This window comes from Ferrovum sp. (assembly GCF_027317285.1).
Taxonomy (GTDB): Bacteria; Pseudomonadota; Gammaproteobacteria; order Burkholderiales; family Ferrovaceae; genus Ferrovum.
In genome coordinates, this window is the sequence record NZ_DAHVHV010000013.1 from 1 (window position 1) to 42,595 (window position 42,595).

Annotated in this window: 33 protein-coding genes; 19 read left to right on the forward strand and 14 right to left on the reverse strand. The window is 57.5% G+C overall.

Translation table 11 applies throughout. From position 1 onward, the window contains the following. Positions 1-348 precede the first annotated feature (348 nt). Positions 349-1,752 carry a Fic family protein gene (locus M6F29_RS04610; RefSeq protein ID WP_298157723.1) on the forward strand — a complete coding sequence of 468 codons (1,404 nt, stop codon included), beginning with the start codon at positions 349-351 and terminating at the stop codon, positions 1,750-1,752. 287 nt (positions 1,753-2,039) lie between these two features. On the opposite strand, the gene M6F29_RS04615 is transcribed toward M6F29_RS04610, so the two are convergent. Both M6F29_RS04615 and M6F29_RS04620 read right to left on the reverse strand, forming a co-directional pair. Next, on the reverse strand, positions 2,040-3,887 hold the full coding sequence (locus M6F29_RS04615; protein WP_298157724.1) for an ATP-binding cassette domain-containing protein: 1,848 nt from the start codon (positions 3,885-3,887) through the stop codon (positions 2,040-2,042). Positions 3,888-4,122: 235 nt separating this feature from the next. Further along, the gene (locus tag M6F29_RS04620; RefSeq protein ID WP_298157725.1) at positions 4,123-5,376 is read right to left on the reverse strand and encodes an OmpA family protein; all 1,254 of its coding nucleotides are present in this window, start codon (positions 5,374-5,376) and stop codon (positions 4,123-4,125) included. 729 nt (positions 5,377-6,105) lie between these two features. Between M6F29_RS04620 and M6F29_RS04625 the strand changes: the two genes are divergently transcribed. Further along, positions 6,106-7,260, forward strand: a complete 1,155-nt coding sequence (locus M6F29_RS04625) for an ATP-binding protein (protein WP_298157726.1) — start codon at positions 6,106-6,108, stop codon at positions 7,258-7,260. Positions 7,261-7,320: 60 nt separating this feature from the next. On the opposite strand, the gene M6F29_RS04630 is transcribed toward M6F29_RS04625, so the two are convergent. The 4 genes from M6F29_RS04630 to M6F29_RS04645 are packed head-to-tail and all read right to left on the reverse strand — an operon-like array spanning position 7,321 to position 13,988. After that, positions 7,321-8,499, reverse strand: coding sequence for a Wadjet anti-phage system protein JetD domain-containing protein (locus tag M6F29_RS04630; RefSeq protein WP_298157727.1), 1,179 nt, complete (start codon positions 8,497-8,499; stop codon positions 7,321-7,323). After that, positions 8,496-11,870: an ATP-binding protein gene (locus M6F29_RS04635; RefSeq protein ID WP_298157728.1), complete on the reverse strand. Its 3,375-nt coding sequence runs from the start codon at positions 11,868-11,870 to the stop codon at positions 8,496-8,498. Before M6F29_RS04635 ends, M6F29_RS04630 begins: the two co-directional genes overlap by 4 nt. Next, entirely contained in the window at positions 11,863-12,531 is a 669-nt protein-coding gene (locus M6F29_RS04640; protein ID WP_298157729.1) for a DUF4194 domain-containing protein, read from the reverse strand. Before M6F29_RS04640 ends, M6F29_RS04635 begins: the two co-directional genes overlap by 8 nt. A gap of 2 nt (positions 12,532-12,533) precedes the next feature. After that, positions 12,534-13,988, reverse strand: a complete 1,455-nt coding sequence (locus tag M6F29_RS04645) for a DUF3375 domain-containing protein (RefSeq protein WP_298157730.1) — start codon at positions 13,986-13,988, stop codon at positions 12,534-12,536. A gap of 207 nt (positions 13,989-14,195) precedes the next feature. Here M6F29_RS04645 and M6F29_RS04650 point away from each other — a divergent pair, with 207 nt between their 5' ends. Further along, a complete protein-coding gene (locus M6F29_RS04650) occupies positions 14,196-15,056 on the forward strand; it encodes a hypothetical protein (protein ID WP_298157731.1) in 861 nt (286 codons plus the stop codon). Between the two features lie 15 nt (positions 15,057-15,071). Here M6F29_RS04650 and hypE read toward each other — a convergent pair whose 3' ends face one another. The 4 genes from hypE to hypF all read right to left on the reverse strand — a co-directional run bounded on the left by hypE (position 15,072) and on the right by hypF (position 19,387). After that, a complete protein-coding gene (hypE, locus tag M6F29_RS04655) occupies positions 15,072-16,076 on the reverse strand; it encodes a hydrogenase expression/formation protein HypE (protein ID WP_298157732.1) in 1,005 nt (334 codons plus the stop codon). A gap of 108 nt (positions 16,077-16,184) precedes the next feature. Continuing rightward, complete coding sequence (locus M6F29_RS04660) at positions 16,185-16,622, reverse strand: HEPN domain-containing protein (RefSeq protein ID WP_298157733.1); 438 nt, start codon at positions 16,620-16,622, stop codon at positions 16,185-16,187. Then, the gene (locus tag M6F29_RS04665) at positions 16,619-16,957 is read right to left on the reverse strand and encodes a nucleotidyltransferase domain-containing protein (protein WP_298157734.1); all 339 of its coding nucleotides are present in this window, start codon (positions 16,955-16,957) and stop codon (positions 16,619-16,621) included. Before M6F29_RS04665 ends, M6F29_RS04660 begins: the two co-directional genes overlap by 4 nt. Positions 16,958-17,077: 120 nt before the next feature. Beyond that, positions 17,078-19,387, reverse strand: coding sequence for a carbamoyltransferase HypF (gene hypF / locus M6F29_RS04670; protein WP_298157735.1), 2,310 nt, complete (start codon positions 19,385-19,387; stop codon positions 17,078-17,080). Positions 19,388-19,591: 204 nt separating this feature from the next. Between hypF and hypA the strand changes: the two genes are divergently transcribed. Together hypA and hypB are read left to right on the forward strand one after the other, a co-directional pair. After that, positions 19,592-19,933, forward strand: coding sequence for a hydrogenase maturation nickel metallochaperone HypA (gene hypA, locus M6F29_RS04675; RefSeq protein WP_298157736.1), 342 nt, complete (start codon positions 19,592-19,594; stop codon positions 19,931-19,933). Then, on the forward strand, positions 19,933-20,808 hold the full coding sequence (gene hypB / locus M6F29_RS04680; protein WP_298157753.1) for a hydrogenase nickel incorporation protein HypB: 876 nt from the start codon (positions 19,933-19,935) through the stop codon (positions 20,806-20,808). Before hypA ends, hypB begins: the two co-directional genes overlap by 1 nt. Here the strand turns inward: hypB and hypD are convergent. Both hypD and M6F29_RS04690 read right to left on the reverse strand, forming a co-directional pair. Then, positions 20,799-21,896, reverse strand: coding sequence for a hydrogenase formation protein HypD (gene hypD, locus M6F29_RS04685; protein ID WP_524537704.1), 1,098 nt, complete (start codon positions 21,894-21,896; stop codon positions 20,799-20,801). The two genes, hypB and hypD, sit on opposite strands and share 10 nt — an antisense overlap. A gap of 5 nt (positions 21,897-21,901) precedes the next feature. Beyond that, positions 21,902-22,150, reverse strand: a complete 249-nt coding sequence (locus tag M6F29_RS04690) for a HypC/HybG/HupF family hydrogenase formation chaperone (RefSeq protein ID WP_297456892.1) — start codon at positions 22,148-22,150, stop codon at positions 21,902-21,904. A 225-nt stretch (positions 22,151-22,375) separates the two neighbouring features. Between M6F29_RS04690 and M6F29_RS04695 the strand changes: the two genes are divergently transcribed. The 12 genes from M6F29_RS04695 (at position 22,376) to M6F29_RS04750 (ending at position 38,421) form a co-directional block, all read left to right on the forward strand. After that, positions 22,376-23,344, forward strand: coding sequence for a bifunctional enoyl-CoA hydratase/phosphate acetyltransferase (locus M6F29_RS04695; RefSeq protein WP_298157738.1), 969 nt, complete (start codon positions 22,376-22,378; stop codon positions 23,342-23,344). A gap of 60 nt (positions 23,345-23,404) precedes the next feature. Beyond that, positions 23,405-25,834 (forward strand): phosphoenolpyruvate synthase, encoded by a 2,430-nt coding sequence (gene ppsA / locus M6F29_RS04700; RefSeq protein WP_298157739.1) that lies wholly within the window; start codon positions 23,405-23,407, stop codon positions 25,832-25,834. A gap of 93 nt (positions 25,835-25,927) precedes the next feature. Then, a complete protein-coding gene (locus tag M6F29_RS04705; RefSeq protein WP_298157740.1) occupies positions 25,928-27,724 on the forward strand; it encodes an NADH-ubiquinone oxidoreductase-F iron-sulfur binding region domain-containing protein in 1,797 nt (598 codons plus the stop codon). Between the two features lie 12 nt (positions 27,725-27,736). Further along, entirely contained in the window at positions 27,737-28,498 is a 762-nt protein-coding gene (locus M6F29_RS04710; protein ID WP_298157741.1) for a 2Fe-2S iron-sulfur cluster-binding protein, read from the forward strand. Then, on the forward strand, positions 28,491-29,027 hold the full coding sequence (locus tag M6F29_RS04715; protein WP_298157742.1) for an NADH-quinone oxidoreductase subunit B family protein: 537 nt from the start codon (positions 28,491-28,493) through the stop codon (positions 29,025-29,027). The genes M6F29_RS04710 and M6F29_RS04715 overlap by 8 nt, the downstream gene beginning before the upstream one ends. A gap of 12 nt (positions 29,028-29,039) precedes the next feature. After that, on the forward strand, positions 29,040-30,539 hold the full coding sequence (locus M6F29_RS04720; protein WP_298157743.1) for a Ni/Fe hydrogenase subunit alpha: 1,500 nt from the start codon (positions 29,040-29,042) through the stop codon (positions 30,537-30,539). Between the two features lie 5 nt (positions 30,540-30,544). Then, on the forward strand, positions 30,545-31,012 hold the full coding sequence (locus M6F29_RS04725; RefSeq protein WP_298157744.1) for a hydrogenase maturation protease: 468 nt from the start codon (positions 30,545-30,547) through the stop codon (positions 31,010-31,012). Between the two features lie 53 nt (positions 31,013-31,065). Further along, positions 31,066-31,650: a 2-oxoacid:acceptor oxidoreductase family protein gene (locus M6F29_RS04730; RefSeq protein ID WP_298157745.1), complete on the forward strand. Its 585-nt coding sequence runs from the start codon at positions 31,066-31,068 to the stop codon at positions 31,648-31,650. Further along, positions 31,643-32,896 carry a hypothetical protein gene (gene porA, locus M6F29_RS04735; protein WP_298157746.1) on the forward strand — a complete coding sequence of 418 codons (1,254 nt, stop codon included), beginning with the start codon at positions 31,643-31,645 and terminating at the stop codon, positions 32,894-32,896. Before M6F29_RS04730 ends, porA begins: the two co-directional genes overlap by 8 nt. A 9-nt stretch (positions 32,897-32,905) precedes the next feature. Further along, on the forward strand, positions 32,906-33,910 hold the full coding sequence (locus M6F29_RS04740) for a thiamine pyrophosphate-dependent enzyme (RefSeq protein WP_297456861.1): 1,005 nt from the start codon (positions 32,906-32,908) through the stop codon (positions 33,908-33,910). Beyond that, on the forward strand, positions 33,907-35,535 hold the full coding sequence (locus M6F29_RS04745) for an NAD(P)-binding protein (protein ID WP_298157747.1): 1,629 nt from the start codon (positions 33,907-33,909) through the stop codon (positions 35,533-35,535). Before M6F29_RS04740 ends, M6F29_RS04745 begins: the two co-directional genes overlap by 4 nt. Before the next feature lie 105 nt (positions 35,536-35,640). Further along, a complete protein-coding gene (locus M6F29_RS04750) occupies positions 35,641-38,421 on the forward strand; it encodes an AMP-binding protein (RefSeq protein WP_298157748.1) in 2,781 nt (926 codons plus the stop codon). A 72-nt stretch (positions 38,422-38,493) separates the two neighbouring features. On the opposite strand, the gene hisC is transcribed toward M6F29_RS04750, so the two are convergent. Both hisC and M6F29_RS04760 read right to left on the reverse strand, forming a co-directional pair. Beyond that, positions 38,494-39,558 carry a histidinol-phosphate transaminase gene (hisC, locus tag M6F29_RS04755; protein ID WP_366525938.1) on the reverse strand — a complete coding sequence of 355 codons (1,065 nt, stop codon included), beginning with the start codon at positions 39,556-39,558 and terminating at the stop codon, positions 38,494-38,496. Positions 39,559-39,816: 258 nt separating this feature from the next. Further along, a complete protein-coding gene (locus M6F29_RS04760) occupies positions 39,817-41,226 on the reverse strand; it encodes an MFS transporter (protein ID WP_298157750.1) in 1,410 nt (469 codons plus the stop codon). A gap of 128 nt (positions 41,227-41,354) precedes the next feature. Here M6F29_RS04760 and M6F29_RS04765 point away from each other — a divergent pair, with 128 nt between their 5' ends. Continuing rightward, a complete protein-coding gene (locus M6F29_RS04765) occupies positions 41,355-42,065 on the forward strand; it encodes an ArsR/SmtB family transcription factor (RefSeq protein ID WP_298157751.1) in 711 nt (236 codons plus the stop codon). A gap of 129 nt (positions 42,066-42,194) precedes the next feature. Next, positions 42,195-42,389, forward strand: coding sequence for a hypothetical protein (locus M6F29_RS04770; RefSeq protein ID WP_298157752.1), 195 nt, complete (start codon positions 42,195-42,197; stop codon positions 42,387-42,389). Positions 42,390-42,595 lie beyond the last annotated feature (206 nt).

Here is a 42,595-nt window from a genome sequence, read left to right on the forward strand (position 1 = left end):
ATCTCTCGGAAGAATGTCGGCCATAAATGTAATAAAAACTGACACTTCTTCCGGGTCACTGCGTCTTGTCGTGCTTCTGAGTTACCGAAAATCGCTTCGAGCAAGGAGAGGCTGTCGCAGGTCGCGAGGGCGATCAGCGCGGAGGCATCCGAAACCAGAATCATGTTGGGTTAAATTCAGCCAGTTCTTCCAGCAACTCATCGCGCGTGATGTCGATGACGGGTATCCGGTTTGGCGCAATCTTCCCCCTATCGCGCCATTTAAATGGCGCGTATTTTGACAAAACGCGCCAATAAGACTAGTCTTTTGGCACGATAAATCGATTATCGCGCCAAACAAAGCCTAATCATGCCAAAAAAGCTCCTCGAAAATTTAACCGAACGGATAGAGAGCGAGATTGCTCGGCACCCTGATGGTGTGGGCATCGACGATCTGCACGCTGCCCTTGTTGGCATCGTTAGCCGTCGTACCTTACAGCGGCGCTTAAGTGAGTTGGTTAGCCAGAAAAATATTGCCCCAATTGGCAAGGGGCCGCGCCTACGTTACCGCGCACCCGTCATCATCGAACTCCAAAGCCATATGCATGGCAGCGGGAAGGTGGAGGGGGGCTTGGATGGTTACCTCCCTGTTTCTCAGGCAGGCCAAGAAGTCCTTGACTACGTTCGCCAACCCATCCAGGGACGCAAGCCTGTAGGATATGATCGCGAATTGCTGGAATCGTATCACCCTAACGAAACACGCTACCTTGCGCAGGATATCCGCGATCACCTGCATAACATTGGTCGTTCTCCCGATGGCGCGCGACCAGCTGGTACCTATGCACGTGACATTTTGGGACGCCTGCTGATTGATCTGTCCTGGGCATCAAGCAAACTCGAAGGCAACACCTATACCCGACTCGACACGCAGAATCTGATCGAACTGGGTCAGTTGGCCGAAGGGAAGGATCGCCGGGAAGCGCAGATGATTATGAATCACAAGGCAGCGATCGAATTTCTGGTGGAACAGCCTGAGGACATTGGCTTCAATCCATTTACCTTTTTTAACCTGCATGCCCTCCTGTCGGAAAACCTGCTTGCAGACCCGAGCGAAAGCGGGCGGTTGCGCCAGCGCATCGTGGAGGTAAGCGGTACTGTATTTCATCCGCTGGGTATACCGCAGCAGGTCGACCATTATTTCCGCATGACCCTGGAAAAAGCTGCTGCAATCGAAGACCCTTTTGAGCAGGCCTTTTTCGTTATGGTTCATATTCCCTACCTGCAACCATTTGTGGACGTCAATAAACGGGTATCCAGGCTGGGTGCCAACATCCCGCTGATTCAACATAACCTCTGCCCACTCTCGTTTATCGATGTGCCAGAACGCGCCTACGTGGAGGGCACACTCGGCATCTATGAGCTCAAGCGCATGGACCTGCTGCGTGATGTATTCGTCTGGTCATACGAGCGTTCATGCCAGCGCTACATGGCCATCCGCGAAACCATCGCCGAACCGGATCCTGTTCGACAGCGCTACCGTGAGTCACTGGTATCGGTGGTTTCGGAGATCGTGCGCGCGCTTCAGGTGCCAACTCCGCAGACGGTACGCACCGTGGCGGGGAGCCTAGTACCGGCGGAAGTCCTCGATCGTGTGGTTGAACTAGCACTCGCCGATCTGCATGATCTGCATGATGGAAACATTACTCGCTACCGGCTCCGTTTATCCGAGTACCGAGCGTGGCAGCCGATGCAAGACTCGGCGGAATCACTCTAAGTGGAAGCAAATTGGAACCGAGTCGGTGTTGCGTGAGCGTTAGTCAGGCAAAGTGACCCTGCCCCGCATCACTCCGCAGCATTACTCACCAGCTGAATTAGTCGGATTCACATTGGCAAACCATACGCCACCATTTCTTCAAGGCCAGATTTTCTCTGGCCTTTTTAACGTCCCGCGCCGGGCCAGTGCTGGTGGGGTTTCGGGGCATAGGGCACACTGTTACGCGCAATTCCAAGATCCTTTGCTAATGTGCGCAGCGCACTGTCCGGTTGAACGGTATGCTGGCATCAGCGGGAATCGGAAATAACGCCGCTCAGCGTCTTGTCGTGCTTCTGTTGCAGTGCTTCCCAGCGCTGGAACGCCTGTTCCAACTGGTGGGTGAGTTCGCTCTGCCGCTGGCTGAGGCGCTTTATCTCGTCGGGCGCGTTACGGTAGAGGGCGCCATCGGCCAGTTTTTTGGCCAGTTCGGCTTCCTCGCTTTCCAGACGGGCGATGGTGTCCGGAAGGGCATCCAATTCCTTCTGCTCCTTGTAGGACAAGCGTTCGGCAGGGGCTTTACGCGGTTTGGGCGAAGAGGGTTGGTTCGTTCTGGCAGGTTCAACGGCGGAACTGGGGAGTTGCTCCTTATTTTGTTGTGTTTTTTTTCGCTGCGCCAGATAGCGGATCCAGTCGCTGTAGCCGCCGGCATTTTCCGTGACGACGCCCTGACCCTCCAGGACGATGACCTGGGTGACCACTGCGTCCAGAAAGGCGCGATCATGGCTGACCAGGAACAGGGTGCCGGGATATTCGATGAGCAGGGATTCCAGCAACTCCAGGGTTTCGATATCCAGATCGTTGGTGGGTTCGTCCAGGACCAGGACGTTGGAAGGCCGGGCAAACAGGCGCGCGAGGAGCAGGCGGTTGCGTTCCCCACCCGACAGGGAGGCCACTTTGGCCCGTGCCCGCTCAGGCGGAAACAAAAAATCGCCCAGATAACTGATGACATGTTTGCGGGTACCACCGATCTCGACGAAATCGGATCCCGGACTGATGGTTTCCACCAGGGTGGCCGAGGGGTCCAGCTGTTCGCGCCATTGGTCGAAGTAGGCTATGTTCAGGCGGGTGCCGCTGCGCACGGTTCCTTCATCGGGTGCGTGCAATCCCAGCAAGGTCCGCAGCAGGGTGGTTTTTCCTGCGCCGTTGGCCCCCATGATGCCGATCTTGTCGCCACGCTGGATGCGGGTGGAAAAGCCCTGCACGAGGATCTGGTTTTCGTGGCGCAGGGTGACCTCCTTCAATTCGGCGATCAGTTCCCCGGATCGATCACCGGAATCCAAGGCCAGACGGACCGACCCCATTTGATCCCGGCGCAGGGCACGTTCGCGACGCAGTTCCTCGAGGCGTCGTACCCGTCCCTCATTGCGGGTGCGGCGTGCCTGGACCCCCTTGCGAATCCATACTTCCTCCTGGCTGAGCAACTTGTCGAAACGACGCTGTTCGAGGGCTTCCGAGGCCAGTTGTTCGGCCTTGCGGCGCAGGTAGTCGGTAAAGGAGGTCCCGAAAGTCGATAATTTACCCCGATCCAGTTCCACCACACGAGTGACGACCTGATCCAGAAAATGCCGGTCATGGGTGATGAACAGTACGGCGCCGGGGAAATTTCTCAAGGCACCTTCCAATCGTTCGATGGCCGCCACATCCAGATGGTTGGTGGGTTCATCCAGGATCAGCAGGTCGGGTTCGCTGACCAGGGCGCGGGCCAGGGCGACACGTTTTTTCCAGCCCCCGGACAGTTGGCCGACCCGTCCCTCCGGTTCGAGTCCCATCTGGGACAGTTGCCGTTCCACCTGATACGAGGCCACGGGCAATCCGCATTCCGTCAGCCCCTGGGCCACCGCATCGAAGATCGACGACTCGGGGTCCAGTTCGGGTTCTTGCGGGACGTAGCCCATTCTGAGGCCAGGCTGGCGCCAGACCTTGCCCTCATCCGGTGCAAGAATCCCCAGCACGAGGCGCAGGAGGGTGGATTTTCCGCCGCCGTTGCGACCGATCAGTCCGATCCGTTCACCAGAATCGATCTGGAAATCGATGTGATCGAGCAGGGGATCCAGCCCGAAGGCCAGGGAGACAGCATCCAGGGTGATGAGAGGCATGGGCAGTAATCAAAAAATATTCAAAGATGGGCAATGACGCGCGCAGGGGAGGTATGGTACCGCAATGGCTGGGATTTTGTTGGAGTGTGGTATTCAATTCGTCGGGACTGAACGGGAATTACCATTCAATACGACTAGATTTGGTCTTGATCAAGCGGCATAAAAAACCCGAGAGATCACATCTCTCGGGCCTGGAGTACAGCCCAGGAGACGCGAGGCCTCCTGGATGTGACTGTTACTGCATGACGTGTACTTTCTTTTCTTCACGAACCGTGTAGTGGACTTCCACATGACGGTTCTGAGCACGACCTTCGGCGGTCTTGTTGGAAGCCACGGGGTTTTCCATGCCATAACCCTTGGTATGGATACGATCCGCCGCCACACCATGCTTGACCAGATAGGCCTTGACGGCATCGGCACGACGCTGGGACAACTTCACGTTGTAAGCCTTGGGTCCGACGCTGTCGGTATAACCGTCCACGTTGATATCGGCTTCAGGATATTGCTTGGAGAAGTCCACGACCTGTGTCAACTTTTCGTCGGCGGTCTTGTTCAACACGGCTGAATCGAACTTGAAGTTGGCCCCATCGAGGCTGACGGGTTTCTCTTCGGTGATGATGCGCCACCGTTCTTGCGGGGTCGGGGCAGGAGCCACCACGGGTTCGGGTGCGGGAGCAACCACGGGTGCCGGCGCTGCGGCAGCGACATGGCGGGGCGGCTTGGCCGCTCCGAAGTAGTAGTTTACACCCAAGGTATAGACATTGTTGTTCATGGTGTTGGAATTATTGGACACCGACATGGTGTTCCATTCGCCCGCCACACTCCAATGGGGAGCAAACAGATACTCGACTCCCAGTCCACCATTGGCCCCATTACCCGACAATCCAGAGGCAGAACCAGTTCCAACCAGGTGACCATAGCCCAATTTCGCGTAAGGCATCAACTTGTCGGTGACCGGGATCCCGAACTTCAGGCCCAGGCCGTAGTCGTGGCTACCATAACCCTGGTTGCCTGAGAAATAACCGGAGCGACCGGTTCCGTTGTAGCCATACCCGGCATCGATGCCCAGCACGGTGCGACCCAAGGCCCAACCATAACCGGCTTCGAGCCCAAGGGCTGTGCCGTAGTTTTGATTGTTGGGGATCCCGGGGGTTGCGCCGCCTGTCAAGGCGCGGGGATTACCCACGCCCATGTTGGAGTCGTTGACCCCGGCCTTGGCGCCCACATAGGCCCCGGTGAAGGGACCATGGTAGCGGGTCAGGAAATTATCTACATCACCCATGGCATCCTTGGCACCGTTTTCGACTGTGGTTCCGGCGGTTTCAACTCCGTTGACTACGGTGGTTCCAGCGGATTCCACGCCATTTACCACGGTGGTCCCTGCAGATTTGACATCACTTTCGGTGGTGGACAATACGCCGTCGGCAAAGGCCGAGGCAACGGGCAGGCCCATGAGGGCCAACACCAGCAATTTTTTTTCGAATTTCATAAAGTACTCTCCATAACTTGGTTGTTGTGACGCTAAGACTACCGCCAGCAGACCGTAGGTGATCGGCTTCTGGCTCATTGCCTCTTTACTGGGTGCCGCTGTCGGACAGCCCCAAACTTCGTCACAGTGTAAAGACTTTCCACCTGTGATGCCAGCCACATATGCCGATCGGTGCTTTTGAGTGGGGGGCTCTGTTGTATATTTACAACAATCAAAGGGGGTAAATATCCCTTTGATTTTTCGCCCCGGCATCCAATGCAGGATTCCTCTGTGCGGTGACAGAGGCGAGATGATGATAGAATGTGCAGGCGTGTCCCCGTAGTTAAATGGATATAACAGCCCCCTCCTGAACATCATTGGGCACCGGTCGTCGAAAGAGGTCGGTGAATGCATTCAAAGTCGGTGAACCCCCTGTGCCTGGCACGAGGCAATACCGAGCAAAGTTCCAGAGCGCTGGAAAATGTGTAGAGACTTGACGGATGCGGCCTGTCATCCCCGTGCGGGATTAGGGTCAAGGTAAAGTCCAGCCCACGAACGAAAGGATTTTCGGCGGCGAAAGCCGAAGTGGGATGAAGGGGCAGTTACAGGTTCGATTCCCGTCGGGGGCGCCACCGCACTTTTTACATTTCTGGTTTTTTCTGATGTGGCGGGAAAATTTTGAGTCATGGTTGCGTTTTTCTGCTGCTCGCTCTAGTATTGCAAATCGAAACTACAACCTTCTTTTTGTAAATGATTCCCCGTCGAGCTGCTCAAACCCTGAAAAGACTGGCCAAAGGCTTTCCGGTCATTGCTGTGACCGGACCGCGCCAATCGGGAAAAACCACCTTGGCCAAGACGGTTTTTTGTGACAAGACCTATGTTTCCCTGGAAAATCCGGATGAACTTGAGTTTGCCGAGAGTGATCCACGACGATTTTTACAGCGATTAGGTGACGGCGCCATTCTGGATGAGGTGCAACGCTGTCCCTCATTGCTGTCATGGTTACAGGGATTGGTGGATGAGCGGGGCCGCATGGGCAACTTCGTGTTGACAGGATCCGCTCAGTTCGAGTTGATGTCGGGTATGACTCAGTCGCTGGCAGGGCGAGTGGGACGGGTTGAATTGTTGCCCTTGTCTCGGAGTGAATTGGTCGATGTGGAAAAACTTTCTCTCTCGCTGGAAACGACTCTCTACTGCGGGGGGTATCCGGCTTTGTATGATCGTGATCTGGCACCAGAGGACTGGTTTGCCAACTATGTCTCCACCTATCTGGAACGGGATGTGCGTCAACTGATAGCGGTGCGTGACCTGACCCAGTTTCAGCGGTTTGTGAAGATGTGTGCAGCGCGTTCCGGTCAGATGCTCAATCTTGCCGCGTTGGGTGTCGACTGCGGCATTTCAGCGGTGACTGCCCGGCAGTGGCTTACGGTGCTTGAAGCCAGTTATTTGGTTATGCGTTTGCCACCCTATTACCGCAATTTTGGCAAACGCCTGGTCAAAACCCCCAAACTTTATTTTTTGGATGTCGGGCTTATGGCTTGGTTATTGGGTATTCGCCATGCTGCCGCGATTGAAACTCATGCCTCACGAGGCGCCCTGTTTGAAACTTTTGTGGTGAGCGAGTTGGTCAAACAACGGTTCAATGCAGGTCGTCCCCATGACTTGTATTTTTGGCGTGACAATATCGGTCATGAAGTAGATGTGCTCTATGAAACGCCTCAGGGCCTACAGGCCATTGAAATCAAATCGGGAAGTACATTTTCCTCCGATTGGCTGGTTTCCGTGCGCAAGTGGCAGCAATTCGTTGGAGAGGCGACATTGCCTCCTGTCATTGTGTATGGCGGTCACCAGAACTATGACCGTGAATCTTGTCGGGTAAGGGGGTGGAGTGAACAGGATTGGTAATGAAAAAGAGGTCAGAACCTTTACCAACCCCCCACATTCGTGTCAAAGCGACGAACTGCCTCAGCCAGTTTCTTCTACTATAGCGGCTTCCACCAGGGAATAGTCGATCATTTCCTGTTCCAGTCGGAGGTGATTACGGATCCGGTTATCCCTCAACTCGTCGTACAAAGCGCCTTCGGCTTCCGTGAGGTTTGGCAGGTCGTGAGCGACGGGATCGGGTTCTGAACCCCAGGAAGTTGGGTGTGCCATCAGGGTCGCCCGGTCCATGAGCAACGATCGGGTATGGGGAAAGTGACGGCGTAATTGGTCCAGAATGGCGAATCCGTGGGTATCGATGTCGCCCCAGTAATACAGGGAGCAGCGTTGCAACCATGTTGCCCGGGACAGTGCCTCCCAGCCGTAGCCGGCGCCGAAAATGACGATGGCTTCGGAAGTTTTGGGAAATGCCAGGAAATTCGTTTCGTTTTCGGTGATGAACACCCGGCGAAGCGGCAGGTCGAGGTGGGCGAAACTGTCGGCATCCAGGGTCAAATCGGGGCAAGGGGACCCCGAGATCGATCTGATCTGTGGGTCGAGCACACGCAGACGAATACGCGTGGGTTTGTCGAGAAAACCATAGCGGGAGGCAAATTGACGGATCCCGGTGTGCTCTGCGGCAATCGCCGAGGCTGGCAGGGCAAGATCGAACCATTCGGCCAGAATGCTGCGGTGGGCCTCGATGAATTTGCTATGGATCCCTGCAATATTCACTTGCCGAAGGTAGATGCCAGGGTGCGGATGCTGTTGCATCCAGACCACCACCTCGAGCAGTCGAGGCCACACTTCAACCAGACCGAGCGCCTGGAAGGGCCGTTTGGTCATCCATGCCAGAAGTGCTGGATGGGTCGGGCGAGTCAGGGCGGCGAGGTCTTCAAAGCGTGCGGCTTCGGCGAGCCGGCCGATCCAGCGGAGCGCGTCCTCACGGCGATCGACCCAGACCGACTGCGGGAGTCGCTGGGTGCCCTGAACCCGATGGTTGACCTCGCGCCACTCGATCCGAATATGGGGGAGGGCAGTCAGATCGGCGATCCAGACGCGTACGGCATCGAAACGCTCGGTGAGTTCTGAAGAAGAGGGAATGGTCAGGGCCAGTTTCAGCGGAAATCGGGACTCTTCGGTGATTCCCCAGCGCAGCAGGTCTCCCCGCACCCAGAGACGGACCACCTGCTGTTTCAAGGCATGGGCTGTGGTCCAACTCATGTTGGCAGCGTTTGGAGCCGATGGGCACGGTATTCTTCGATGGTCAGATTGCACAATTTCGACGCCTGTCCCCCCTCGTTGTGTACGAAGCCAACATGGGCGATAAAAGGCTCGATGGTATGAATTTTTTGGAGGGGGGTGACGATCAGGAGTTGCAGGTTCAGTTGTCTGAACAACTTCAATCCATATTGGGCAGATTCGTCCGATCCTCGGCCAAAGGCTTCGTCGATGACCACGAAACGGAAGGATCGGGACTTGACCTCGCCCCATTTCAGTCCGAATTGATACGCCAGACTGGCCGCGAGCACGGTATAGGCCAGTTTCTCCTTCTGCCCCCCGGATTTTCCCCCTGAGTCCGAGTAATGCTCGTATTCGATATTGTCGGCACGCCAGCGTTCGGAGGCGCCAAAGAGGAACCAGTTACGCACATCGGTGACTTTGGCTGTCCATTTTCGATCCTGGTCGGTGAGTCCATCGCGGCCCCGGAAGCGATCCACGATGGCTTTTACCTGAAGAAACTTGGCTTCGGAATATTGGGCATCCTCCGTACCGGTGAGGGTTCCTTCCGTACAGGCCCGCAACTCTCCCTGAAAATCCCGGATGTCTGCATCCGGGCTGGGTTGGGATTCCAGCACGATGTAGCGTCCGGAATTGTAATCGATCTGTGTCAGCGATTCGTTGATGCGTCCGATCCGTTCCTTGATCATTTCCCGATCACGGTTCTGCCGGGCATTGAAGTTGGCAATTTCGTTGATCGTGTTGGTGTTCAGCAGTTCCTTGAAGCGCGTTTCGAAGCGGGGAAGGTCGTCCCGATTCAACCGGTCGAGCAGATTCCGGTACTCAAAGGCCGCATCGAGATTGGCGTCAAAATCTGCGGTTTCCAGTTTGAACCACTCTTTGAATGCCATCATCGCCTGAATGATCTTGTCGCGCAATTCTGACAGTTTCCTGGTGGTCCCATCGATGCGTCCCTGTAACCAACCTCGGACCTGTTGCTCATGGTTATCACAGGACTCCACGGTGAGCAGAGGTTGGCCCAGGGCATCGACGCGCATGTTTTCCAGGCGGGCACTGAGCGCTGCATCGAGGGGTTGTTCGGTGATCTGGGCAGAGACCGCCTGTCTGTACAGTTCCGTGTCCGCGCGCTTTTGCTCGGTCTTGGAGCGTTTGTCACGGGCGATTTCCAGTTCTTGGCGGAACTCATCCAGTCTCAGGTTCGCCTCACGACATTGGTCGTTCAACTGCTTCAATCGATCGGATGACGATTCGAGTCGTTTGAATTCATCCTCGAGCCGAGCCACTTCTGTGGCTTTGGTCATCCAGTCCAGTTCGTCGAAATCGGTGAATTCTTCCAGTCTCGATAGTGCGGCGAGGCTCGCCTGTACCCCCTTGCGTGCGCCCTGTACCTTTCCGATCAGGTGCCCCAGTTCGCCCAATTGCCGTTCGAGGCGACTGGATTTCTCCTCCAGAGCCGCGATTTTTGCGCTGTTGGTCCAGCCCAGCACATAGCGGCTACGGTCTTCGATCCGGTAGCGATCATCTTTCTCATGGCGCCCCGTGGGATCCTTGATCTGTCCGGCTTGGGTCATGGCGCGGGTTTCGCGGCGGAACTGTTCCGGTGTGATGCAGCACGCCACATCGAAGCGGTGGGTCAACTCACGTTCCAGCCAGTCATAGAACGGAGAGTCCGGCTTGATCGAGAGTTTTCTGATCAGAGAATCCCGGTGCGGTGTGGTGAAATCAAGGGGTTTTTTCTGGGGACGTACATGGAAAAAGACCAGACGACCGCGCAACTGGTTGGTGTCCACCCACTCTGCCACCGCCGGATAGCATGCATCGGGTACCAGTAGAGACAGCCCGAAACTGCGCAGGAAACGTTCGGCTGCGCCCTCCCAGGCGCGTTCTTCTTCGCGCACTTGAATCAGTTCGCCGACGAAGGGCATGTCCTCTTCCGGAATTCCCAATGCCGAACAGAGCATCTTGCGAATTTGTACCTGGGCATTTTCGATATTGCTGCGGCGATGTTTCAGGCTGGAAATTTCTTCGCCGAGGGCCTGGTGCGCCTCCCGACCTTTGCGGAAGGCGAAATCGTGTTCCCGTTCCTGATTTTCCAGGTCGGCGGACTGTTCCGCCACCGTTTCGGCGTACACGGACAGGCGGGTGCGCTGTTCCACAAAGCCATCTCCGTCGGAGGCGGGTAGTTCTCCCACCGCGGCAATCAGTTCTCCATAGCGAAGAGCTTTCTGGTGGCAACGATCCCTTTCTTCACCACTGCGCTTGATCTCGGACGCCAGTCTTTCCAGATGATCCCCGCCATTGACGGCAATTACTCGCCTGATTTCGTCGATGACAGCCCGTTGTTGCTCCTGCCGGTCGTCGAGCCGTTTGACCTGTGCATCGAGTTTTTCCCATTCTCCCCTGAGATTGATCAGGCGTTTGTCGAGCAAGGCGAGTTTCAGGCCGGAAAAATAGGTGTGCAGTCCTTCGCGGGCTTTTCTCCATTCCTCGACCTCACTGGTCAGATCTGCATGCCGTTGGCAGTCTGTCACCATGGGGGCGAGCAGTTCCACCTGTCGTTTGGCCTTGAGAACGGCTTCGTGGGCCCGGTTCAAGTCATCGAAATGGGTGATCAGTGCCTGAATGTAGGGCGCCACCTCAAAGGGCTCCAACATGTGGCTGCGGACGAAGTCCGTCAGGTTACCGACCGATTTCATCGATACCGTCTGATGGAACAGTTCCAGCGCCTGCTCGTTGTTGATGCCAAAGCGGCGTCGGAACCAGGACCCGTAAGGAGGAAAACTGTCCATGATTTCCGCGCCCAGATGGCGCAACTTTTTTCTCAATGCGGAAATTTCGGTGCCAAAATGAGCGAAGTCGGTGGTGATGGTCAGATCCCGTTCCGCCCCCAGGTAGAAGCGCGCTGGTTGTCCTGTGGCATCCTTCATCCAGAAGACTTGGGCCAGGGTCACGGTTTGGTCATAGCCGGCATTGTGGAACACACCGAGAATCACTGAATAACTTTTGTAATCGCGTAGGGATACCGGTCGGGCGGTGCCCGTGATCTCATTGCGCTCCGATTTGTAGTGGCCCAGTATGTAGGAACGCAGGGAACGCTCTTTGGTATCGGCGCCTGCCGCCTTGTTATAGGTGATGCGCTGGGCGGGAATCAGCAGGGTGGTGATGGCATCCACCAAGGTGGATTTTCCGGAGCCGATATCTCCGGTCAACAGTCCGTTCTTGCCCTCGAGGCTGAGCGTCCATACCCGGCCATCGAAGGTGCCCCAATTGAATACCTCCAGCCGTTTCAGGCGAAAACCCGACAGGGCATCGTTGGCGACGAAGTCAAAACTCTGGGATAGGGTTTCATTCATCGCCGGCATCTCTGGCGGGGTCGATATTGTCTGTGAATTGTGCCTGATAGGCGGTCAGACGGTCATTGAAGTCGGCCAGCCACTGGGCATCGACAAACGCCTTCAGGATGCGTTTCACCTCGTAACTTGTCGGGCCCGTGGTGGTGCCAGTGCTGACCTTCAGGCGCCTCAGGAATCCCAGATCGACAATTTTGTTGATGTGGGCTTCAATTTGATCGACCAGTTTTACCTCGTTGCTCGCCGTGGGAAGAAATACCCGCACCAATTCGAGGATGTCATCGCGGGTCAGCACCAACCGTGTATCGCCTCCTCCGGCATCCGACTCCGCCAGTTTCTTGCGCAGCAGGGCCAACAGCAGACTGACTGGAAAGGAGAGGGGGCGTCGTGCCACCAACCGGGGAAGTTTTGGGTTTCCATCGTCATCTTCCGGTTCAGGTCGGCCTTTCAGGAAGGCATAGCCCTCGGCTTCGTCGAGCACCAAAGTCAAAGCCAGAACCGCCACATAATCCCTGACCCTGGCCTGGAGAGAGAGCAGAGCCCCCCACAGGCGTTCATCGCCATCGCGGTAGATCACGCCCTTGAGCAGACTGATGACCAGCACCGACAAATCGGGTGGGTCAGCCTGGTCGGGAGAATTAGTCAGTGCAAGGGTGTCGTCCATCGTTATCTCACGAAAATCATCCGGGGCAGGGTTGCCGTCCGGTGTACGGCGCCCCCATCCTCCGCAGTCGCTTCCCAGCCAATGAGGTCCCGCGTGGACTCATCCACCACGGTGGTGAAGGATTGGCTGCCCAATTGTATATAGGCCACCAATTCTGCCAGCCCTTGTTCGAGCGGATATGCTTTGGTCAACTCGGCAAGAGTGATTTGGGCCCGCTCTTGAAAGGCCTGGTTGATGTTCCAGACCAGTTGGACGGTATTCACCACTACCTGATTGTAGAGCGCCGCCATATCTCCCTCCTCGATGCCTGCGTGTAACTCGATCTCGGCGATCAGCGGTTTCAGCGTGGGGGTGAACAAGGGGCGCTCCATGGGTAATTCCACGGCGGCGGTCGGGGCGGCGAGAGTCATGACGTCCCTGGTTGGGGGATTCTCGCGGAGCACCAGCGCCCGGGCTTCGATATCATGAAGGATATCCATGATACGGCGGTTTTCCAGCCAGGCTTGGTCGTCCAGAAAACGTCGGAGTTGCTGGGAAAGTTGTGCCACCGTCCGTTGGGTATGTTCGCTGGCTTCCAGCCAGTCATAGTGTACTCGCCGCATGCGGGCATCCGGTTTGAGATCGGCGACGGGGGGCAGAGAGAGCACGGTCGACAGCAACTCGGTCAATTCTTCCTGCCGTCGGCTGGACATCAGAAAATCCCAGAAGGCCCGGAAACTCTTGCCTTGATCGGAGTCGGCGATGGCATCCCGTTCGCCCATGATTTCTTCCAGTAGGGCGCCTTTGGAGCCTTCCCAGAGGGCGATGCGCTCGCGTACCCGGCGGTCGAGCATGCGGAAGTTATGCTCGACTTCGCGAAAGTCGGTCAGCAGTTCCCGCGCCAACTGCATGAATTGCTGAAACCGATCCTTCAGTGCCGTATCGTCCAGCACGGGCACATCCCCCGACAATACGCGTGCAATCTCGGCATCGATTTCCTCGCGGCGCTTGTGCAATTCAGTGATGCGCTTGGCCGGATCGATTTCGGAACCCGCACTCATTTGCCGGAGCAGTTCGAACAGAGTCATCAAACGCGATTCAGTGCCGACGAAACTACGTTCGGTGAGTGTCCCCAGCCAGGCAATGGCCTTTTCGGTAGCCGATGTCAGATCAAATTGCGGTTCATCGGTTCCCTGACGGTAATATTTGCGCAGCCAACCTTTCTCGGTGCTGGCCCAGTCGTTCAGATAATCCATCCCGTTTTTGGGGAAGGCGGTATCACCGAATCGCTGGCGCAATCCGTAGAGTTCATCCTCCAGCATCTCGGCCAGATCAGCGGCATTCATTCCCCGAACATTGGACGACACGAACACCCGATGTAAAAAACTGGCCACCAGTGGGGCATGATCCGAGCGCAGCAATTTCCATGCCGGATGGTGGTTGCGCAAGGTATCCAAAGTAGCATAGTCGAGGGCCATGGTATTCTCTAATTCCGCGACATCCAAACCAGGCTCTTGGTCGATTGCGGTGCGTGCGTGTTCGATGCCAGACTGGCGAGCGTGTCGAGCGCATGATGACACCCGTTGGGGAAGTGGTCAACACTCGCCGGGAAAAACGGGAAGACATCGAAACACCACGTAAGAGAAACACCACGTAAGAGGAGATATGGTAGCATTGGGCCCATCATGCCGGAAACCATCGAGCAACAACCGGGTAGCCCCTTCACCAGCGAAGAGGCGATCGTCCTGAAAGCACTTGCCAGAACACCGGAAAAGAAGTGGTGGGGGGATTATCGGTTCCTCATCGCGTTGTTCGCGTTTCTGTTGTCCCTCTTCACATCGCTCATCTCTGCGTATGTAAGCCACCTGCGTGATGTCCATGACCAGCAGTCGCGATTTACGGTTGCGCTCGGAGCCCTGCAGGACCTGAATCTGAAGCGGGTTGAGTTGCTCAAGCAGTACAGGAACACGGTTTATGAGGGCCAGGTGTCCGAATTGATCACCACCCAGGTGAATGATGCCCTGCACACTGCTGCAGAACTGGGCTTGCAACTCGGAACCAATGCGTCAACGACCGACCTCGTGGGCCTCGCCACGAGACTGTACGACACCGGTGAATCTGCGACTGCGGAGAAACTGCTCAAGTTCGCGCTGGGTGCTGCCAAAAATGCCAACGATGAATCGCTCGCGCTGCGCGCACTCGGCTTCTATACGATACGGATGGGCAGAGGGAGCACGGCATTGAAGACTGGCGAGGGTTACTTTGAACGGGCCCTCGATCTCGACCAGAAATATGACTTGGCCGATCATCCCCACCTTGTTGCATGGATTCGTTCGAGTGCCCAGATCGGGTGGGCAGGTGCATTGGCGCCGACCGATTGTGCCGCAGCGCAGAAGCACTTTGGCAAAGGCGTAAAGATTCTGGCCGGCGCGCCAAAAAGTATCAACTTTGACCGTGCGCGGGCGGGTGCGAAGCAGCAATGGATTACCGGGATCGGCGGCGTACCAGGTTGCCGTCCTGACGCGGGTACTTCACCTTTGCCGTAGAAAAGGCAACCGACCTCAGCATATTCGCGGCAACGGATCGTCTTCCAGTTCTTCCAGCATTCGATGACCCCCCAGTTCGGTTTCCAGCACCGCATGCGCCTGTCCCTCGCAGAGGTTGCCGATGATCGCGGCATCGCAACCCTGCGGTAGCGCCTGCCAGCGCGTCAGCGCATCTCTGGCCTGGGCGGCTTCCACCACCGCCACCACGCGTCCCTCGCAGGCCAAGTACATCGCATCGTAGCCCAGCATCTCGCACACTGCCGTGACTTGCTCACGCACCGGGATGGCGGGTTGATTCAATCGCACCTGCAATTTCGTCGAACGGCAGATTTCGTGGATCACCGTGGCCAGTCCGCCGCGCGTCGGATCGCGCATGAAGCGCAGGCCGTTCAACCCAAGCAGCGCCTGCGTCAGCGGCAGCACGTTCGCCGCATCCGATCGCAGTTCGCCCTGCAAGCCGAACTGCTCGCGCGCCAGCATCACTGCGATGCCGTGGTCGCCCACCGGGCCGCTCACCAGCACTGCATCGCCTGGACGGATACGCTCGGGGCCGAGTTGCAGATGTCTGGGACGCACGCCGATGCCGGTGGTGGAGAGATACAGGCCGCCGCCTTCGCCGCGCCTCACCACCTTTGTGTCACCTGCCACCACGGCGACGTTCGACGCGCGCGCAGCCTCAGCCAGGCTGATGACGATGCGTTCGAGTTGCGCAATCTCGAAGCCTTCCTCAATGAATGTGCCGAGCGTAAGGTAATGGGGCACGGCGCCCGTTACTGCAAGGTCGTTCACCGTGCCATACACCGCGAGCGAACCTATCGTTCCGCCAGGAAATTCCAGCGGCTGTACCGTGAAGCCATCGGTGGTTACCATCAGGTCGCCCTCCATTTCGGGCAGTGCTACAGCGTCCGTATCCACATTGAGCAACGGGTTGGCGAGGTGGCGCACAAATAACTTCTCGATCAATTCGCGCATGTAATGCCCGCCATTTCCGTGTGCGAGGCTGATGTACCCATCATTCATTTCAACGTCTCATATTTTTTTGGGTATCTGGAACTTGTGAATCCAGAAAAACAAGATCAACGCCGTCCAACGACTCTGCCGCCACAATGCAGCGGTCGGATGGGACAGTTATGCGGGCGGACGGGAAGGCATAGGGTTGGCAGGTTCCTTCGGCATAAATTCGGCTCGTATGGCAGAGATGAAAATTTCGGACTGCTCCACCATCTCACGGGCATCTTCTGGTTCGACCGAATCCCCGTTATAGTCAGCGATCAGCCGGATTTCGTGTGCCCGATTCAAGAGGCGTCCCACCTCTTTTGATACCGGGCCGTTTTTGACCAGATATTTACCGAAGGCTCCGATCAAGCCACTATGGGTTCGGCCAACATCCGGTTCGACCGGCGCACCAGATACTAACAAAGCGGCGCGGGCGGCGTCGAACATGGCGTAATAGGCTCGATTCGCCGCACCATCCACATCGCCGAGATCAAGCAACGCACGGGCAGACGAACATGCTGTGCTCGCTTTTACCATCCATGCTTCAGGCGTCAATTGCCGATTGCTCACAGTCGAACCCCTTCCCGGTCAATATTGCGTAGCAAAGCAGGGTTCGAGTAACTTTCAGGATGCTCCCACTCATCAAGCCATACCGGGAGAGGCGAAATGAGTATGCCGGTTTCAAGCAGGACATCAAACGCAATATCCGCCATATCCAGTTTGGCTGTCAGGAATCGCTGGTGTTCACCACGCAATAGCACGGCCACATCCACATCGCTGTCCGGACGGTGCGTTCCACGCGCGCGGCTGCCATAGACGATAACCCCCGCCGTGTCGTAGCGGTTGGCGATCAAGCCAAGAAACCTGTGAACAACTTCCTCGGTGTCATGGTCAATGCGATTCATAACCGCCTCACAATGCAATCCATCTTTTTGCAAAATTCACAAGATCGTCCTGGCCTGCCAGAAACATGCTTCACCCACACCCCCCGAATTTACTACACAAATCCAAAACGCGGAAGTCAATCACAGATTCCGGATACCCATTTTTGATGCTGTTTCGATCAACTGACCGAGTGCCAGACTGCCGTCGTTGCATGAAGCCCGCTGTGGCAGATATGCCTCGAATCCGGCAGCATTCAGTTGTCGTATCGCCAGTTCGGCCAGCAGTTTGTTCTGGAACACGCCACCGGTCAACCCCACGGCCTCGAATGCCCTGCGGGTGTGGATGCGTTCTGCCTGCGCGACAATGGAATGCGCCAAACTCAGGTGGAACTGCATCGCGCGGTGTGCCACCGGCACCTCGTCGCGAAGCAGCGCATGCAGCAGCGATGTCCAGTCGGCGACGAGCAAACCCTGCCCGTCTTCATGAAGTGGCAAGTCCAGGGATTCAATTGCCCCCACGGTCTGATCAAGGGTTGCAGCGGCTTCCAGCCGCATCGGCCCCTGTCCCTCATGAGTTGCCGTGTCGATCAGTCCAAGCAGGCAGGATGCGGCATCAAACAAGCGGCCCACCGCGGTAGTGAGCGGCGCATTCACGCCATGCTGCCACGCGCTTTTCAGCAGTAACGTATCGCGTCTTTCCGACGGCCAGTCGAGTCCGCTCTCCCAACAGAGTGCGGCAGCCGAGCGCCACGGTTCGCGTCCGGCGCGTTCACCACCGGGCAGGCGGAACGGCTTGAAACTGACAACGCGTTGCCACGCGCCTGGTTTGCCGTGCAGCGCTTCGCCCCCCCACAGAGTACCGTCCTCGCCAAGTCCCACGCCATCCCAGGTGAAGGTCAGCCAGGTTTTATCCAGCCCGCCCTCAAATGACAGCGCCGAGGCATGAGAGTGGTGATGCTGGACGCGCCGCAGCGGCAAGTCCTGTTTCGTCGCCCAGCGGCTGCTTGCGTAGCCGGGGTGCGCGTCGCAGACGATGGCCTGGGCCACGACGCCGTATAGTTTCTGCAGGTCTTCGACCACCTGAGCGAAGATTTCCTGGCTGCGCGGCGTGTCGAGATCGCCGATGTGCGGCGATAGTACTGCGCGGTTATTCCAGCCCAGTGCGATGGAATTTTTCATGTGGCCACCGACGGCCAGGAGCGGTTGCGGTAAGGTGTAGGGCAGATCGAATTCCAGCGGTGCGATGCCGCGCCCGGCACGCAACAGGCGCGGTTTGTTCGCGACCACGCGTACGACGCTGTCGTCCGCCGGGCGCGCGATCGGACGGTTGTGGTGCAAAAAGACCTGTGCTACCTTGCCCAACCGCGCCTCGGCTTCGGCGTTATCGGTCAGCACCGGTTCGCCACTGAGATTGCCGGAAGTGGCGACCAGCGGCGATCCGAAATTTTCCAGCAGGAGATGATGCAACGGGCTGTAGGGCAGCATTGCGCCGATTTCGCGCAAACCCGGCGCAATGACATCCGGCAAGGTTGAGTCCGCGTGCCGTGGAATCAGCACGATGGGGCGTGCGGCATGACACAGCGCGGTTTCAGTCGCCGGGTCGAGCAGCAACTCCTCGCGTACGCACTGCAAACCATCTTTCCCCAGCCACGGGAACATCACGGCCAGGGGCTTGTGCGGCCTGTGTTTGCTGGCGCGCAGTCGCGCGATGGCGGTGGGATTCAGCGCATCACACATCAGGTGATAACCGCCTATGCCTTTCACCGCGACGGTTTCACCGCGACGCAAGGATTCGATGCACGCCTGCAATGCCGTATTGCCTTCGCTGCGTTCAGGCGCCGCGATGAAACTCAGTTGCGGTCCGCACGTCGGGCAGGCCAGTGGCTGAGCGTGGAAACGACGGTCATGGGGGTCTTCGTATTCCGCACGGCAACGCGGACATAACGGGAAATCCGCCATCGTTGTGTGTGCTCTGTCGTAAGGCATGGCGGTGATCAGCGTATAGCGCGGTCCGCATTGCGTGCAGTTGATGAACGGATAGCGGTAACGCCTGTCGTCTGGATCCCGCATCTCGCGTCGGCAATCATCGCAAAGGGAATAATCCGGCGGTATGTGTATGTCGGGTTGCGAAGCGATGGCGCTGGCCAGGATTTCAAAACCGCGCAAATCGCGAACCGGGATGAGTTGACAGGAAATGACGTGCGGTCGAGCCAATGGGGGGGCGCCTGAAATCAGGGCGGCAGCGAAGGCGTCCAGTGTGGCGGGTTCACCCTGCGCTTCCACCAGGACTTCGCCGGTGAGATTCTGCACCACGCCCGTCAATTTGAACTGTAGCGCCAGATTGAATACGAAGGCGCGATAGCCCACACCTTGCACCCGACCGCCCATCAACCAGCGGCGGGCTTCACGGGAGACGGGTCGGGAAGAAAGAGGCTGGTCGACAGTGTTCATGCAGGTTTCAGGGTGGAAAATCGCTCAAAAAGTGCTTGGGACGACAGAACCATACAGCATGGGGCACACCAAGTCCCATTGTACCCCCAGACACAACGATTGGTGCGAACAGCAGGAACACGGGTTTTGCACGGCAGACCGGGGCAAGGAGTTGCCAATTTTTTCCTATGGGTTCAACATGAACTGCCATGAGAGAGACTTGCCATGCATGAAATATCGATCGCAGAGAGCATACTGCAGATCATCGAGGATACGGCCCGGGCTGAGGGGTACGCAAGGGTCAAGGTGGTGTGGCTGGAGATCGGCCAGTTGGCTGGCGTGGAGACAGAGTCGCTGCGCTTCTGCTTCGACGTGGTGGCGCGCGACAGTATTGCCCGGGACGCGCGCCTGGAAATCATCGAGACCGCCGGACTTGGCTGGTGCATGGAGTGCGCCTGCAACAGGGTGGTGACCTCCCGTTATGAACCTTGCCCGGATTGCGGCAGTTTCCGGATGGAAGTGACGGGCGGCGACGAGATGAGGGTCAGGGAACTGGAGGTGGAGTGATGTGTACGACATGCGGATGCGGAAAGGGTCAGACACTCGTCGGAGGCCGCAGGCCGGGGGGTGGCCATGCTTTCGCCCGACAGCACAAACCCGGCAAGGAACTGCGCTATCGAGCACCGGAGCGCGCCCCCGCTCTTTTCCCTGACACCCTCGATTTCGGGGCCGGACCGGCAGGTACGCATGCCCCCGGCATGAGCCAGGCACGCATGGTGAAAATCGAGCGCGACATCCTCGCCAAGAACAACGATTATGCCGATGAGAACCGTCGCTACTTTTCATCCCGAGGAATCTTTGCGCTCAATCTGGTGTCCAGTCCGGGATCTGGGAAAACCACGCTGCTGGTCAAAACCATCACTGCCTTGAATGGAATGCAGCCCCTTGCCGTCATCGAGGGCGACCAGCAGACCGACAACGATGCCGCGCGCATTCGTGCCACTGGCGCACCGGCGCTGCAGATCAATACCGGCAAGGGTTGTCATCTGGATGCGCACATGGTGGGGCAGGCCATGGGACGGCTGGCCCTGAAAAACGACAGTCTGTTGCTGATCGAGAACGTCGGGAATCTGGTTTGCCCGGCGGGTTTTGATCTGGGCGAAGCGCATAAGGTGGTGATGTTCTCGGTGACGGAGGGCGAGGATAAACCGCTCAAATATCCCGACATGTTTCGCGCCTCCGACCTGATGCTGCTCAGCAAGTGCGACCTGTTGCCCCACCTTGATTTCGACTCCGACCTGGCCATGGTCAATGCGCGTCGCGTGAATCCGGACATTCAGGTAATCCGGGTTTCCGCAACCAGTGGTGAGGGCTTGGGCGAGTGGCTGGAATGGATCAAGGCCGGTTGCCGCTTGTATTCAATTGCGCGCATTCACCCCTGACGGGGGCGAGAGTGCCCCGTCGACCGCCAGATCCGGCAGGCGCCTTCCTCCGACACCATGCATGGCCCCACCGGTGTGCGCGGGGTGCAGGCAGTGCCAAAAAGTTTGCATTCATTCGGGTAGATCTTTCCCAGTACCACCCGCGCACAATCGCAACCTGGCGGCATTTCGCCGACACGCTTGTGCCTTCCCGTTTCAAACGCGCCAAATTTTTTGCGCGCATCGTGGCGCTCGAAGCGCGTTGCGAGTGCAAAGCCAGACGCCGGAATGATCCCAATGCCGCGCCAGTTCGCATCGCTGACCTGTAGCGCCTGTTTGAGTTGTGCCCGTGCTGTTGCGTTTCCGCCGGGACGCACCACCTCGGGATAACAGTTGTCCAGAAAGAATTTTTTTTCGATCAGTTGGCGCAATACTGAATACATCGCCGCCAGCAGCGATACGGGGGTGAATCCGGCGATCGCCGTGGGAATGGCCTGTTGCTCCACGACGAAGGCCCATTCCTCCGGCCCCATCACCGTAGCGACATGGCCGGGCGCGACCAGCGCGTCGAAACCGTGCTTTCCCGAGTCGAGCAGCATCGCGACCGCAGGCCAGGTAAGGCGGCACGACAGCAACAAAAACAGATTGTCAGGAATGCCTTCGATCAGCATGGCTGCCACCGGTGCGGTGGTGGTTTCGAAACCGGCGACAAAGAATACCACTGGCCACTGCGGATTTTCTCTGGCGATTTTCACCGCCTCCTGCGGGCTGGACACCGGCCTTATGTCGGCACCAGCGGCCTTGGCCTGCTCCAGTGAGCGCGGCTCGGATTTTGGCCCATTCACCGGCACGCGCAGCATGTCGCCGAATGCAACCAGAATCACGCCTGCGCGCAATGCCAGTTGAATGGCGTGGGATACATCCTCTTCAGGGCACACGCACACCGGACAGCCGGGGCCGGGGATCAGTTCGACATTCTGCGGCAAAGCGCCGCGCAGGCCCGCCATCGTGATCGAACGCTCGTGGCCACCGCACACATTCATGATGCGCACCCGGCCGGTCAGCGGCAAGGCGCGGATATTTTCCAGCCAGTCCCTTGCGCTCAAAATGATGGTCAGACCTCAAGCACGTGCTGGTCCGGGTCACAGGCCGACACTTCATCAAGCAACTCCCAGGTCGAACGCGCTTCCTGCTCGGTCATTTTCTGTAATGCGTAACCCACATGCACCATCACGAAATCATTCACAACGATTGGTTCATCCTGTAGCATGAACAGGCTGACCTCGCGCATCACCCCCCTGGCGGTGCAGCGCGCGTTGTAGCCGTCGATTGCGACGATTTGCATGGGAATACCCAGACACATGGCCATTGAGGGATCATGAAGGTTTCTCAGTATAGTCCCGAGTGGAGAATCTGTTTGATTTTATGGTTGGATAAATCGGTTGGTTGAAGTTCCCGGATAAAAGTAATAGGCTGACTCCAGCCAGGCGACGCAATGTGCAGGGGGTAAGTCGGGGATCCTCGGGATTGCAGACGTCGGGAAGGCATTCGAAACAATGTCCGCGCACATCACGCCGGAGGGAGCGCCATGAACGAAACGACACCCCTGTTGTCACCCCGCTTTGCCGCGATTCTTGCCCAGGCAAGCAGCCATCCTCCCCTGCGGGTGGCGGTGGCGAATGCGCAGGAAGCCCATGTATTGGCCGGGGTGGTGGAAGCCAGCGATCACGGTTTGATCGAGCCGGTACTGCTGGGACCGCGGGCACAGATCGAAATCGTGTGCCGACAACTGGGGTGTCCCAGCGATCGTTTTCCCATCGTCCATATGGCGTCGGCTCTGGAAGCGGCCGAGGCGGGCGTGCAACGGGTGCTGGAGGGCAAGGCAGAAGCCCTGGTGAAAGGCTGGATCCACACCGACGAACTGATGAGGCCAGTATTGCGTCAGTTGCGCACGGCGCGGCGCATCAGTCATGTCTTCGTGGCAGACTTAGCCAGTTACCACAAACTGCTGTTTATCACCGATGCCGCCATCAACATCGCGCCGGATCTTGCCACCAAGGCGGAGATTCTGCAAAACGCCATCGATCTGGCACGCATCCTGGGTGTGGACAGGCCAAAAGTCGCGGCGTTGTCGGCGATCGAACTGGTCAAGCCGAGCATTCCGTCTACTCTGGACGCCGCCTGCCTCAGCAAGATGGCCCAGCGCGGCCAGATCACCCATGCCGAGGTGGACGGCCCGCTGGCTTTCGACAACGCCATTTCGCACGATGCCAGCATGGTCAAGCAGATCAACAGTACCGTGGCGGGCGAGGCGGACATCCTGCTGGCGCCAGATCTGGATGCCGGCAATATTCTTGCCAAGAATCTGGAATACCTTGCCGGGGCAACCCTGGCAGGTATTGTCATCGGCGCCAGAGTACCGTTGATGCTTACCTCTCGTTCTGATCCCCCCGCTGCCCGTCTGATCTCCTCCGCCATTGCCGTGTTGTTGCATCAGCATTGGGACGGTGAAGGCGTATCGGTCACGGGCATACCTGATACGGGAGATGAATCATGACTGCCGACGAACGCCTCACATCGTCTGTCAAACATATTCCTATTGCATAAGGGGCATGACATGAACAAGATCTCGCACATCCGCTGGTTCAACGAGATTGGCCTCGACGATGTACCTCTGGTCGGCGGAAAGAATGCCTCGCTGGGGGAAATGTACCGAAACCTGACGGCCGAGGGTGTACGCGTCCCCAACGGATTTGCAGTGACCGCCGAGGCCTATGCCTATGTGCTGAAATACAACAACGCATGGCGGTTGCTGCATGCGGCTCTCGACGGGCTCGATCCTGACGACGTCAGAGATTTACAGGCTCGTGGAGAAAAAGCCCGGGCGATTGTCTACGGCTGTCAGATTCCTGATGATTTAAAGGCGGCCATTTTACAGGGCTATGCCCAGCTCAAACGCGAGTATGGGGACAAGATCTCCCTTGCGGTACGTTCTTCTGCCACTGCCGAGGATTCGCCGGAGGCCTCCTTTGCAGGACAGAATGACACCTATCTCAACATCGCCAGTGACGCTGCGCTGCTTGACGCCTATAAACGCTGTCTGGCGTCCAACTTTACCGACCGTTCCATCCATTACAAATACGACAATGGGTTTGACTACTACAAGGTCCACCTCTCTGTGGTGGTCATGAAAATGGTGCGCAGTGACATCGGCGCCAGTGGCGTGATGTTTTCACTGGACACGGAAACGGGATTCAGGGATGTGGTCTTCATCAATGCCGCTCTGGGGCTTGGTGAAAATGTCGTCCAGGGAACGATCGACCCGGATAGTTTTTATGCGCATAAACCCGGCTTCATCAAGGGATACCGCGCCGTTCTGAAACGCCGCCTGGGCAGCAAGGAAAAGAAGATGATTTTTACCGATATCCTCAATACCGGCAATATCGCGGTGGAATACACCAGGAATATCGATACCAGCAGCGAAGAAAGGAATCGCTATTGCATCACCGATTCGGATATCATGGTGCTGACCGACTATGCCATCAAGGTTGAAGACCACTATTCCAGGAAAGCCGGTCAATACAAGCCCATGGACATGGAGTGGGCCAAAGACGGACTGGATGGGCTGTTGTATCTGGTGCAGGCGCGACCAGAAACGGTGTCCTCACAAAAGAAAGGCACCATCCTGGAGATTTACCATCTCAGGGAAAGGTCGACTGTCCTTCTCCGGGGCAGGGCTGTCGGCACCAAGATTGGTGCCGGGAAGGCGCGTGTCATCCATGACGTCAAACACCTGAGTGATTTTCAACCGGGAGAAGTGCTGGTTGCCGATACCACGACACCGGATTGGGAACCTGTGATGAAGACTGCCGCTGCGATCGTAACGAACCGGGGGGGCCGTACCTGCCATGCCGCCATTGTGTCACGCGAACTGGGTATTCCCGCCATCGTGGGAACCGAAAGCACGACGGAGGTAATCCGGAACGGACAGGAGATCACCATCAGTTGCGCCGAAGGCGAAACCGGGAATGTCTATGACGGCCTGCTGGGTTTTGACGTTCAGCAGACGGATCTCAGCCAGTTGGGACACCCCAGGACCAGGATCATGATGAATTTGGGTAATCCGGACCAGGCCTTCAGTCTGGCTTCGTTGCCTGTGGATGGTATCGGACTGGCGCGTATGGAATTCATTATCAATGAATACATCAAAGTTCATCCAATGGCGATCAAGTGTCCTGAAAAGGTGGATGCCGCGACGCGCGAGAAGATCGCCGCGCTGAGCGCCGCTTTTGAAAATCCGGTGGATTTCTTCGTCAAGACACTGGCCGAAGGCGTCGCCACGATTGCTGCGGCAGTGTACCCCAAACCCTGCGTGGTGCGTATGAGCGACTTCAAGAGCAATGAATACGCCACCCTGCTGGGCGGAACATTTTTTGAGCCGGAGGAGGGGAACCCGATGATCGGTTTTCGCGGTGCTTCCCGTTATACACATCCCGCTTACGCCGCAGGATTTGCGCTGGAGTGCGCGGCGATGAAACGGGTGCGTGATGAGATGGGACTGACCAACGTCAAGTTGATGATTCCTTTTTGCCGTCGCGTGCAGGAGGGTGAAAAGGTCCTGGAAGCGATGGCTGCGCATGGCCTCAGGCGCGGTGATAACGGACTGGAGGTCTACGTCATGTGCGAGATCCCCAACAACGTCATCCTGATCGATGCCTTCGCAAAACTGTTCGACGGTTTCTCCATCGGCTCTAATGATCTGACCCAGTTGACCCTGGGGGTAGACCGCGATTCCGAGATCGTGGCCTTCGATTTTGATGAGCGCGATCCCGGCGTGAAGGAGATGATCCGCCTGGCGGTGGAAGGAGCAAAGCGTAACGGCCGCTATTCCGGTTTGTGCGGGCAGGCACCGTCGGATTATCCCGAGATGGCCGAATATCTGGTGGAACTGGGCATCGACTCCATGAGCCTCAATCCGGATACGGTACTCACCACCACCCGGCTTGTACTGGAGGTGGAACAGCGCCTGTCACGCAATCCCGGATAGCGGAACCGGTTTTCCGGGAAAGGCGCAGCGCAACACCGTGGAAGGCGAGGTTCGTTGAAATTTCAGAGGTGGGAACGGTGAGGTGAACCAGCCATGAATTCGGTCGGCAGAACAGAGCGCACTGAGCCCTTGAATGTAACCGTTGCAGGTGCCTGCGCTCAGTCCAGGCACTTGCTGGAGGTGCTGTGCATCCTCCAACAACAACTTCTGCACCTTTCCGACCAGACTGTGTGCGCAGTTTCCGAACATCTTGGTCTGCCGGTCGGCCAGGTCGAGTCCGTGGTCGAGTTCTATTCGTTTCTTTACAAAACACCGCGTGGAAAGTACCACATCCTGTTCAGCAATTGCCCCGGTTGCGGGTTCGGGCAGGATGGCAGGAATCTGCTGCATGTGCTCTGTGACCGCCTGCACGTGGTTGCCGGTGAGACGCGTGCCGATGGGTTGGTCAGCGTGGATGAAACATCCTGCATCGGCATGTGTGATCAGGGCGCTGCCTTGCTGGTCAACGGTATCCCGATCACCCGTCTGGATTCCGTAAAGATCATGCGTGTGGCTGAACGGGTTGAAACGGAAGTTGCGCTCTCGGACTGGCCTGCCGAATGGTTTCGTGTTGAGGACAATATCCGCCGTGCGGGATTGTTGCTCAAAAATGGCTTTGCTGCAGGTGCCGGTATTCGCGCAGCTTTGGCCCGAGGCTTTGATGCCACCCTTGCCGAAATCACCCGGTCAGGGCTGCGCGGGCGGGGTGGCGCAGGATTCAGCGCCGGCATCAAGTGGACGCTTTGCCGTGAGGCGCAGGGGACGGCGCATTACGTGCTTTGCAACGCCGATGAAGGGGAGCCCGGCACGTTCAAGGATCGTGTGCTGTTGCATAGCCACGCCGATGAGGTGTTCGAGGGAATGACCCTATGTGCTGCCGTGATTGGCGCAAAACAGGGATTTCTCTATCTGCGTGGCGAGTATCGCTATCTGCTGCCGCAATTGCAAACCATGCTGACGCACAGGCGGGAAGTGGGTTTGCTGGGTAACCATATTCTTGGTCAGCACGGGTTCGATTTCGACATCGAGATCGTCGTTGGGGCAGGTGCCTACATTTGTGGTGAAGAATCCGCGCTGATCGAATCATTGGAAGGAAAGCGCGGCATACCGCGCAATCGTCCACCCTTTCCGGTGACCCACGGCTATCTCGGTCAGCCCACCGTTGTCAACAATGTCGAAACGTTTGCCGCTGCCGCTCATATTTCTCTGCGCAGCAGTGCATGGTTCAGGGCGGTGGGCACGGAAAAATCGACGGGCAGCAAGATCCTGAGTGTGAGCGGCGACTGTTCTGCCCCCGGGATTTACGAATATCCTTTCGGTGTGACCATACGACAGGTACTGGACGATTGCGGCGCGAGGGATGTTCAGGCAGTGCAGATCGGCGGTCCTTCCGGAACGCTGATTGGCAGCGCGGAATTCCATCGCACGCTGGGCTTCGAGGATTTGCCCACCGGTGGTTCGTTCATGGTGTTTGGCCACGAGCGCGACCTGCTGTCCATGATCGTGAACTTTGCCCACTTTTTCGCCCATGAAAGTTGTGGCTTCTGTACGCCTTGCCGGGTGGGCACGACACTGCTCAAAAACGGACTCGACAGGATCGCCAACGGTCATGGCACGCAATATGACGTGGATGAAATGAAACGTCTGGGCATCCTGGTCAAACACCGTTCGCATTGCGGATTGGGGCAAACGGCTGCAAATCCCATTCTGGACTGTTTGAATCGCTTTCCGCATGTATTCGAGCGGCGTCTGGCGCAGGACAGTCATGAACCCTGCTTCGATCTGGACGCGGCGCTGGAAGAGGCTCGACGGATCACGCATCGCGATGACGCGGCTGCCCACCTGGACTAGCGGGAGAATGACATGAGCGCCGGTGCAAACCAACCAGAGTTCAGCCCGAATACCTTCACGATGGACGGCATCGAAATCCCGTTCAAGGACGGACAGACCCTCATGGATGCGGCACTGGCTGCCGGTGTCTATATTCCCCATCTGTGTCATCATCCCGGCCTCACGCCGCACGGCAGTTGCAAACTGTGCATGGTCGATATCGGCAGCGGGCGGGCATCGTCCTGCACGACCCCCGCCGTGGCCGGTCAACAGGTCAGCAATAACACGCCTGCGCTGAATGAAGCGCGCAGGACCCTTACGCAAATGTTGTTCATCGAAGGCAATCATCTGTGCCCATCCTGCGAAAAGACTGGCAACTGCACACTGCAGGCGATGGCCTATCATCTCGGTATGCTGGAGGGCCATTTTCCTCAGTTCTTTCAGCGCCGCGAAGTGGATGCCTCGCATTCGACCGTGATGCTGGATCGCGACCGCTGCATACTCTGCGAGTTGTGTGTGCGTGCCAGCCGTGAAGTGGACGGCAAGAACGTGTTTGCTGTCGCCGGGCGGGGCATCACTGCACGCCTGATCGTGAATTCGCCCAGCGGAAAGTTGGCTGACAGCGATCTTGAAATCGACGACCTGGCAGCGCACATTTGTCCGGTGGGCGCGATTCTGATCAAGGCGCACGGCTATGAGATACCCATTGGGTGGCGCACCTTCGACCTGCACCAGGTCGGTGAGATCGGTCTTGAAAAAGTGATCCAGGCCAGGGTGGGGCATACCGATGACTAAGATCAGGATCGCCACGACTTCGCTCGCCGGTTGTTTCGGCTGCCATACGTCCTTTCTCGATATGGATGAACGGTTGGTGGAATTGCTGGAACATGTCGAGTTCGATCGCTCGCCGCTGAACGATATCAAGCATTGCGGGCCGTGCGACATCGGTTTGGTGGAGGGAGGACTGTGCAACGCGGACAATGTGCATGTGCTGCGTGAGTTTCGCGCCAATTGCCGGGTACTGGTCGCAGTCGGCGCCTGTGCCATCAATGGTGGCATCCCCGCGATGCGCAATCATTTCGGTCTGGGTGCATGCCTTGAAGAGTCCTATCTGAACGGGATCGGCGTGGAGGATCCGCAGATCCCCGACGATGCGGAATTGCCACTGCTGCTCGACAAAGTGCATCCCATCCATGAAGTGGTGCGGGTGGATTACTATCTGCCGGGTTGCCCGCCGTCACCAGAGGGGTTTCTGAGCGTGCTCGGCGATCTGCTGGAAGGCCGGGAACCCGTGCTCCCAAAAAAACTGCTGCATTACGACTGAAGATGGCCCGCCATGAAACAGGACACGACAGTTCCATCCGGCAATAACCACCAGCCCGGTTTAAGGCGCGTCGCCATCGACCCCATCTCGCGGGTTGAAGGACACGGCAAGATCACGCTGATGCTCGATGCAGAGAACCACATCCATGAAGCGCGCCTGCACATCGTTGAATTTCGCGGCTTCGAAAAATTCATTCAGGGGCGTCCCTACTGGGAAGTGCCCTTCTTTGTACAGCGTCTGTGCGGAATCTGTCCGGTGAGTCATCAACTGGCTGCAGCCAAGGCGGTGGATCAGTTGGTGGGTGTCGAGCAACTCACGCTCTCGGCCGAGAAATTGCGCCGTCTGCTGCATTTCGGCCAGGTTCTGCAATCGCACGCCCTGCATTTTTTCCACCTGTCATCGCCCGATCTGCTGTTCGGGTTCGGCAGCAATCCGGCGCAACGCAACATCGTCGGCGTGCTGGATAAATATCCGGAACTCGGGCTGAAGGGCGTGAAGTTGCGCAAGTACGGACAGCAGATCATTGCGGCAATTTCCGGCAAGCGCATCCACGGCACGGCCACCGTGCCGGGGGGCATGAACAAGCCTCTCACCGTTGCCGAGCGCGACACCCTGCTGGCCGGTATCGATGACATTCTGACATGGTGCCAGGACGCGGTGGGGCTGAACGAACAGATACATACCGCACACCCCGAGCACCATGGTTACGCCGCCATCCGCAGCAACTTCCTGAGCATGATCGGCAGCGGCGGAGAACTGGAACTCTACCATGGCGGGCTGCGTGCGAGTTTGCCAAGCGGCGCGCATATTTTCGATCAGTTCGATTACCGGGGTTATCAGCAGATCATCCGCGAGGAAGTACGACCATGGAGTTACATGAAGTTTCCCTATCTGGTCGAACTGGGCAAGCAACAGGGCTGGTATCGCGTCGGTCCGCTGGCCAGGATGAACAACTGCGACATGATTGCCACACCCCTGGCAGAAGCATCGCGCAGGCGTTTCAAGGAGTTCGGTCAGGGTGGTTTCGTGCATGACACGCTCGCCTACCACTGGGCGCGCATGATCGAAGCCCTGCATTGCGCCGAATCCATCAACCAATTGCTGCGGGATCCGGAAATCACCGGAATCAAACTGAGGGCGGAGGCGGGCGAAATGCGCAGCGTCGGTATCGGCGTCATCGAGGCGCCGCGCGGTACGCTGTTCCATCACTATCAGATTGACGAACAAGGCTTGGTGGAGAAGGCCAACCTGATCGTTTCGACCACAAGCAACAATCAGGCGATGAACGAATCAGTGCGTTTGGTGGCCCATGAATACCTCGACGGTCACGAGATCACCGAAGGTTTGTTGAACCATCTGGAAGTTGCCATACGCGCCTATGACCCCTGTTTGTCCTGCGCCACGCACGCGCTGGGCAAGATGCCATTGCAGGTTGAACTGGTCGACCCGGACGGTGTGTTATTGGACCGGTTGACCAAGGGCGGCAATGGCCTGATCGAAAGAATAGTCTGAACGCCATGGCCAACCTGCTGATTTTCGGATATGGCAATCCTGGGCGCGGAGATGATGCACTTGGTCCTGCGTTGATCGAACGCATGGCGCGATTGCAACTTGCCGGGGTCGAGTGCCAGAACGACATGCAATTGCAAGTCGAGCACGTCACCGACCTGGACGAGTGCAGGCGGGTATTGTTCATCGATGCCGACACTTCCTGTACCGAGCCATTCGAGTTTTCCGAAATTGGCGCGATAAAGGATGACAGTTACACCAGCCATGCGATGACCCCGAACGCCCTGTTGTACGCCTATCGTCAGGTATATCAGGAACCGGCACCGCGCGCATTTTTGCTGCGCATCCGAGGCTACGATTTTGAATTGGGCGAAGAATTGACCGGCAAGGCATCGGCCAATCTGGACGCGGCAATGAAATTGCTGGTCAACTTATGCGCGACATCAACCTGCCTGTCTGACGGGGGTGGTTGGTAAACGCAGGGTAATGGAGTAAGGTTAGGACATCTGGGCCAAAAGGGAAATCGGATATGTTCGAGTTGCGCATACATGGTCGAGGGGGGCAGGGCGTCGTGACGGCGGCAGAGATATTCTCGGCTGCGGCCTTTGCCGAAGGACGCAATGCCCAAGCCTTCCCCAGTTTCGGTTCGGAGCGGATGGGCGCGCCGGTGGTGTCGTTTTGCCGCATCTCGGACCGGGAAATTCGTCTGCGCGAACCGGTCATGGAACCGGATGCCCTCATTATCCAGGATACCACGCTGCTGCATCAGGTCGATGTGTTTGACGGGTTGAAGAAGGACGGCTACATCCTGCTCAACACCGGGCGCAGTTTCGAAGCGTTGGGGTTGGGCGAACTGGCCGCCGGCAGCTTGCCCGAACGGCTACGCACTTTATCAGCCACTGAAATCGCTCTTGAACATATCGGCCGTCCGATACCCAATGTGCCTTTGATCGCCGGTTTTGCCGCCCTCTCCGGGCTGATACGCCTGGAGTCGGTGATCAAGGCCATTTCCGAAAAATTCTCCGGCAAGGTTGCGGATGGCAATATCGCCGCCGCCACTGAAGCCTACAACCGGATCAAAGCCCTTGCCCTGGAGGTTACCCTGGATGCTTAAGCAGATCGAAGGCTCTCGTGCCGTAGCCGAAACCGTTGCGCTGTGCCGTCCCGAGGTGGTCTGCGCCTATCCCATCACACCCCAGACACACATCGTCGAGGCGCTTGGGGAAATGGTGAAGAGCGGGAAACTGACCGGGTGCGAGTTCATCAATGTGGAAAGCGAATTCGCCGCGATGTCGGTTTCGATCGGCGCATCCGCCACTGGCGCACGCGCTTATACGGCGACCGCCAGTCAGGGCCTGTTATTCATGTCGGAGGCGGTCTACAACGCGTCCGGCCTCGGTCTGCCCATCGTGATGACGGTGGCAAACCGTGCCATCGGGGCACCGATCAATATCTGGAACGACTATTCCGATGCCATGTCGCAACGCGATTCCGGTTGGATGCAGTTGTTCGCAGAGACCAATCAGGAGGCACTGGATCTGCATATTCAAGCCTTCAGACTGGCTGAGGAATTATCACTGCCCGTAATGGTGTGCATGGACGGTTTTGTACTCACCCATGCCCACGAGCAGGTAGATCTGCCGAGCCAGCAACAGGTTGATGCCTATTTACCGCCTTACGAACCGCGCCAACTGCTGGATCCTCGAGAACCGGTCTCCATCGGCGCGATGGTTGGGCCGGAAGCCTTCATGGAAGTGCGCTATCTGGCCCACGCCAGGCATATGCAGGCCCTGGAGCGCATCCCGCAACTGGCGGCTGAATTCAAGCAGGTGTTTGGGCGCGATACGGGTGGTCTGATCCATACCTATCGCACCGAGGATGCCGAGACCATCGTGGTGTCCATGGGCTCGGTGCTGGGTACTATCAAGGACACCGTCGACGAGATGCGTGATGACGGTCACCGGATCGGCGTGCTGGGCATCACCAGTTTCCGCCCCTTCCCACTGCACCTGGTGCGCGCTGCGTTGCACAAGGCCAGGCGCGTGGTGGTCCTGGAAAAGAGTCTGGCGGTGGGCATCGGCGGAATACTTTCCAACGATGTGCGCATGGCCATATCCGGGTTGCACATGCCAGGCTACACTGTGGTGGCCGGGCTGGGAGGTCGCGCGATCACGCGCAAGTCCCTGCACCAATTGTTCCGGAAAGCGGAACAGGGCTTGCTGGAACCGCTGACCTTTCTGGATCTGGACTGGGATGTGGTCAACAAGCAGTTGGCGCGGGAACGCAGCGTACGCCGCTCCGGGCCTGTGGCGGAAAACATTCTGCGCGATATCGGTACCGTCGCCTCCAAAATTGCATAAGGAGACAGCATGCCATTCCAACCTGTCAAGTTTTACCAGACCGGCACTTTCACCGTCGGCAACCGCTTGCTGAAACCTGAAGACCGCAGCGTCCAGTCGCATCGGGATCGCAGCAATGCCATCAACTCGGGACATCGCGCCTGCCAGGGATGCGGGGAGGCTTTGGGCGCGCGCTATGCGCTGGATGCGGCGATGGAAGCGACCAAGTCACAATTGATCGCGGCAAATGCCACGGGTTGCCTGGAAGTGTTTACCACGCCCTATCCCGAAACGTCATGGCAGTTGCCGTGGATGCATTCCCTGTTTGGAAATGCCGCAGCGGTGGCGACCGGCATTGCGGCGGCGTTGAAGGTCAAAGGGCGCAACGAAATCCGGGTGATCGCGCAGGGCGGCGATGGTGGCACCACCGATATCGGACTCGGCTGCCTGTCCGGCATGTTCGAGCGCAACGATGATGTGTTGTACATCTGTTACGACAATGAGGCGTACATGAATACCGGCGTGCAACGCTCGTCAGCCACGCCTCCCGCAGCACGAACGGCAACCACGATGCCGGTAGGTCCGAATCCCGGCAATCCCTTCGGGCAGGGAAAATTCGTTCCTGCGATCGCGATGGCCCACGAGATCCCCTATGTTGCGACGGCCACCGTGGCCGATTTGCACGACCTCGAAGCCAAAGTGAAGCGCGCGATGGAATTTCGCGGTGCACGCTACATCCATATCTTCGTACCGTGCCCGCTGGGTTGGGGAACGGCTTCGCACGATACCATCCGCATTGCGCGGCTGGCGCATGAAACCGGCTTGTTCCCGATATTCGAGGCGGAGCATGGCTTGCAAGTCAGCGCATTGCCGATACGCAAGCAACTGCCTGTCGAGGAATATCTGAAACCACAAAAACGCTTTGCCCATTTGTTCGGCGCCAAACCTGAACTGGAGGTCATCGCACGCATACAGGCGCGTGCCGATCGCAATATCCGCAAGTACGGGTTGGTAAAGCAACAGGAGACACCATGAGGGACAAACCATTTGCCATCACGCTGGATCCCGGCTCCTCGCTGGCCAATCACACCGGATCATGGCGTACCATGAAACCGGTTTATCTGGACAGGTTGCCGCCGTGCAATGCGGGCTGTCCTGCGGGAGAAAATATCCAGGGCTGGTTGTTCCACGCCGAATCGGGAGATTACGAACAAGCCTGGCGTGTGCTGACCCTGGACAATCCGCTGCCTGCGATCATGGGGCGGGTCTGCTATCACCCTTGCGAAGATGTCTGCAATCGAGGCCATCTGGACAGTGCGGTCGGCATCAATTCGGTCGAACGATTTCTCGGCGATGAGGCGATCAGACACGGCTGGAAATTCGATGAGCCCGCCGCAACATCCGGCAAGAAAGTGCTGGTGGTCGGCGCCGGTCCGTCCGGATTGTCCGCCGCCTACCATCTTGCGCGTCTCGGACACCGCGTGGAAATTCACGAGGCCGGTCCGCTGTCCGGTGGCATGATGCGTTTTGGCATTCCCAAATATCGTCTGCCTCGCCAGGTGCTGGATGCCGAAGTGGCGCGTATACTTGATTTCGGCGTGACACTCAAACTCGATACCAGAGTGACGAACATCGAGGACAGCATGCACAGCGGTAATTTTGATGCGGCATTTCTCGCCGTCGGGGCGCACATTGGCAAGCGCGCCTTCATTCCGGCAGGCGACGCGGCACGCATCATGGACGCGGTTTCCGTGTTGCGCAGCATGGAGGGTGAGGAGAGGCCGCAGTTGGGCCGCCGTGTGGTGGTTTATGGTGGGGGCAATACCGCGCTCGATGTGGCGCGTACCGCCAGGCGGCTGGGGGCGACTGAAACCATCATCGTCTATCGTCGCACGCGAGAGAAGATGCCGGCACATAATACCGAGGTGGAAGAAGCGCTGCAGGAAGGGGTGATGATCAAATGGTTGTCCACGATCATCCATGCTGGCGAACATGACCTCACCATCGAGAAAATGGCGCTGGACGAAAAAGGCTATCCGCAACCCACGGGCGAATTCGAAACCATGGCGGCGGATTCGCTGGTGCTGGCGCTCGGGCAGGATGTCGATCTGTCTCTACTGCAAAACGTGGCAGGCCTAGAGATCAAGGATGGCACGGTGCAGATCGACAGCAACATGATGACCGGGCATCCGGGTATTTTCGCCGGAGGCGACATGGTGCCATCGGAGCGTACCGTGACAATGGGAGTCGGGCATGGCAAAAAAGCCGCGCGTCACATCGATGCCTGGTTGCGCCACACAAGTTATGTGCCCGCCGCAAAACATGAACCGGTTACTTTCGATATGCTCAATCCATGGTATTACTCCGATGCCCCAAAAATCATGCGTCCGGTGCTGGATGCAATACGCCGCCAGTCCGGTTTTGAGGAAGTTCAGGGCGGCCTGGACGAGAATAATGCTCTGTTCGAGGCGCGTCGCTGCCTGTCCTGTGGCAACTGTTTCGAGTGCGATAACTGCTATGGCGTATGTCCCGACAACTCGGTGATCAAACTTGGCCACGGCAAGCGTTTCCGGATCAACTACGACTATTGCAAGGGTTGCGGCATCTGCGTTGCCGAATGTCCATGCGGGGCAATCAAGATGGTTCCAGAGGATGCCTGACGACCCTCTTCGGACCGATTCTGATTTTCGGTAACAGGATGGGTGAGGGCCGCGTGGGAGGGTCGCTTGAGAGAGGGGCGGGTGAGATTGGATATTCGGGGTCATATGAGCGCGGATGATCAGGCCAGGGCATTGCTCGATATTGCAGGGACCCTCGCTGCCGAATTGCGCCCCGGCATAAGGACGGTGGTGACCCTCGACAGCGCGCTGGACCGTGACATCGGCTTCGACAGTTTGGCTCGGGTGGAATTGGTGCTGCGCTGTGAGCGCTTTTTTGATGTGAGTCTGCCGGAGCGGACGTTGGCGACGATCGAGACGCCACGCGATTTGCTGCGGGCCCTGTCGTCCGCCAGTGCCGCACCGCAGCCGTTTGCGGCAGCAGAAATCAGGGAGATTGCCGCCGGGGAGGTAACAGACATTCCCAGTCACGCCACCACCCTGCTGGAAATGCTTGACTGGCACGTGTCCGCCCATGGCGAGCGCACGCACATCGTCCTCTCTGAAGAGGCAGGAGAGGAGATACTCAGTTATCAGGCCTTGCACCAAGGGGCGGAGGCGCTGGCTGCAGGGTTGCAACGCCATGATCTGCAGCCGGGCCAGACCGTGGCGATCATGCTTCCGACCAGTCGCGACTACTTTTACAGTTTTTATGGTGTGCTGCTGGCCGGCGGCATCCCTGTGCCCATCTATCCGCCCGCGCGTCTGTCGCAGATCGGGGATCATCTGCGCCGTCATGCGGGTATCCTGAACAATGCCGCGGCCACTCTGCTGATCACCGTACCGGAAGCAAGACCGCTGGCGCAACTGCTCAAGTCTCTTGTCGCAAGCCTGCGCACCGTTGCGACGGTACAGGAACTTTCCACGCCAGGGGCAGGGCTTGCCCGCCACGTCAGCAGGGCTGAAGAGATTGCCATGTTGCAGTACACTTCCGGCAGCACCGGCAATCCCAAGGGAGTGGTATTGACCCATGCCAACCTGCTTGCCAACATCCGGGCGATGGGACAGGCGGCACGGGCAGATGCCTCGGACGTGTTCGTGAGCTGGCTGCCGCTCTATCACGACATGGGCCTGATCGGCGCCTGGCTGGGCAGTCTGTACCATGCCATTCCTCTCGTCGTCATGTCGCCGCTCACCTTTCTGGTCCGACCCGAGTGCTGGCTGTGGGCCATCCATCGTCACCGCGGCACCTTGTCGGCGGCACCCAACTTCGCCTATGAGTTATGTCTGCGCAAGATCGACGACCGTGCCATCGAGGGTTTGGATCTGAGCAGTTGGCGCATGGCCTTCAATGGCGCAGAACCCGTCAGCCCAGACACCGTTTACCGTTTTCAGCAGCGCTTTGGTCGCTATGGCTTGCGCCCGGAGGCTCTCACGCCGGTCTACGGTCTCGCCGAGTCTGCGGTTGGTCTGGCCTTTCCGCCTCCTGGCCGCGGACCGATCATCGACCGGATTCGCCGCGAACCGTTCATGCGCGGCGGTCGGGCCCTGCCTGCCGCCGAGGACGAGTTGGAGGTGTTGCGCTTCGTGGCCTGTGGCCAGCCACTGCCCGGCCACGCCATTCGCATCGTCGATCGCGCGGGTCATGAATTGGGTGAGCGTGAAGAGGGGAGACTGGAATTTCGCGGTCCTTCCGCCACCTCGGGCTATTTCCATAATCCGGAACAGACAAGCGGCCTGTTCCACGATGGGTGGCTTGATTCCGGTGACCTGGCCTACACCGACGCTGGAGAGATCTATCTCACCGGCCGTGTCAAGGACATCATCATCCGCGCCGGACGCAACATCTATCCCTATGAACTGGAAGAGGCGGTGGGCAATATCGCTGGCATACGCAAGGGTTGTGTCGCGGTATTCGGCAGTCCCGACCTGGTCAGTGGTACAGAGCGTTTGGTGGTGATGGCGGAAACGCGCATAACCGAGACCGAGGCGTTGGACAAACTACGCGAGCAGATTAATACCCTGGCAATGAACTTGCTCGGTGAACCGCCGGATGATGTGGTGCTGGCTCCACCGCATGGCGTGCTCAAGACCTCCAGCGGCAAGATCCGTCGTGCCGCCAGCCGGGAACTCTATGAAAAAGGTGTGAGTGATGTGCCCCCGCATGCGGTGTGGCGACAATTCACGCATCTGGCCTGGATGGGAATGGTTCTTCAACTGCGCCGAAATTTTTACATGATCGTGGATGCCCTCTATGCCGGGTATCTCTGGATGCTGTTCTGGATGATGGCGCCATTCACCTGGCTGATTGCTTCCATTCTGCCGCGCCCCGTGTGGAGTTGGGGCGTGAGCGGTATCATGGCGCGGTTGTTTGTGCGCTTGTCCGGCATGCCGTTTCTGGTGCGGGGCGTAGAGAATCTGCCGACCGGCGCGTGCGTACTGGTGGCCAATCACGCCAGTTATCTGGACGGCATACTTGTGGTCGCTGCACTGTCGCGGCAGTTCAGTTTCGTCGCCAAGCGCGAACTGAAAGATCAGTTCATTCCCCGCATCTACCTGCAACACATCGGTACGGAATTCGTGGAGCGCTTTGAATTCGAAGGAAGCGTGGAAGGTGTGAAACGGTTGCTTGAGAGAATGCAGGCCGGACAGTCGCTGATCTTCTTTCCGGAGGGCACCTTTTACCGGGCACCGGGTCTGCTGCCATTTCGCATGGGTGCGTTTGTCATCGCAGCCCAGGCAGGAGTTCCGATCGTACCGATGACCATCCGCGGCTCCCGCACCGTATTGCGCGATGGCCAATGGTTTCCGCGGCGCGGCGCGATCAGCATCACCCTCGGGGTGCCGATCCTTCCCGATGGAACGGATTGGGCCGCTGCCCTCAAACTGCGCAATACCGCCCGTGCGGAAATCTTGCGCCACTGCGGAGAACCGGACGTGGCGAGGTGATGGCAGATTCCATCCGGGCCAATAGTGAATGAACCGGGACACGACGTGACATCTTCGCTGACACCGGGGGATTCAGGCAGCGTCAAGGGCGGCAACCAATGCCGCTTGCAAACTAGCGCATTCGGCTTCGGTGCCGATGCTGATGCGAAGATAGTTTTCAATTTCGGGCTGGCGGAAGTGTCTGACCAGTATGGCGCATTCGCGCAGTGCAGATGCCAAACTTGCGGCATTGTGATCGGGGTGACGCACGAACAGAAAATTGGTGGCCGACGGGCAGACCAGAAACCCCATGGCTTCGAGTTGCCGAGCCAGAAGGTCGCGCGTCCGCATCACCAGAGCCCGTTTCTCCTGAAAGTAGTCCTCGTCTTCAAGCGCGGCCACGGCACCAGCGATGGCGAGTTTGTCTAGGGGATAGGAGTTGAAGCTATTTTTCACACGTTCCAATCCTTCGATCAGTGATGCATGACCCACTGCAAACCCGACACGCAGGCCGGCAAGCGAGCGCGACTTCGAGAATGTTTGAACAATCAGTAAATTTGGATACGTTTTCACCAGTGGTATGGCAGTTTTGGCGCCAAAGTCCACATAGGCTTCATCAATTAGGACTACGCGGTCGGGGTGTGTGCGGACGACGGTTTCAATCTCCGACAGAGATAAGGGGATGCCTGTCGGTGCATTTGGGTTGGCGAATACGATGCCGCCACATGGCCTCTGATAGTCGTTGACCCGAATCCCCATATCGCGATCGAGCGCTACGGTAGTGAAGGTAATTCCATACAGACGGCAATATACGGGATAGAAACTGTAAGTAATATCTGGAAACAGGATCGGCTGGTCCTGAATAAAAAAAGCATGGAATGCATGGGCCAGGACCTCATCGGAGCCATTTCCAACGAAAACCTCGGATGGAGAAACATGATAGTAGGACGCGATCGCCTGTTTGAGTTTCGATGCATCTGGGTCGGGATAGAGGCGCAAACCGCTGCCTACTTCACCGTTGAGTGCCGTGAGAACAGAAGGCGATGGCCCATAAGGATTTTCATTGGTATTGAGTTTGATCAGATTCGGAATTTTGGGTTGTTCGCCCGGCACATACGGCACCAATTCATGAATACACGGACTCCACAATCGATTCATTTCATATTTTTCCATATGATGTTTATTGGGGGAGGTATTTTGCGTCAATTCCTGCACCTCTGCTAACGTGGTAGGTGGCAGGGAATCTGCCTTTCTTGTTGAAGGCCGTTCAGAAAAGTTCGCACTGCTTCAGTGAAAGCACTGGGGTTATCAAAATGAACAATGTGGCCTGCTTCCAGAGTTTGAAGTTGAGTATCAGGCCGACGTTTCGCCATTTGTTCCATCTGCTCCAGGCCTGGACATCTTCCAATATCGCCATTATAGGGCCGCTCTCCGAACTACGCCCGCTTTTGGGCGCATCGTTGCCCACGCCACAGTAGCGCATATGATTTGAACCAGCCCCCCAAGGAACATCGAAAGGCGCAAACCATCCTGGCTGTCATGCATCATGGCGAACAACGCTCCAAGGACTGCAACGCCGATCGTCGCGCCTGCCATACGGGCCGCATTGATAAGTGCGCTGGCAGTTCCAGAACGGTCTGGAGTAACTGCACCAACGACGGCACCCATCAAGGGGCCTGTGGCTAAGCCCATTCCGAACCCAGTCAGCGTCAGTCCTATCTCGGTCAAGACGATGGATGCTAGATGTGCGCTCAAACCGATGAGCAAGAGACCGCTGCCGATGATTGCCACGCCTCCGGCGGTCATAAAACTCACACTAAACTTTTTCGCCAGCGCTCCAGAGAACGGCGAAACGAGAACAAAAACCAGGGCCATCGGCATCAGCGCGATGCCGGCTCCGGTTGCATCCAGCCTGCCGCTGCTTTGCCATGTCAAGGGCAGCAGGAAAAGGGTGCCGTACATGCCGAATGTCATTCCGGTTGTGGCGATTATGGCCCCCCGGAATTCTCGTACCCGGAAGATATCCAAAGGCACGAGGGCTACGGCGCCCTTTTTCGCCTCCAGCTTGATGAACAGAACAATTGCAAACAAGGCGACGGCGAAGGTGATGATGGCAAGTCTGGGCATGCTATGCAACTGGATCGCAGAAAAGGCCAGACTGCCGAGAGCAGTGGCACCAAGTAGTTGTGCAGGAGCATCGAAATGTCGATCCCTCAGATCAGAGGACTCAGTAATAGACGGTATCGCGAGAAGCAGCGCAGTAAGGCTCAGTGGAATCGTTGCCAGGAAGATACTTTGCCAGTCAAATCGGGAAATCAGAAACCCGCCCAGTGTCGGGCCGATTGCCAGTGCCAGTCCGTTGCAGGCTGCCCAAATACCAAGGGCCCTGCCACGTTCCATGGGTTCATGCCAGACCACCCGGATAATGGCCAGGGACGCTGGAATCAAGAGGGCCGCACCGAGGCCAGCGAGCGCGCGACCACTGATCAAAATCGTGAGGGAGGGAGCGAACGCGCAAAGGAAGGATGCTACCGTGATGATCGCCGCTCCGACCATAAAGATGCGCCGCCTGCCATAGAGATCGGCCAGTTGGCCACCCGTGAGCAATAGCACAGCGTAGACGAGGTTGTAACTATCCACAATCCATTGCAGCGCATTGACGCTGGCTGAAAAATATTCGCCGATAGGATGGAGGGCAAGATTGACGACTGCCGTATCCACCTGGGCGACAAGTACCGCCATACAAAGCGTAATCAGGGTGACCCAACGGTATTTGGCTGCCACGCTGGGGTGGTGTCGCTGGCGTGGACGAGAGAGGTCATCCATGATATTCGGGCCTCAGTTTTAGGTTGGTCCAGTTTATCGCCTACCTGATCAAGATGTTTCGATGTGCGTCGAAGCGTTCGATGCTACTGTTGGGATAGGATAGGGTCATTACTACGACAGGAGTGCGCATGTCCCACCTGCCAAGTTTTTCTGCCACTGCTTTCCTGATTGCTGACCCTACACGTGCGGCGATGCTGACGGCATTGTTGGATGGACGCGCGCTGCCAGCGGGCGAGTTGGCTTATGCGGCCGGCATTACTGCACAGACTGCGAGTACCCATCTCGCCAAGTTGCTTGCAGGTGGGCTGGTATTGGTCGAGACAGAGGGACGGCATCGCTATTATCGCCTTGCTGGCCCTGACGTTGCCCATGCGCTGGAGCAACTTGCAGCAATTCAACCCGAAGCCCCTGTCAGACGGAAGGCGCTCAGCCCACAGGGGCTGCAACTCAGGTTTTGCCGTTGTTGTTACGATCACCTTGCCGGTCAGGTCGGGGTTGCCATCACACGAAGCATGCAAAAACGGGGCTATATTCTTCCTGCACCTGACAAACAATTCGAGGTGACGCCAGCCGGTATCGAATGGTTTGGCAACATGGGTCTCGATGTTCGAGCACTCAAACCAACCCGACGCGGTCTTGCGCGGCAATGTCTCGACTGGACGGAACGCACCCATCATCTGGCCGGTCCGCTTGGCGTTGAATTTATGAACGTGCTGTGCTCTGCGGGTTGGTTGCGGCGCTCTAAATCATCCCGTGTCATTCAAGTCACGCCGAAGGGATGGTCTGGGCTGAAAAAACAACTTGGCATTGAAGAAATATCCGTCGTGTCAGTTTCATAAGTTGTAAAAGTTTTTTCGACAGTGGACGGTGCTGATGACCCCCCATTGAACGCAGTTTCTCCGTTCCCTCCCCACCGAGTCTGAGTAAGGACCTCATATCGAGGCCTACATTCAAAAGGACGGAACAGCATGAAAAACTCGATTCATAGCACAGTTTATAACCCAATCGTTCGCCGTGCCGGAATGGCCGGGGCGGTATTTCTGGCCACCATTTCCAATGCGTTCGCCACCGGTACCGGTGGTTTTCCCTGGGACGGCGCGATTATCCAACTGCAAAGTGATCTTATTCCGAGTACATCAAGGAACGCTACCAGCAATGTGTGATTCAGAACTTTTCGAGACTTGCCGGTTCACAGGCATGACATCCTCAAAACCCCGTTAGGCATTTTTTAATTTCCAACCGCCGTCGCAGTCGAGAATGGTGCCAGTAACAAAGGTGTTGGTCGTAAGGAATCCATCCAGAATATCGCCCACCAGATAGATAGTATCGGCCTCGTTGTACCGCAGAAAATCCAGTAGATACTCGGCCT

Coding starts and splice junctions, on each gene's coding strand:
- M6F29_RS04610 (WP_298157723.1), top strand. CDS start 349: ATGCCAAAAAAGCTCCTCGAAAATTTAACCGAACGGATAGAGAGCGAG.
- M6F29_RS04615 (WP_298157724.1), bottom strand. CDS start 3,887: ATGCCTCTCATCACCCTGGATGCTGTCTCCCTGGCCTTCGGGCTGGAT.
- M6F29_RS04620 (WP_298157725.1), bottom strand. CDS start 5,376: ATGAAATTCGAAAAAAAATTGCTGGTGTTGGCCCTCATGGGCCTGCCC.
- M6F29_RS04625 (WP_298157726.1), top strand. CDS start 6,106: ATGATTCCCCGTCGAGCTGCTCAAACCCTGAAAAGACTGGCCAAAGGC.
- M6F29_RS04630 (WP_298157727.1), bottom strand. CDS start 8,499: ATGAGTTGGACCACAGCCCATGCCTTGAAACAGCAGGTGGTCCGTCTC.
- M6F29_RS04635 (WP_298157728.1), bottom strand. CDS start 11,870: ATGAATGAAACCCTATCCCAGAGTTTTGACTTCGTCGCCAACGATGCC.
- M6F29_RS04640 (WP_298157729.1), bottom strand. CDS start 12,531: ATGGACGACACCCTTGCACTGACTAATTCTCCCGACCAGGCTGACCCA.
- M6F29_RS04645 (WP_298157730.1), bottom strand. CDS start 13,988: ATGGCCCTCGACTATGCTACTTTGGATACCTTGCGCAACCACCATCCG.
- M6F29_RS04650 (WP_298157731.1), top strand. CDS start 14,196: ATGCCGGAAACCATCGAGCAACAACCGGGTAGCCCCTTCACCAGCGAA.
- hypE (WP_298157732.1), bottom strand. CDS start 16,076: ATGAATGATGGGTACATCAGCCTCGCACACGGAAATGGCGGGCATTAC.
- M6F29_RS04665 (WP_298157734.1), bottom strand. CDS start 16,957: ATGAATCGCATTGACCATGACACCGAGGAAGTTGTTCACAGGTTTCTT.
- hypF (WP_298157735.1), bottom strand. CDS start 19,387: ATGAACACTGTCGACCAGCCTCTTTCTTCCCGACCCGTCTCCCGTGAA.
- hypA (WP_298157736.1), top strand. CDS start 19,592: ATGCATGAAATATCGATCGCAGAGAGCATACTGCAGATCATCGAGGAT.
- hypB (WP_298157753.1), top strand. CDS start 19,933: ATGTGTACGACATGCGGATGCGGAAAGGGTCAGACACTCGTCGGAGGC.
- M6F29_RS04690 (WP_297456892.1), bottom strand. CDS start 22,150: ATGTGTCTGGGTATTCCCATGCAAATCGTCGCAATCGACGGCTACAAC.
- M6F29_RS04695 (WP_298157738.1), top strand. CDS start 22,376: ATGAACGAAACGACACCCCTGTTGTCACCCCGCTTTGCCGCGATTCTT.
- ppsA (WP_298157739.1), top strand. CDS start 23,405: ATGAACAAGATCTCGCACATCCGCTGGTTCAACGAGATTGGCCTCGAC.
- M6F29_RS04705 (WP_298157740.1), top strand. CDS start 25,928: ATGAATTCGGTCGGCAGAACAGAGCGCACTGAGCCCTTGAATGTAACC.
- M6F29_RS04710 (WP_298157741.1), top strand. CDS start 27,737: ATGAGCGCCGGTGCAAACCAACCAGAGTTCAGCCCGAATACCTTCACG.
- M6F29_RS04715 (WP_298157742.1), top strand. CDS start 28,491: ATGACTAAGATCAGGATCGCCACGACTTCGCTCGCCGGTTGTTTCGGC.
- M6F29_RS04720 (WP_298157743.1), top strand. CDS start 29,040: ATGAAACAGGACACGACAGTTCCATCCGGCAATAACCACCAGCCCGGT.
- M6F29_RS04725 (WP_298157744.1), top strand. CDS start 30,545: ATGGCCAACCTGCTGATTTTCGGATATGGCAATCCTGGGCGCGGAGAT.
- M6F29_RS04730 (WP_298157745.1), top strand. CDS start 31,066: ATGTTCGAGTTGCGCATACATGGTCGAGGGGGGCAGGGCGTCGTGACG.
- porA (WP_298157746.1), top strand. CDS start 31,643: ATGCTTAAGCAGATCGAAGGCTCTCGTGCCGTAGCCGAAACCGTTGCG.
- M6F29_RS04740 (WP_297456861.1), top strand. CDS start 32,906: ATGCCATTCCAACCTGTCAAGTTTTACCAGACCGGCACTTTCACCGTC.
- M6F29_RS04745 (WP_298157747.1), top strand. CDS start 33,907: ATGAGGGACAAACCATTTGCCATCACGCTGGATCCCGGCTCCTCGCTG.
- M6F29_RS04750 (WP_298157748.1), top strand. CDS start 35,641: ATGAGCGCGGATGATCAGGCCAGGGCATTGCTCGATATTGCAGGGACC.
- hisC (WP_366525938.1), bottom strand. CDS start 39,558: ATGAATCGATTGTGGAGTCCGTGTATTCATGAATTGGTGCCGTATGTG.
- M6F29_RS04760 (WP_298157750.1), bottom strand. CDS start 41,226: ATGGATGACCTCTCTCGTCCACGCCAGCGACACCACCCCAGCGTGGCA.
- M6F29_RS04765 (WP_298157751.1), top strand. CDS start 41,355: ATGTCCCACCTGCCAAGTTTTTCTGCCACTGCTTTCCTGATTGCTGAC.
- M6F29_RS04770 (WP_298157752.1), top strand. CDS start 42,195: ATGAAAAACTCGATTCATAGCACAGTTTATAACCCAATCGTTCGCCGT.